General features: G+C 38.2%; 49 protein-coding genes (2 of these 49 running past the window's edge). 33 read left to right on the top strand and 16 right to left on the bottom strand.

Annotation, left to right across the window (positions count from 1 at the left end):
- From GQO80_RS01230 to GQO80_RS01220, 3 genes are all read left to right on the top strand, one after another.
- A protein-coding gene (locus tag GQO80_RS01230) for a 4a-hydroxytetrahydrobiopterin dehydratase (protein ID WP_157206805.1) crosses the window boundary here: on the top strand, positions 1–168 show its 3' portion. Its footprint begins 129 nt before the window's first position; only the last 168 of its 297 coding nucleotides appear in the window; its start codon lies beyond the left edge, outside the window; its stop codon occupies positions 166–168.
- A 167-nt stretch (positions 169–335) separates the two neighbouring features.
- The gene (locus GQO80_RS01225) at positions 336–1,055 is read left to right on the top strand and encodes a YebC/PmpR family DNA-binding transcriptional regulator (RefSeq protein ID WP_157206375.1); all 720 of its coding nucleotides are present in this window, start codon (positions 336–338) and stop codon (positions 1,053–1,055) included.
- A 206-nt stretch (positions 1,056–1,261) separates the two neighbouring features.
- A complete protein-coding gene (locus GQO80_RS01220) occupies positions 1,262–3,856 on the top strand; it encodes a zinc-dependent metalloprotease (protein ID WP_157206374.1) in 2,595 nt (864 codons plus the stop codon).
- 149 nt (positions 3,857–4,005) lie between these two features.
- Here the strand turns inward: GQO80_RS01220 and GQO80_RS01215 are convergent, their stop codons facing one another.
- The 6 genes from GQO80_RS01215 to GQO80_RS01190 form a co-directional block, all read right to left on the bottom strand.
- Positions 4,006–4,554: a 1-acyl-sn-glycerol-3-phosphate acyltransferase gene (locus GQO80_RS01215; RefSeq protein ID WP_157206373.1), complete on the bottom strand. Its 549-nt coding sequence runs from the start codon at positions 4,552–4,554 to the stop codon at positions 4,006–4,008.
- A 1-nt stretch (position 4,555) separates the two neighbouring features.
- On the bottom strand, positions 4,556–5,617 hold the full coding sequence (locus GQO80_RS01210) for an iron-containing alcohol dehydrogenase family protein (RefSeq protein ID WP_232333093.1): 1,062 nt from the start codon (positions 5,615–5,617) through the stop codon (positions 4,556–4,558).
- 78 nt (positions 5,618–5,695) lie between these two features.
- Positions 5,696–6,400 (bottom strand): HAD family hydrolase, encoded by a 705-nt coding sequence (locus GQO80_RS01205; RefSeq protein WP_394350989.1) that lies wholly within the window; start codon positions 6,398–6,400, stop codon positions 5,696–5,698.
- A gap of 62 nt (positions 6,401–6,462) precedes the next feature.
- A complete protein-coding gene (gene kdsB, locus GQO80_RS01200) occupies positions 6,463–7,191 on the bottom strand; it encodes a 3-deoxy-manno-octulosonate cytidylyltransferase (RefSeq protein ID WP_157206371.1) in 729 nt (242 codons plus the stop codon).
- A gap of 36 nt (positions 7,192–7,227) precedes the next feature.
- Positions 7,228–7,803 carry a DUF4126 domain-containing protein gene (locus tag GQO80_RS01195; protein WP_157206803.1) on the bottom strand — a complete coding sequence of 192 codons (576 nt, stop codon included), beginning with the start codon at positions 7,801–7,803 and terminating at the stop codon, positions 7,228–7,230.
- Between the two features lie 161 nt (positions 7,804–7,964).
- A complete protein-coding gene (locus tag GQO80_RS01190) occupies positions 7,965–9,389 on the bottom strand; it encodes an ATP-dependent DNA helicase (protein ID WP_157206370.1) in 1,425 nt (474 codons plus the stop codon).
- A 130-nt stretch (positions 9,390–9,519) separates the two neighbouring features.
- On the opposite strand from GQO80_RS01190, the gene GQO80_RS01185 reads away from it, so the two are divergent.
- The 16 genes from GQO80_RS01185 to GQO80_RS01110 all read left to right on the top strand — a co-directional run bounded on the left by GQO80_RS01185 (position 9,520) and on the right by GQO80_RS01110 (position 26,897).
- Positions 9,520–10,257, top strand: coding sequence for a hypothetical protein (locus GQO80_RS01185; RefSeq protein WP_157206369.1), 738 nt, complete (start codon positions 9,520–9,522; stop codon positions 10,255–10,257).
- Positions 10,241–11,062 carry a DUF3822 family protein gene (locus GQO80_RS01180; RefSeq protein ID WP_157206368.1) on the top strand — a complete coding sequence of 274 codons (822 nt, stop codon included), beginning with the start codon at positions 10,241–10,243 and terminating at the stop codon, positions 11,060–11,062. The genes GQO80_RS01185 and GQO80_RS01180 overlap by 17 nt, the downstream gene beginning before the upstream one ends.
- Positions 11,062–11,598: an RsmD family RNA methyltransferase gene (locus GQO80_RS01175; RefSeq protein ID WP_157206367.1), complete on the top strand. Its 537-nt coding sequence runs from the start codon at positions 11,062–11,064 to the stop codon at positions 11,596–11,598. Before GQO80_RS01180 ends, GQO80_RS01175 begins: the two co-directional genes overlap by 1 nt.
- A 613-nt stretch (positions 11,599–12,211) precedes the next feature.
- Positions 12,212–13,210 carry an SDR family oxidoreductase gene (locus GQO80_RS01170; protein ID WP_157206366.1) on the top strand — a complete coding sequence of 333 codons (999 nt, stop codon included), beginning with the start codon at positions 12,212–12,214 and terminating at the stop codon, positions 13,208–13,210.
- Between the two features lie 170 nt (positions 13,211–13,380).
- Entirely contained in the window at positions 13,381–14,676 is a 1,296-nt protein-coding gene (locus tag GQO80_RS01165; RefSeq protein ID WP_157206365.1) for a nucleotide sugar dehydrogenase, read from the top strand.
- 35 nt (positions 14,677–14,711) lie between these two features.
- Positions 14,712–16,259: a lipopolysaccharide biosynthesis protein gene (locus GQO80_RS01160; protein WP_198037706.1), complete on the top strand. Its 1,548-nt coding sequence runs from the start codon at positions 14,712–14,714 to the stop codon at positions 16,257–16,259.
- Positions 16,256–17,476 carry a glycosyltransferase gene (locus tag GQO80_RS01155; RefSeq protein WP_157206363.1) on the top strand — a complete coding sequence of 407 codons (1,221 nt, stop codon included), beginning with the start codon at positions 16,256–16,258 and terminating at the stop codon, positions 17,474–17,476. Before GQO80_RS01160 ends, GQO80_RS01155 begins: the two co-directional genes overlap by 4 nt.
- Before the next feature lie 116 nt (positions 17,477–17,592).
- Positions 17,593–18,744 (top strand): glycosyltransferase, encoded by a 1,152-nt coding sequence (locus GQO80_RS01150; RefSeq protein ID WP_157206362.1) that lies wholly within the window; start codon positions 17,593–17,595, stop codon positions 18,742–18,744.
- Between the two features lie 15 nt (positions 18,745–18,759).
- Positions 18,760–19,875, top strand: a complete 1,116-nt coding sequence (locus tag GQO80_RS01145; RefSeq protein WP_157206361.1) for a polysaccharide pyruvyl transferase family protein — start codon at positions 18,760–18,762, stop codon at positions 19,873–19,875.
- Positions 19,868–20,980: a glycosyltransferase family 4 protein gene (locus tag GQO80_RS01140; protein WP_157206360.1), complete on the top strand. Its 1,113-nt coding sequence runs from the start codon at positions 19,868–19,870 to the stop codon at positions 20,978–20,980. The genes GQO80_RS01145 and GQO80_RS01140 overlap by 8 nt, the downstream gene beginning before the upstream one ends.
- Positions 20,981–21,139: 159 nt before the next feature.
- A complete protein-coding gene (locus GQO80_RS01135; protein ID WP_157206359.1) occupies positions 21,140–22,264 on the top strand; it encodes a glycosyltransferase family 4 protein in 1,125 nt (374 codons plus the stop codon).
- Positions 22,264–22,842 (top strand): serine acetyltransferase, encoded by a 579-nt coding sequence (locus tag GQO80_RS15730; RefSeq protein ID WP_198037705.1) that lies wholly within the window; start codon positions 22,264–22,266, stop codon positions 22,840–22,842. Before GQO80_RS01135 ends, GQO80_RS15730 begins: the two co-directional genes overlap by 1 nt.
- A gap of 14 nt (positions 22,843–22,856) precedes the next feature.
- Entirely contained in the window at positions 22,857–23,960 is a 1,104-nt protein-coding gene (locus tag GQO80_RS01125) for an EpsG family protein (protein WP_157206358.1), read from the top strand.
- A 14-nt stretch (positions 23,961–23,974) separates the two neighbouring features.
- Positions 23,975–24,856 carry a glycosyltransferase family 2 protein gene (locus tag GQO80_RS01120; protein WP_157206357.1) on the top strand — a complete coding sequence of 294 codons (882 nt, stop codon included), beginning with the start codon at positions 23,975–23,977 and terminating at the stop codon, positions 24,854–24,856.
- Positions 24,857–24,996: 140 nt separating this feature from the next.
- A complete protein-coding gene (locus GQO80_RS01115; RefSeq protein WP_157206356.1) occupies positions 24,997–26,091 on the top strand; it encodes a glycosyltransferase in 1,095 nt (364 codons plus the stop codon).
- An 80-nt stretch (positions 26,092–26,171) separates the two neighbouring features.
- Entirely contained in the window at positions 26,172–26,897 is a 726-nt protein-coding gene (locus GQO80_RS01110) for a DUF2334 domain-containing protein (protein WP_157206355.1), read from the top strand.
- Positions 26,898–26,983: 86 nt separating this feature from the next.
- Here the strand turns inward: GQO80_RS01110 and GQO80_RS01105 are convergent, their stop codons facing one another.
- Entirely contained in the window at positions 26,984–28,603 is a 1,620-nt protein-coding gene (locus GQO80_RS01105) for a right-handed parallel beta-helix repeat-containing protein (protein ID WP_232333092.1), read from the bottom strand.
- Here GQO80_RS01105 and GQO80_RS15830 point away from each other — a divergent pair.
- From GQO80_RS15830 to GQO80_RS01065, 9 genes are all read left to right on the top strand, one after another.
- A complete protein-coding gene (locus tag GQO80_RS15830) occupies positions 28,602–29,045 on the top strand; it encodes a hypothetical protein (protein ID WP_232333091.1) in 444 nt (147 codons plus the stop codon). The two genes, GQO80_RS01105 and GQO80_RS15830, sit on opposite strands and share 2 nt — an antisense overlap.
- Before the next feature lie 2,848 nt (positions 29,046–31,893).
- On the top strand, positions 31,894–32,643 hold the full coding sequence (locus GQO80_RS01100) for a hypothetical protein (RefSeq protein WP_157206353.1): 750 nt from the start codon (positions 31,894–31,896) through the stop codon (positions 32,641–32,643).
- A gap of 163 nt (positions 32,644–32,806) precedes the next feature.
- Positions 32,807–33,958, top strand: coding sequence for a glycosyltransferase family 4 protein (locus GQO80_RS01095; RefSeq protein ID WP_157206352.1), 1,152 nt, complete (start codon positions 32,807–32,809; stop codon positions 33,956–33,958).
- Positions 33,959–34,293: 335 nt separating this feature from the next.
- Entirely contained in the window at positions 34,294–35,559 is a 1,266-nt protein-coding gene (locus GQO80_RS01090; RefSeq protein ID WP_157206351.1) for a type III PLP-dependent enzyme domain-containing protein, read from the top strand.
- A complete protein-coding gene (locus GQO80_RS01085) occupies positions 35,543–36,178 on the top strand; it encodes a sugar transferase (RefSeq protein ID WP_394350988.1) in 636 nt (211 codons plus the stop codon). Before GQO80_RS01090 ends, GQO80_RS01085 begins: the two co-directional genes overlap by 17 nt.
- Positions 36,179–36,202: 24 nt before the next feature.
- Positions 36,203–37,240 carry an ATP-grasp domain-containing protein gene (locus GQO80_RS01080; protein ID WP_157206349.1) on the top strand — a complete coding sequence of 346 codons (1,038 nt, stop codon included), beginning with the start codon at positions 36,203–36,205 and terminating at the stop codon, positions 37,238–37,240.
- 153 nt (positions 37,241–37,393) lie between these two features.
- Positions 37,394–37,996 (top strand): sugar transferase, encoded by a 603-nt coding sequence (locus GQO80_RS01075; RefSeq protein WP_157206801.1) that lies wholly within the window; start codon positions 37,394–37,396, stop codon positions 37,994–37,996.
- Between the two features lie 12 nt (positions 37,997–38,008).
- Positions 38,009–39,775 carry a NeuD/PglB/VioB family sugar acetyltransferase gene (locus tag GQO80_RS01070; RefSeq protein WP_232333090.1) on the top strand — a complete coding sequence of 589 codons (1,767 nt, stop codon included), beginning with the start codon at positions 38,009–38,011 and terminating at the stop codon, positions 39,773–39,775.
- Positions 39,772–41,025 carry a GNAT family N-acetyltransferase gene (locus tag GQO80_RS01065; RefSeq protein ID WP_157206348.1) on the top strand — a complete coding sequence of 418 codons (1,254 nt, stop codon included), beginning with the start codon at positions 39,772–39,774 and terminating at the stop codon, positions 41,023–41,025. Before GQO80_RS01070 ends, GQO80_RS01065 begins: the two co-directional genes overlap by 4 nt.
- An 827-nt stretch (positions 41,026–41,852) precedes the next feature.
- Here the strand turns inward: GQO80_RS01065 and nhaC are convergent.
- From nhaC to GQO80_RS01020, 9 genes are all read right to left on the bottom strand, one after another.
- Positions 41,853–43,343: a Na+/H+ antiporter NhaC gene (nhaC, locus tag GQO80_RS01060; RefSeq protein ID WP_157206347.1), complete on the bottom strand. Its 1,491-nt coding sequence runs from the start codon at positions 43,341–43,343 to the stop codon at positions 41,853–41,855.
- A gap of 136 nt (positions 43,344–43,479) precedes the next feature.
- Positions 43,480–43,869, bottom strand: coding sequence for a hypothetical protein (locus GQO80_RS01055; RefSeq protein WP_157206346.1), 390 nt, complete (start codon positions 43,867–43,869; stop codon positions 43,480–43,482).
- 51 nt (positions 43,870–43,920) lie between these two features.
- A complete protein-coding gene (locus GQO80_RS01050) occupies positions 43,921–44,355 on the bottom strand; it encodes a DUF1801 domain-containing protein (RefSeq protein ID WP_157206345.1) in 435 nt (144 codons plus the stop codon).
- 151 nt (positions 44,356–44,506) lie between these two features.
- Entirely contained in the window at positions 44,507–44,809 is a 303-nt protein-coding gene (locus GQO80_RS01045; RefSeq protein ID WP_157206344.1) for a hypothetical protein, read from the bottom strand.
- A gap of 47 nt (positions 44,810–44,856) precedes the next feature.
- Positions 44,857–45,528: a hypothetical protein gene (locus GQO80_RS01040; protein WP_157206343.1), complete on the bottom strand. Its 672-nt coding sequence runs from the start codon at positions 45,526–45,528 to the stop codon at positions 44,857–44,859.
- Positions 45,529–46,094: 566 nt separating this feature from the next.
- On the bottom strand, positions 46,095–46,937 hold the full coding sequence (gene kduI / locus GQO80_RS01035) for a 5-dehydro-4-deoxy-D-glucuronate isomerase (RefSeq protein ID WP_157206342.1): 843 nt from the start codon (positions 46,935–46,937) through the stop codon (positions 46,095–46,097).
- Between the two features lie 56 nt (positions 46,938–46,993).
- Positions 46,994–47,578, bottom strand: coding sequence for a LutC/YkgG family protein (locus GQO80_RS01030; protein WP_198037703.1), 585 nt, complete (start codon positions 47,576–47,578; stop codon positions 46,994–46,996).
- Positions 47,568–48,938: a lactate utilization protein B gene (locus tag GQO80_RS01025; protein WP_157206340.1), complete on the bottom strand. Its 1,371-nt coding sequence runs from the start codon at positions 48,936–48,938 to the stop codon at positions 47,568–47,570. Before GQO80_RS01025 ends, GQO80_RS01030 begins: the two co-directional genes overlap by 11 nt.
- 2 nt (positions 48,939–48,940) lie before the next feature.
- Positions 48,941–49,678, bottom strand: coding sequence for a (Fe-S)-binding protein (locus GQO80_RS01020; RefSeq protein WP_157206339.1), 738 nt, complete (start codon positions 49,676–49,678; stop codon positions 48,941–48,943).
- A gap of 346 nt (positions 49,679–50,024) precedes the next feature.
- On the opposite strand from GQO80_RS01020, the gene GQO80_RS01015 reads away from it, so the two are divergent.
- The 5 genes from GQO80_RS01015 to GQO80_RS00995 all read left to right on the top strand — a co-directional run.
- On the top strand, positions 50,025–52,130 hold the full coding sequence (locus GQO80_RS01015; protein WP_157206338.1) for a bifunctional aldolase/short-chain dehydrogenase: 2,106 nt from the start codon (positions 50,025–50,027) through the stop codon (positions 52,128–52,130).
- 138 nt (positions 52,131–52,268) lie between these two features.
- Positions 52,269–53,549 carry a sugar isomerase gene (locus GQO80_RS01010; protein WP_157206337.1) on the top strand — a complete coding sequence of 427 codons (1,281 nt, stop codon included), beginning with the start codon at positions 52,269–52,271 and terminating at the stop codon, positions 53,547–53,549.
- Between the two features lie 69 nt (positions 53,550–53,618).
- Positions 53,619–54,992: an FGGY-family carbohydrate kinase gene (locus GQO80_RS01005; RefSeq protein ID WP_232333089.1), complete on the top strand. Its 1,374-nt coding sequence runs from the start codon at positions 53,619–53,621 to the stop codon at positions 54,990–54,992.
- A 79-nt stretch (positions 54,993–55,071) separates the two neighbouring features.
- Positions 55,072–56,361: a class II aldolase/adducin family protein gene (locus tag GQO80_RS01000; RefSeq protein ID WP_157206336.1), complete on the top strand. Its 1,290-nt coding sequence runs from the start codon at positions 55,072–55,074 to the stop codon at positions 56,359–56,361.
- Between the two features lie 274 nt (positions 56,362–56,635).
- Positions 56,636–57,671, top strand: partial view of a purine-cytosine permease family protein gene (locus GQO80_RS00995; protein ID WP_157206335.1) — the 5' portion only. Its footprint extends 377 nt past the window's final position; 1,036 of the gene's 1,413 nt are visible here — the first part of the coding sequence; the start codon lies at positions 56,636–56,638; the stop codon falls past the right edge of the window.

Raw genomic sequence — 57,671 nt, 5'->3', positions numbered from 1 at the left:
CGCATCGCTTTTGAGTGTGAAGCATTAAACCATCACCCCGATTGGTCCAACACCTACAATGTGTTAACCATTTCATTAGCAACCCACAGCGCCCATGGTGTTACCGAGAAGGATTTTCAATTGGCCAAAGCTATTGAAGCCATTGTTGAACCTGAGGATGAAGACTAAAAATTTCAAAAAATAAATTCCAAATTACATGCAATATATTATCATTTAAACCTTTTTCAATTTACAGAATTTTTTATTTTTGCGGTGGTTAAAAAACATAAAACCTTTTACCTTAATAACTTTTTAACCTTATAACCATATAACCTTTTAACCTTATAACTTTTAAAATGGGAAGAGCTTTTGAATTTAGAAAAGCACGTAAAATGAAACGTTGGTCGGCCATGAGTAAAGCATTTACGCGTATTGGCAAAGATATTGTAATGGCAGTAAAAGAAGGAGGTCCCGATCCTGCCGGCAATGCACGGTTGCGGGCGGTTATGCAAAATGCCAAATCGGTAAACATGCCAAAGGAAAACGTTGAACGTGCCATAAAAAAAGCAAGCGAAAAAGACCAGGGCGATTACAAGGAAGTTATTTTTGAAGGCTATGCACCCCACGGTATCGCCATTTTGGTTGAAACCGCCACCGATAACAACACCAGAACCGTTGCCAACGTACGCAGCTATTTTAACAAATGCGACGGCAGTTTGGGCACCTCGGGCTCGGTGGTGTTTATGTTCGACCATACCTGCAATTTCAGGATCAATGCTCAAGGTTTGGATGCCGAGGAAATTGAACTGGAATTTATCGATTATGGTGCTGAAGAAGTGTTTGCCGATGAAGATGGCATTTTAATTTACGCGCCTTTTGAAAGTTTTGGCACCATTCAAGCGGCTTTGGAAGAAAAGGGCATTGAGATATTATCATCCGGATTTGAACGTATGCCGCAGGTTACCAAAAAGTTAACCCCCGAACAAGCTGCCGATGTTGAAAAACTTCTGGAAAAACTGGACGACGACGATGATGTACAGAACGTATATCACACCATGGAGGAAAACGAAGAATAACCCTCATATAAATAACCAAAACAAAGGCCATCAGTTTATGATGGCTTTTTTCATTTTATAGAACCAATTTATTTTTAAAGAATAGCGCGCATTTACAAGGTTTTAACATTTATTATCCATTTTATTTCATTCATTTCATTTATTTTTAGCTGCATTATTCAGTAATTTATAAATTCCGCACAGTAAACAACCTTATTAAGCATCGTATGAAAAAAAACAATTTCCTGCTTGCCCGTATTGCCTGTATTTTTTTAACAACCTTGTTTTTGTTAGCATCACAAAATACAGATGCCCAAAACAAGAAAAAAAAGAGTAAGAAGGGTGAAAAAACCGAAATGCCGGCACCTCCAGCAAAAAAAGAAAAAACAATTGCCGAACTTGTTAAATCAAGTAAAAAAATTGAAGGTTTATTTCCCATTTACCAAGATACCATTACGGGGTCTTTACAAATGTTAATATCTGATAAACAGATAAATAAGGAGTTCATTTATTTTAGCCAAATATCCAATGGCGTTTTGGATGCCGGTAGAATCAATCGTGGGGCGTACATGGGCTCGAAGGTTTTAAAAATTGAAAAATACTTCGATAAAATTGAATTTGTTGCCCAAAACACCTCGTTTTATTTCGATCCGGAGAGTCCACTTTCCAAATCTAAAGAGGCCAATATCAGCCATGGCAATATTGCAAGCATCCAAGTTGATGCGCGCGATGAAAAAAACGGACTATATTTAATTAAGGCCGATGAGCTTTTTTTGAACGAAACCTTTGCGCAAATAAAAAGGCCCAGTGCGCCGGGAGAATCCCCAACGGCATTCAAGCTGGGAAGTTTGAACAAATCGAAAACCAAAATAAACAGAATAAAAAATTATCCTGAAAACACAAACTTCGAGGTCGAGTACGTGTATTCATCGCCTTCTGTATTAAACAACGGTTCCAATGCGGTTGCCGATGGCCGAAATGTGAGCATTAAAGTGTTTCAAAGTTTGATGGCAATGCCCGAAAACGATTATGAACCAAGGTTCGACGACCCTAGGGTTGGTTATTTTACAACGGAGGTTGATGATAAAACGTCCACAAAAAGCATCAATTATAGAGATTTTATTCATCGTTGGCACTTAAAAAAGAAAGACCCGAATGCCGCTATTTCCGAACCTGTTGAACCCATTATCTGGTGGATTGAAAATTCCACCCCATTGGAGTGGCGCGAAACTATTGCCAACGCCGTTTTGCAATGGAACGTAGCTTTTGAAAAAGCAGGTTTTAAAAATGCCATGGTTGTAAAAGTGCAACCCGATGATGCCGATTGGGATGCAGGCGACCTAAAACACAATGTGTTGCGTTGGACCTCGTCTCCCGAACCGCCCTTTGGTGGTTATGGCCCCAGTTTTGTAAACCCAAGAACCGGTGAAATATTGGGTGCCGATATTATGCTGGAATTTGCGCATTTTACAAACCGTGTGCTTTATGATAAAGTTTACAATTTGGCAACATTGGAAACTCCGTATGAAGCTTCGAAGGTTAATGAGCACGATACGGCATCCTGCTCTTTTGGCCATCAATTACAGCAAGATGTTATGTTTGCAAATGCCGTAGCATCTGCTTATGCCAATTCCGATTTTGAAATGGAACGCATCAAAAAAGAATCGATGACAGCCTTGATAATGCATGAAGTTGGCCACACCTTAGGGCTGAACCACAACATGAAAGCGAGTCAGTTATTTTCACCCGAACAACTGGCAGATCCCGAGTTTATCAAAGGAAAATGCTTAACCGCATCGGTTATGGATTATGCCGCTTTGAACATCAATAAAGACCGAAGCAAACAAGGCCAATACGATGATGTGGCCGTTGGACCTTACGATGTTTGGGCCATCCAACTGGGTTATACGCCGTTTAAATCGGAAAACGACCGGCAAGCGTTATTAAACGAATCGACCAAACCAGAACATATTTTTGGAAATGATGCCGACGACATGCGCGCCCCTGGAAAAGCTATAGACCCACGCGTTAATGTTTCCGATCAATCAAACGACCAAATAACTTGGGCTATTGATAGAATTGAACTGGCAAACAACCTGATGAAGGACATTAAAAGTAGATTTTCAAAAACCGGTGAATCTTACGAGGAACTTCGACGCATATATTACTTGTTAAGTTCTCAAAAAGCAACCTCAGGAACCGTTATTTCACGATTTATTGGCGGTGTGTATGTTGACCGCGCCATGGTTGGCCAAAATGGAAGCACGCAACCCTATACGCCGGTTAGTTTAAAAGACCAAAAACGTGCCATGGCCGCTTTAAGCAAGTACGTGTTTGCTGCCGATGCCTTTGACGCACCCAACGATCTGTACAATTATTTGGCCATGCAACGCCGTGGTTTTAATTTTAGAAATACTGAAGACCCAAAAATTCATACGCAAGTACTCACTTACCAAAAAAATGTACTAAACCATTTATTGCATTACAATACCTTGCAACGAATTTCAGATTCTGAATTATATGGCAATGAATACACGTTATCTGCGTTTATGACCGACTTAAACAATGCCATATTTAAAGCGGATATTTACGGGAACGTAAATTCGTTTAGGCAAAACCTGCAGTTGGAATATACCAACATGCTCATTGCCATCCTTACAGGAAAATCCAATGCAAGTTATGCTAATAATGTAAAGTCGTTGGCATTATATAACTTAAAAAACATAAAAACCATGACAGGAGCAACGGGCGATATTGCCTCTATAGCACACAAACAGCATTTAAAAACTTTGATTGACAATGCTTTAGAAGAAGTTAAATAAAGCATCGTTATATCAAAAAGCAAAAAGCTACTTCGTTGTGAAGTAGCTTTTGTTTTTATTGCTAGTGATGTTTCTTTTTAGGAACAAATACCTGTTTACTTTATGTTTCATGCCTAAGCAATAATTTTAATTCAATTATTGTGCCATTTTTAAGAATAATGAGGTATTTTCCCCTTAACGCCTTCGTAGAATTGACGCATAAACTTAAAATCGGCCTCTATATCATCGGTAGGATAAAAAGGCTCCGAAATTTTATTTTGTTTGTTTTCAAAATCGAGGGTAAACATAATAATTGGCACCTGTGCCTTTTTGGCAATATGATAAAAACCGGTACGCCAGGTTGCTACTTTCTTTCGGGTGCCCTCGGGCGATAATGCCATTCTAAATTCGTCTTTCCCTTTAAATAATTGCGCTATGGCCTCTACTTTATTTTCATTGGCGCCCCTGTTAATGGGGCTGCCTCCCAAAACCTTAAAAAACCAGCCAAACGGAAAAACAAACAGTTCTTTTTTTCCAACAAAATTTGTTTTTACCTGCAATACGGCCCGTAGCAATACCCCGATATAAAAGTCGTGCCAACTGGTGTGTGGCGCCGCAATGATGACTGCTTTTTTAACGGTGCTTTTAGATATATTGGTATTGCCAACAACCTGCCAGCCCAAAAGTTTAAAATAAATAAGTTTGGCAAGCCATTGCATATTACATTTTCAGGTAAAGTTCCTTTAATTTTTTTGGCGTTATGATGCTTTTCCAGTTTTTACCCAGTGCGTTTTCCCAAAGTGGCACTAAGTTTAATGCAATAGTTATCATAACATCAAACTCGGTATCGCTTAAATTGCTGCAAATGCCTTGTGGTAAAGCGATGTTGTGCTTTTGTTTCATGGCTTTAAAAATAGCCACGCCTTCTGGATAAAATTCCTCTAAATGGTCAAAAACAATGCAGTTGCCTATACCGTGTTTAATACCTAATAAATACGATAGCCCGTAACTCATGGCATGTGCGACGCCAACTTGCGAATAGGCAATGCTCATACCACCGTGCCAAGAAGCCATCATCAATTTTTCCTGCAATTCAATTTCAGATAAATTGTTTTCCAAAAAAATTTCCTTGCACAAGCCCAAAGCCATATCGCCGTAGGTTTGGCTAAAGGTGTTTAGGTAGCTTCCTGTTAACGATTCAATGCAATGGATATAGCAGTCCATACCCGTATAAAACCATTGGTCTTTTGGTACGTCTTTAGTGAGTTCGGAGTCTAGGATCACCTGATCGAAGGGTGTGAAATCAGAATTGATTCCCAACTTCTTTTCAGGCCCCATAAGTACGGTTGTTCTGGAAACTTCGGCACCGGTACCCGATATGGTAGGAATACCAACATGATAGATTCCTGGATTTTTTATCAAATCCCAGCCTTGGTAGTCTTTAGCCTCACCTTCGTTGGTGAGCATAAGCGATACCGCCTTGGCCAAATCTAAAACAGAACCGCCACCAATGCCTATTATGCCCGAAGGCAATGCCTTTGTAGTAAGGATAATAGATTCAACCAATGCATCAACCTGCGACGTTTTTGGCTCTTCTTCCGTTGATACAAAAATAATCCTATCGTCATACGATAGCGATAGTCGTGAAGTTAACCAATTATTGTTTTTAAAAACAGCATCTATCAAATAGATAAATGGGGCGTCGATGCTAACACGCTTTGGGGCTAAAATTTCATTTAATTGATTGAAACTACCTCTGCCAAAAACAACTCTTGGCACCATTGGAAAGTTTTTGTAATTCATTCAAATATTCTCTTTTTCAATTTTCAAAAATACTTTATTTTAAGTGAAACTTGACGGTTAATTTAATAATTTAAGTAGGTCGCGTAAACTATTGATGGTTTTATAGGTTTTACCATTGGTTTCCTGTTCTGTTACCTGTTCGTGCACCCATGTTGTGTGAAATGGAACATGTATGGCATGTGCTTTTAAATTCACTAACGGCAACACATCCGATTTTAGCGAATTGCCAATCATTAAAAACTCTGAGGGCTTAATGTCCAGATGGTTTAACAATTTTGAGTAATTGCCCTCCCGCTTTTCGCTTAGCACTTCAATATGGTGGAAGTATTTGGTCAATCCCGATTTTTCCAATTTCCGTTCTTGGTCCAACAAATCGCCTTTGGTTGCCAATATCAACCGGTATTTTTTTGAAAGCACTTCCAAAACCTCTTCAACGCCATCAAGCAATTCTACTGGTTTATTGAGCATATCCTTCCCTATTTGGAGTATGGATTGGATGGTTTTTGTGGAAACATTGAAGTTTGATTGCTCCAAAGCACTTTCAACCATGGAGAGCACAAATGCCTTTACGCCATAACCGTACAGGGGCAAATTATCGATTTCTTTTTTGAAAAGCTCTTGGTCGATTGTATTTATGGTTTCGTATTCAGATAATAATTTACCAAATTCAACCTCGGCTTCCCTAAAATAGGTTTCGTTAACCCATAAGGTATCATCGGCATCAAAACCAATAACTTTAATATGTTCGTAAACTTTCAGCAATGTATGGTATTAAAATTTTTAATTTGCTTAAACAGATTGTATGCTTCGGAAGCAAAACTTTGTTACTTCCATTGTTTTTTGGCGCGTTCCAAATCTTCGGGCGTATCAATTTCTACACCTTCGGTAGTGGTTTCAACCATTTTAATGCGTTTGCCGTATTCTAAATACCGTAACTGTTCCAATTTTTCCGAAGCTTCAAGCTTCAACATGGGGAAATGGTAAAAATCCAACAGGGCTTGTTTCCTAAAGGCATAAACTCCTTTATGTTTAAAATATTTTACGGCAACGCTTTTATCCCTTTGGTATGGAATAGGGCTTCTGGAAAAATAGAGTGCAAAATTTGAGTTATCAACCACCACCTTCACGGTATTGGGGTTGTTGATGTCGTCTTCATTGGTAATATGAACCATTAACGATGCCAAATCGATATTTTTTTCATGGTCGTCCTTAAAAACGCTTATAAGTTTCTGCAACGATTCCTTATCGGTAAAAGGCTCATCACCTTGTACGTTAACCACAATATCAATATCTAAAAACGCTACCGCTTCAGCAATCCTATCACTACCACATTCATGTTCCTTTTGGCTCATCATGGCCTTGCCACCATGATTTATAATTTCGTTGTAAATAATGTCGCTATCGGTAACTACCAAAACATCGTCAAACAAATGGGTATTGATAGTGGCTTCGTAGGTTCGCAAAATTACCGTTTTACCACCCAGATCTTGCATGAGTTTTCCGGGAAAGCGTGAGGCGCTATAACGAGCGGGAATCATGGATATTATTTTCATAGTCATTTAATTCTGCTTCAAAAATAGGATAATTTTTTATAGCTTATTGGGTTTGGATGTGCTAAACTTTTTATAGAGTTTAAAAATGATAAAGAACACGATAAGCACAAATACAAAGGCCAATAAAGGGAGAAAAATGGAAACGACCGACATCACTAAAGAAGTGCCCGTTTCGATGGTTGAAACGATAGGGTTTGCTACACCGCCCGTTGTGGCGGTTGACGTAATGCGTGTGGCACTTGAAGTACCTGAAATTGCCGCAGCAGTACCACCCCCAGCAATAATGGCCAATGCCCAGGTTACCACCGGACTTAAATCGGATACGGTTGAAAGCATAACCGCAGTGCCCGCCAATGCTGCCAATGGCACCGAGATGGTATCCAAAAGATTATCGACATACGGAATAAAATAGGCAAAAATCTCAACAATAGTAGCTACGCCCAAGGTTATTAGTGCCGTGGTACTGCCTATCCATTGCCAAGCGTCGTTGAGTTGCCACACATTAAAATAGGCGGCCAAACTTAATGCGAACAAGGGTAAAAATACCCGAAAGCCTACCGATGCGGAAAGCCCAATGCCAAGGCAAATACTAATGATGGTTTCTAGCGTCATAAGCCCTAAATCTCTAAAGCCCCTAACTTCCCGAAGGAGCACTTTTGCTTACGTTAATTTTTAATATGCAGTCATTTAAAAACTACATCTGTACCTTTTTGTTATTATTCAAAGTTATTCTTTTTTTCCGCACAAAAAAGTCCCTTTTGCAGATTTAGGGGCTATGCTTCAAAAAAATCGTCCTTAAAACCAATAAGGTACAATTTTTCCTTGGCTCGTGTTACGGCAGTATATAACCAGCGCAAATAGTCCTTATCGATGCCGTTGGGCAAATAAGGCTGCTCTACAAATACGGTATGCCATTGCCCACCTTGCGATTTGTGGCAGGTAATGGCATACGAAAACTTAACCTGCAACGCGTTAAAGTGCTTGTTTTCTTTTACTTTCATAAACTTTTTATAGCTACTGGTTTCGTTTTCAAAATCCTTCATAACTTCTTGATACAATCGGTTGGAATCTTCGTAGGATAACGACGGGGTTTCGGCATCAATGGTATCTAACAACAACACGGTTTCAAACGGTTGCATCTTGGGGTAATCGACCATGCGTATTTTAACTTCCGCAAAGCGAAAACCGTATAATTCTTCTATCTTAAAAATTTCCAGGACCTCTACTATATCGCCGTTTGCTATAAAACCCGCCTCGGTGGTTGCTTTTATCCAAAAATAATTATTTTTTACAACCATTAAGTAATCGCCTGCCGACAATTCGCTTTCATTAAATAAAATGCGGTTTCTTATTTGCTGGTTGTACAAATTGGCACGCTTGTTACTGCGCACAATAAAGGCGGTTTCCTCATTGCCCAAGGTGCTGTAAGCATCGTTTATGGCATCCATAATGTCGTACCCATCGGTTAGCCTTACAATGTCTTTAAATCCCGCCAAATCGAACTTAAAGGCATTGTTGTTGCCATAAGATAGTGCTTCGCGCAATACCGTAGCATTAACAAGGATGCCAGAATCTTGTTCTTGCCGCATTACTTCATCCAGTTCCATTTTCGATACGGTTTTATTGTAATGCAATGCGAGCCTATTTTCATCCAATGCAGGGCTTAAATCTAATTTTACGGGTGGTAATTGCGCGGTATCGCCAATTAATATTAGCTTACATTGCTGGCCCGAATACACGTATTGCATTAAATCGTCCAACAATGATGCGCTTTCAAACGATTTGGAATCGCCCGGGGTATCGGGTATCATGGAAGCTTCATCAACAATAAAAATGGTGTTTTTATGCTTGTTTGGCTGTAAAACGAACGATACGCCACCCCCTTTTTCCTTTTTGGGAAAGTATATTTTTTTATGGATGGTAAAGGCCTCCTTTTTGGAGTAATTAGCCATTACTTTAGCGGCCCTTCCCGTGGGCGCCATTAACACCGCACTTTTTTTTATTTGCCACAAGTTATTAACTAGGGTGCCTATAATGGTGGTTTTTCCTGTGCCCGCATAGCCTTTTAGCACATAAAGGGCATTTGGCGCCCCACTAACGATAAATTCTGAAAGTTGCAGTAGCACCATATTTTGCTTGGTGGTAGGTTGAAACGGAAACTGCTGTGTTATAAGGGAATAAAATTGCGATGGCGACATTAAAAAAGGCAAATTATAAATTATTCAAAGATAGAAATGATTTTTAGCAAGAATACGTTTTTGTGATTAAAAAAAAATTGTAGATTTGCGAAAGACCTTTGATAAACTATTTTTAAATTAAAAAACGATTATGTGGAATTTTATTCTTATTACTGTTGCAGTGATACTGCTTACAATTGGCTTGGTAAAGTTGGTTGATAAATTTATACCTGCAAAATTTAAACCCGTTTTAAATATTGTGCTTTGGGTATTGATTGCTTTTCTTGGATACCAAACGTACATGTCTATTTACACGCCTATTTTATTTAACCAAGAAAAAACCAAGCGTTATGCCGAAGTAATTAAGAATTTAAAGGATATTCGCGATTCGCAATTGGCCTACAAACAAGTTAATGGCAAGTTTACCGATAGTTTTGATGAATTGGTAAAATTTATTGAAAACGGAAGATATACAATCATTCAGCGTCGTGATTCTAGCATTATCGACCAGGAAATGACAAAACGTTTTGGCGTTGACACTTTTAAGGACATTGTAATTGTGGATACTTTAGGCCATGTTTCCGTTAAGGATTCCTTATTTAAAAACTCCACACGCTACAAAACCATGATGAACGTATCCGTTGGAAAAGAAGGCGCTAAATTTGAATTGAAGGCAGGATTCTTGGAAGAAAGCGACATAAAAATCCCGGTATTTGAAGCCTCTGTAAAAAAGAACGTGATATTATTTGACCAAGATCCAGATATGATTGCGCAAGAAAACCAAGTAGTATCGGTTGATGGCGTAAATGGCGATGCACTTAAAGTAGGCTCCATGACCGAGGTGAACACCAACGGTAACTGGCCAAAAACCTATGGCTCAAACGAATAACAATACAAACAAACCCACCCCATTAGAACTGTCCATTCAAATAAGCTTGAGTGGACTTTCTTTTTGTATCCTGCAACGCGATACCAATACCATTACGGCCCTAAAGGAAGTCGATTTTCAAAAAAAATTAAACCCCATCGAGGTTTTGGATGCCTTAAAACACCTGCTCAATACTGAAAAAATCATTCAAAATACCTTTAACGCCATTACCGTTATTCACGATAACGAGCTGGCAACCTTAGTGCCCAAACCCTTGTTTAATGAAGATTGTATTGCCGATTATTTGAAATTCAATTCTAAAATCCTCATTTCCGATTTTATTGCCCACGATGAAATCGTTACCAACGACAGCATAAATGTTTATGTGCCCTATATGAACATAAACAACTTTATTTACGACCAGTTTGGGGCTTTTACATTCAAGCACATTTCAACCATTTTAATTGAAGAAATACTGCATTTGGAAAAAAATAGCAGCAGCCCGAAAGTGTATGTAAACATTAGCCAAAACCACTTTGAGACCGTAGTTGTTAATAATGCAAAACTACTGCTGTACAACGCCTTTGAGTACCATTCAAGTGAAGATTTTATTTATTACCTGTTGTTTACTACCGAGCAACTAAACCTAAACCCCGAAATATTCCATTTGGTTTTTATAGGCAACGTAACAAAGGAAGATGCGCTTTACAACATGGCCTACCAATACATTAGGCATATTGGTTTTGGAACCCGAAATGAAACCTATAACTACCGTGTGGCCCCAAAAACCGATCATTCAAATTTCACGTTAATAAAAAGCTTGTAATGCGCATTATTTCAGGAATTTACAAAAGCAGAAAAATTGTAGCACCAAAAAATTTGCCCGTTCGCCCAACCACCGATATGGCCAAGGAATCACTGTTCAATATTTTAAACAACCTTTTTTATTTTAACGAATTGATAGTTTTAGATTTGTTTGCAGGCACCGGAAACATTAGCTACGAGTTCGCTTCAAGAGGTGTTGGGCAAATTACCTGTGTCGATCAGGATTTTGGGTGCATCAAGTTCATCAACCAAACGGCACAAACCTTTAAAATGCCCATTCAAACCATTAAAAGCGATGTGTTTAAATATTTGGAGAAAGCAACACAACAGGCCAACATCATATTTGCCGACCCACCGTATGATTTACCTGATACCGAATTTGAAAAAATCCCAGAACTGGTTTTTCAAAACAACCTATTATACCATGAAGGCTTGCTAATCGTAGAACATTCCAAACACACCAACCTTTCCCAATTAAAACATTTCAGCTATTCAAAAAGTTACGGCGGCAATATGTTCAGTTTCTTTGAAAATTAAGCCTTATGCCTTATGCCCTATGCCTATTCCCTCCCAAATACCCCCCAATAACCTAATAACTTAATAACCATCCACCCCACCATGCCTATTGCCTATTCCCTCCCAAACAATAACTCAACACCCCAATAACCCAATAACCCAATAACCCAATAACCTAATAACTCAACACCCCAATAACCATCCACCCCACCATGCCTACCGCTTTATGCCCATTGCCTATTCCCTCCCAAACAACACCCCAATAACCCAATAACCCAATAACTCAACACCCCAATAACCATCCACCCCACCATGCCTACTGCCTTATGCCCATTGCCTATTCCCTCCCAAACAAACACCCCAATAACCCAATAACCCAATAACCCAATAACTCAACACCCCAATAACCATCCACCCCACCATGCCTACCGCTTTATGCCCATTGCCTATTCCCTCCCAAACAAACACCCCAATAACCCAATAACCCAATAACTTAATAACTCAACACCCCCCCCCTCATTTTCACCAAACAATGAATTTCATCGGATAAAACGTAACCTTAATATAATTAGTTAACATGTTAAAGTTATTTTTTACATATTTGCGGTGCTATTAACAAACCCAAATCAAAAAAATGCAATATCCAGAATTAAAAAAACTTCATAATACCACCGTATTGGTAACAGGTGGTGCAGGCTTTATAGGCTCCAATTTATGCGAAACCCTTTTAGCCAATAATATAAAAGTGATATGTTTGGATAATTTTTCAACAGGCAAAAGAAGCAACATTGAACCCTTTTTAAACGCGGAACACTTTACGCTTATCGAAGGCGACATACGGAGTCTGGACGATTGCAAAAAAGCCTGCGAACGAGCCGATTACGTGTTGCACCAAGCGGCATTAGGTTCCGTACCACGATCCATAAAAGACCCCATTACCACCAACGAGGTAAATGTTTCGGGCTTTTTAAACATGCTGGTCGCTGCACGCGATGCAGGTGTAAAACGCTTCATTTATGCGGCAAGTTCTTCTACTTATGGCGACCATGAAGCGCTTCCAAAGGTTGAGGACACCATTGGCAAACCCTTATCGCCTTATGCCATCACCAAATATGTTAACGAGCTTTACGCCACTATTTTCCATACCACCTATCAGTTCAATACCATAGGGCTACGCTATTTTAATGTATTTGGCAAACGTCAAGACCCCAATGGGGCCTATGCAGCGGTCATTCCTAAATTTGTTCAACAATTTATTAGCCACCAATCGCCCATCATCAATGGCGATGGCAGCTACTCGCGCGATTTTACCTATATCGACAATGTGGTACAAATGAATGTCTTGGCATTAACCACCGAAAACACCAACGCCCTCAATACGGTTTATAATGTAGCTTACGGCGAAAGGACTACCCTGCTGGAACTGGCAAATGCCTTAAAAACCTATTTATCTGAGTTTGATAGGGCTATCAGTGCCATTCCTATTACACATAGGGAAAACAGGTTGGGCGATATCCCCCATTCCTTGGCATCCATTGAAAAAGCAAAAACCTTATTACATTACAACCCCCAATACAATATCAACCAAGGCTTAAAAGAAGCCGTAAGTTGGTACTGGCAACATTTAAAATAAAATAAGTTATAAGGTAATAAGGTGATGTGGTTATAAGGTTAAAAAGTTTTAAATAATGTTGAAGTTTCCACAGCCACAAACAACTAAATAACTAAACAACTAACCAACTAAACAACTAACCAACTCAACAACTAAACAACTCAACAACTCAACAACTAAACAATTCAAAAATGAACAACATCAAAATAGCAATCATTGGCTTAGGCTATGTAGGCTTACCCTTAGCACGATTATTTGCCACAAAATACCCGGTTGTAGGTTTCGACATCAATCAAAAACGCATCAACGAGTTGCAGGCTGGTAACGATGTAACCCTTGAGGTAGAACCACACCTGCTTAAAGCCGTTATTAAAAGCAGCAATACCAACGACATCGGTTTGTACTGTTCGGCGCAACGCGAGGCTATTAGCGACTGCAATTATTACATTGTTACCGTTCCTACGCCCATCGATAAAAACAACCGACCCGATTTAACGCCCCTGTACAAATCCAGCGAAACCGTGGGCAAGGTCTTAAAAAAAGGCGACATTGTTATTTATGAATCGACCGTATATCCCGGGGTTACCGAAGAGGAGTGCATCCCGGTTTTAGAAAAAGTAAGTGGCCTGAAGTTTAATCACGATTTTTTCGCTGGCTATTCCCCCGAGCGCATCAACCCGGGCGATAAATTGCATACCGTCGATAAAATATTAAAGGTAACCGCAGGCTCTACGCCCGAAATCGGACAAAAAGTAAACAACCTGTACGCCTCGGTTATTACGGCAGGCACCCACCTTGCTCCTACCATTAAAGTAGCCGAAGCTGCCAAGGTTATTGAAAACTCGCAGCGCGACATCAACATCGCTTTTGTGAACGAACTGGCAAAAATTTTCAATCTCATGAATATCGATACCCATGCGGTTTTGGAAGCGGCAGGTACCAAATGGAACTTTTTACCCTTTAAGCCCGGTTTGGTAGGTGGCCACTGCATTGGTGTCGATCCCTACTATTTGGCGCAAAAAGCCCAAGAGGTGGGCTACCACCCCGAAATCATACTGGCGGGCCGCCGCGTAAACGATGGTATGGGCCAATATGTAGCATCAGAGATCATCAAGTTAATGGTGCAAAACGACATCCGCATCAAGGGAGCCAAAATTTTAAACCTGGGCATCACCTTTAAGGAAAATTGCCCCGATGTACGCAATACCAAAGCGGTGGACGTGATTAACCAGCTAAAAAGTTTTGGCACCGAAATCACCATATTCGACCCCTGGGCAAACCCCGAAGAAGTAATGCACGAATATAACCTAGAAACCACAACCCGTTACCCTGAGCTTGTCGAAGGGCAAACCAAGTTCGATGCCATCATTTTAACGGTGGCACATAAGGAGTTCCTAAGCATCAATTTATCGGCGCTATTAAACCCCAATGGCATTCTATACGATGTTAAGGGCGTATTAACCGAAAAGGTGCATGGGAGGTTATAAAATAAAGTTTTAATAAATACTAAAAACAAATCATTTTGAGCCAATTAAAAAAAGGAGCCTTACTAAATTATGCTACTATCTTCCTAACAAATGCAGTAGGCCTTTTTATAACGCCTTTCATATTAAACCATGTAGGTAATTCTGAATACGGCATTTACATCACAATCGGAGCTTTAGTGGGTACAATTTCCGTACTTGATTTAGGGCTGAATAACACTATCGTTCGTTTTGTAGCCAAATACAGGGCAGAAAATGATAGAAAAGGCGAAGAGAACTTTTTAGCGACCACGATGCTCATTTATGCTGTGTTATCAGCAATGGTTTTTATGTTTGGTTTCATTTTTTATGGGTATATAGATACCTATTTTACGAAAATGAATGCTGAAGAGATTCAAATAGCAAAAACAATATTTATTCTCTTAATATTTAATATTGCCATAGGCCTGCCCGGGGGAAGCTTTACGGGTATTTGTTATGGTTACGAAGTTTTCGTATTTCCCAAGACAGTAAATCTAATAAGATATGTTTTAAGGACCTTAACAGTTATAGGAGTTTTAACTTTAGGGGGCAAAGCCATAGCTTTGGTGGTTATTGATACCGTTTATAACGCCATCTTTTTGTGTATAGAAATCTATTATGTCTTTTACAAGCTTAAAGTAAAATTTAAACTGCATGAGTTTAAATTAAAATATATAAAACAAATTTTTAGTTACTCATTATGGATTTTTGTATTTGCACTAGTTGCCATGTTTCAATGGAAAGCAGGACATTGGGTATTAGGTAGAATAGCTACCCCAGAGGTATTAACTATTTATGGAATTGGAATTACTTTAGGAACATATTATGGTGCTTTTTCCACGGCTATTTCAAGTCTATTTTTACCAAAAGCTACACAAATGACTGTAAACAATGCGACTGCATCTGACTTAACAGATGTTATGATTAAAATTGGCCGGATTTCTTTTATTGTTTTAATGTATATTTTCATCGGCTTTTTACTCTATGGAAAAGAATTTGTTTTCTTATGGGTTGGTTCTGAAATAGGAAGAGATGGCACGAATGAAATTTGGCTTATAGCTTTAATAATTATGATTGCTTATACTGTACCTCTAATACAGTCATTTGCAAATTTAATTCTTGAAGCGAAAAACAAACTTGCTTTTAAAGCTAAATTATATCTATTTTTTATGATAGTTGGAACCATCTTTGGAGGCATTTTGGCTAAAAAATTTAATGCCCTAGGTATGATATGTGGCTCTGTGTTTGGCTGGATACTTGTACAAAATGTTATGAATTATTACTATTATAAAAATATAGACTTAAATATTTTAAGATTTTTTAAAGAGATATTCAATAAAACTGGGATTGCAATTGGAATTGTTTTGGTCATCGGTTTTTTAATAGACCTTATACCAGGTTTTGATTGGATTAATTTTATTGCTAAAGGAATAGTTTATTCCATAGTTTACATAATTGTATTATATTTATTAGGTATGCGTGATTCAGAAAAAGAACTATTAAGTCCTTTTTTCTTAATATTGAAAAATAAACATAAATATTTTTTAAAAAAACCTAAAATATGAAAACAGACACATTGTATAAAAAGAAAGTTTTATTTGTTATCGATTCATTAGGGTCTGGTGGTGCAGAAAAAGATTTAGTTAGCGTTTTAACCCTAATAAATAAGGATAAATATGAAATTGATTTATTGACTTTTAACAAAGGTGGATTATATGAAGACATTATTCCTGTTGAAGTGACAAAATTACCACTATTACAATATTCACAGTACCTAAACGGATGTAAGAAAGACATAAGTTTCTTAAATGCAGCAAAATTTTTCGGTATTAGAATGTATGCTTTTGCTTCAAGAAGAATATATAAGTTTACAACAAAACTTCTTAAAATACGCAGGTTGCACCCAGCGCAATTAAATTGGCAGCTTACTAATATTGCATTCGATAATTTACCCAAATACTATGATGTTGCCGTTGCTTTTAGCCAAGGCTTGCCTACCTATTTTGTAACAAAAAAAGTGAATTCAAAAATAAAGCTTTGTTGGGTGAACACAGATTATAAAAAAGCAAATTATTCAACGAAATTTGATTCACCATATTATGATGTTTTCGATAAAATAATTAATATATCTCCAAAAGGAGAAAATATTTTTTTAAATCATCATGAAAAACAAATTCATAAATCTTTAATAATATATAACATAATCTCAAAACAAATAATAAGGAAAATGGCTGATGAAAAATGCGATTTTCCTTATGGCTATAAAGGAATAAAATTATTGACTATTGGAAGATTGGTTCCACCAAAAGGGTATGATTTGGCGATAAAGGCAAGTAAAATCTTAAAAGAAAAAAATATTAATTTCAAATGGTATGTTATTGGTGAAGGGCCTTTAAAAAGCAGTCTGGAGAAATTAATATCAAAATTAAAGTTAAAGGATAATTTTGTTTTTCTTGGAACATTTCCAAACCCATATCCGTTTATAAATAAATGCGATATCTATTGTCAACCATCTGTTTTTGAAGGATTTGGTATCGCACTTGCAGAAGCTAAAATTTTATGCAAACCAATTATAGCTACTAATTTTGAAGTAGTTTATAATCAAATAAGAAACAACGAAAACGGTATGATAGTAAAAATGAATCCGTTAGAATTGGCAAATGCTATTGAAAAATTAATTTTAGATATAGAATTAAGAAACAACTTTATTGAGAAACTTAAAACAGAAAAAATAGAAACTAAAAAAGAAATCAATAAAATAGAAGCCTTATTGGATTTATAGAACTATAATTTATATTGTTAACTAAAAATTCAAAGTTTCAATTAATAAAAGAAATCATTGTTCGCATTAATACATATATTGTTAACTAAGTAAATTAAAATAATTGTCATATACAAATGAAAAATATCGTATTTGTTATAGAATCTTTAAGATGTGGTGGTGCAGAAAAAAGCTTAATTACTTTGTTGCAGAAATTGGACTATAAAAAACATAATGTAGATTTAATATTAACATTCGATAGAGGAGATTTCTATAAATTAATTCCAAAAGAAGTAAACACCTTTTTTTTAGATCTGTTTGAAGATCTGCCATTTTATGAAAAATTTTTAAAAAGAAGCCTTCTATATTATAGAAAAAAAATCAATTTTAATAAAAAGTACCATCCCTCACAGTTGTATTGGAAAATTTACAACAAACCTATTGCGTTTAATAAACATTATGATGTGGCTATTGCTTACAATCAGGGTTTTGCAACTTATTACGTTGCTAATAATATTTTTTCTAAAAAAAAGTATTCATGGTTAAATACGGATTATAAAAAAGCAGGTTATAATATTGATTTTGATATTAATTCATATACCCATTTCAACAAAGTCATTTGTGTATCGGAAGAAAATGAAGCTGTATTTAGAAAGGAGCTTATAAAAACAAACAAAAATATTGATACTCTTGTGATAAAAGACATAACAGATGACTTACTAATAAAAAAATTAAGTAAAGAAAGTAATGGATTAGAAAACATAGAAAATTCGATAAAATTATTAACCGTTGGTAGATTGGCAGAAGCAAAAGGTTATAATCTAGCCATTGAAGCCTGCAGATTATTAATTGATAAAGGTAAAGATGTTATTTGGTATGTAATTGGAGAAGGCCCTAAACGAAAGGAGTTAGAGTTATTAATCGTTAAACATAATTTACAGCATAATTTCAAACTTTTGGGACTTAAAGAGAACCCATATCCGTTCATTAAATCTTGCGATATATATGTTCAAACTTCGTTGTTTGAAGGTTTGGGTTTATCAATTATTGAAGCTGCCATTTTGAATAAACCAATAGTATCAACTAATTTCCCAGCAATTTTTTCCATTATTGAAAATGAAAAAACAGGGTTAATTTGCGATATGAATCCCAACGCTATTGCAACCACAATAGAGAGGTATCTTATTGATACCGAATTAAAGCGAAGAGTTGTTAAAAACTTATCTTTATTAACTAATAATGATAAAGAAGTTACATTGAAAAAAGTTAACGAGCTTCTTGACGCTTAACTTAAATTAATAAACATGAAAATAAAAACCATTACCTGCCATGAAGTTTATAACTATGGTGCTAGTTTGCAGGAATATGCTTTACTGAAATTCCTTGAGGATTTAGGCCATGAAACAGAAACTATACACTACAAGCCATCATATTTAAGTAATCATTTCAAGCTTTTGGAAGTTAATAATGATTTTTTTAGTAAAAACATAGTTTTAAGAATAATATATGTCATATTAAAATTCCCTAAAAGATTAATCAACTTAAAAAGAAAAAAAAGTTTTGATGAGTTTGCAATTAACTATATAAAAAGCACAAAAAAACTATATAAAACAAATGATGAATTAAAGTTAAATGTACCTGAAGCAGATGCTTTTATTTGTGGAAGCGATCAAATTTGGAATTCGTTTTTTGAAAATGGCAGAGATCCTGCTTTTTACTTAGACTTTGTACCCAATGATAAATTAAAAATATCTTATGCTGCAAGTTTTGCAATAGATTCTGTTGAAGATAAATTTAAGGGTTTTGTTAAGGAAAAAGTAGCACGTTTAGATCATGTATCGGTTAGGGAATTATCAGGAAAAAAAATATTAGATGATTTAGGAATAAATCATGTTACACAGGTTCTTGACCCTGTTTTTTTATTGGAACCTGAAAAATGGAATCAGTTAATTACTGTTGATAAGGAAAAAGATAAATATATTTTTATTTATGATTTTGATTCAAATCCACTTATTAAAAAAATGGCTGAAAATTATAAAAGAAAATATGGTTGGAAAATTATAACTGTAAATGAACTTATTAATTATGCTGACAAAAATTACTTTTTAGAAGGTCCAATAAAATTTTTGTCCTTAGTTAAAAATGCAGAATTTGTAATTTCAAATTCCTTTCATGCAGTAGCTTTTTCAATAATATTCAAAAAAGAATTTGTGGTTTTTAATAGACAAGATAAAATTAATACACGAATGAGAGATTTATTGGCTTCTATTGGTCAAAATCAATTATTGATTATGGATGACGACATGGTTAAAAAACATGCTTTATATAAAATAGATTATGATCGTGTGCAAGAATATTTAGAGCCTTTAACTGAAACTTCCATTAAATTTTTAACAAATTCATTGAAGATTTATGATTAAACTACTCTACATCACCAATCAAATTTGCGGTTCTGGAGGTTTAGAGCGCGTACTGTCCATTAAGGCGAGCTATTTGGCTGAAAAATTAAATTATGAGGTTCATATTGCAACGCTAAACCAGGGAACCAGCCCGCTTTTTTACGAGTTTAGCAACAAACTGATATACCACGATATAACAACAAAGGGCGCAAACATCCAATATTTTTTAAGCTATAAAAAAGGCTTAAAAAAAGTGGTTAGTATGGTAAAGCCCGATATCATTTCTGTATGCGACGATGGCCTCAAAGGCTTATTTGTGCCTTGGTTTATCAACAAACCCTGCCCCATGGTTTATGAACGGCATGTTTCAAAAAACATCGAGATTAAAGCCGATACGGTTTCAATCTTTCAAAAAATAAAATTAAAGGTGGTATTTGCCCTGATGAACAAAGGGGCCAAGACCTATAACAAATTTATAGTGCTTACTAATGGCAACCTAAACGAGTGGCCTTTAAGCAATGTGCAGGTCATATCCAACCCTTTATCCTTCTACCCTGCCGAATTTTCCAACCTAGAAAACAAAAAAGTAATTGCGGTAGGCAAGCATTGCCACCAAAAAGGATTCGATCGCTTGTTGCAAAGTTGGCAATGGGTTACCAACAAATGTCCCGACTGGAAACTTGAAATATACGGCACTATCGAAAAAAGCGAAGGCTTATGGGAACTGTCCAGCAAGTTGGGCATCGAGGATCAGGTGGCTTTTTTCCCTCCTGAAAAAAACATTGGCGAAAAATACAAGAGCGCTTCTATTTATGCCATGGCATCACGTTATGAAGGCTTCGGCATGGTGCTTACCGAAGCCATGGCGTATGGCGTACCCTGTGTGTCGTTTGATTGTCCGTATGGGCCTTCCGATATCATTGCCGATGGCGAGGATGGATTTTTGGTGTCCAATGGCGACATCCCAACGTTTAGTGAAAAAATTTGCGAACTGATAAAAAATCAAGAATTAAGAAGAAACATGGGCAAAAAAGCAAGACTAAACGTAAAACGGTACCTACCGGAACACATCGTTCCGCAATGGGATAAATTATTCAAACAATTACTGGCAAACAGTCCCTCTTAAAAACTGCAAGCCCTAATTTTTTTAACAGATGAATGGGAAACATATTGCTAAACAGAGAGGTAGGCGTTCATTCGCGTAATTTGCGGTTAAAGTTATAAAAGCTAAAATAAAGATAATGACAGTGCAAGGTTTTAACGTGCAACCCAATACCAAATCCCTATGAAAATTGTTTTTATTATAGACCAAGTGTATCTTCATGGTGGTATTGAACGTGTGCTATCCATCAAGGCAAATTTTTTAGCCTCCCAACAGGAAAATACCATTCATATCATTACCACCGAACAGCAAAATAAAAAACCTTGCTATAACTTTCATCCCAACATTCAATTTACCGATTTAAACATCAATTATCACAGGACAAAATCCTACTTTCACCCTAAAAACCTATTAAAAGTACCAAATCACATACTAAAGGTCAAAACAGCTTTAAAGCACATAAATCCCGATGTGGTGGTGGTTTGTAGCCATAGTGCAGATACTTATTTCATGCCCTTTGTTTTAAGGCACATGCCTAAAGTTAAGGAATTTCACTATTCAAAATTTATCGAAATTGATAAACGACAGCATGCCTCAGGGATGTTTAAACGCCTCTTTTTTAAATTTGCCGATTTTGTTGAAACGAAATACGACAAACTGGTGGTTTTAAACCCAGATGAAGCCTTGTACTATAAATCCAATAATACCATAACCATTCCCAACCCATTAACGTTTTATCCCGAAACTGTTTCAAAATTAGATAGCAACGTGGTTATTTCAGCAGGTAGAATAGCACCTGTAAAGCGTTACGATTTGTTAATAGATATTTGGGAAATAGTTCACAAAAAAAACAATACGTTGCAATTGCATATTTATGGTGAAGGTGAAGCAAGCTATGTGGCAGGGTTACAGAAAAAAATTGAGGATAAAAAACTAACGGAAACGGTGTTTTTAAAAGGGGCAACAAACCACATACAGAATAAAATGCTTCATTCGTCGCTTTTTGTAATGAGTTCTGATAATGAATGCTTTCCTTTGGTGTTATTGGAAGCACAAGCTTGTGGCTTGCCCATCATTGCTTTTGATTGTCCACATGGGCCCAAAAACATAGTTGATAAAGGTACTGGCATTTTAATTAATATGCATGAGGTTGAAACGTTTGCCGAAGCGATTTTAAAAACCATGTCGAACACGCACGAACGTAAACTATGGGGCACCAATGCACGATTAAACGCTGCTAAGTATAGCATTGAGCCCGTAATGGAAGTTTGGATAAACATGTTTAAAGCACTTAAAACCTGTAAATAATGAAATCATTCTTATACGCCATATACCAAGTACTGCTCCTGCCCCACATCCTACTGTACAAGCGCAGTAAAAATAGGGCATTAATAGACCAAGATTTGGAACGTTGGGCAGAGGCGAAAAAAATAAACAAATCCAAAACCGGATTATTAGTGTATTTCTTAACTCATGCCACAGATTTTAGAACCCTATTTTATTTTAGGTTAAACAATGGTTATAAGCACATATTAAATTTGTATTGTAGAAAAGAGGGTAGTTTTACTATTGATATCACAACAAAAATTAAGGGTGGCATGTTAACGGGGCATCCCTATTGTACCATTTTGAATGCCGATAGCATTGGTGAAAACTTTTATGTAAACCATTTGGTAACTATAGGCGAAATAAACGGTAAAAGGCCCACCATAGGCAATAATGTAAACATATATACTGGGGCCATTGTTATTGGGGGCATTACCATTGGCAACCATTGTAGCATTGGGGCTGGTGCAGTGGTAACCAAAAGCATTCCAGATAATTGTGTGGTGGTTGGCAATCCTGCAAAAATTATTAAAAAGGATGGAAAACGTATTGAAAATTAAAATTGTAGCGCAACATGTTTGATTTTATTCCTGTAAAAGATTATTCGGATGTTTATATGAATTTGTCCTTAGGCATTGTTCTATTGACCATATTCCATTCCTATGTTTTAAATTTATACGATTCTAAAAATCTTTCATTCATAAACGTAACAGGCTATCTATTATTGGTATTTCTAATACTCTATATAGGTACACGTCCCATAGATGGCGTGTTTGGGGATACTGTAAATTACAATAAGGCCTTTGAAAAATACATGCTGGGGGGCGCTATTGATGATAACGAAGCCGATTACGGGTGGCATGTATTTATGAAATTCATGTCGCAATTCATGAATATTCATTGGTTTTTTACAATTTGTGCATTTATTTACATATATCCATTATATAAAATTTCAAAAAACCTGTTTAATCGGTATTGGTATTATGCCTTTTTAATGTTTGTGGTATCCTTTTCTTTTTTCACCTATGGCGTAAACGGGGTTCGGAACGGGGCGGCCCTTTCCATTTTTTTGTGGGGCTTGTGTTACCGCCACAATAAAATAATTATGGGGATATGTTTCTTTATTGCAACACTTTTTCACAAAACCGCCTTACTGCCCATTTTGGCCTATGTAGCCACCTTTTTTTATAATAACCCTAAAGTATATTTCAAGGCGTGGTTGGCATGCATCCCTTTAAGTTTATTGATGGGTGGTATATTCATCATGCTGTTTACAAGTTTAGGGTTTGGTGACGACCGCTTAAATGCCTATTTAACCTCATCAGATGCAGAGGCTTTTGCAAGTACGGGCTTTAGATGGGATTTTTTGTTTCATAGTGCTTTTGCCGTATTTGCTGGCTGGTATTTTATTTATAAAAAGAAGTTTAACGATACGTTTTACTATCAGTTACTAAATACTTATTTAATATGTAACGGGTTCTGGATTTTGGTCATAAAGGCAAATTACTCCAATAGGTTCGCCTATTTATCCTGGTTTATGATGGCCTTGGTAATTGTTTATCCGTTCTTAAAGCAAACATTTTTTAAATACCAATATATCATACTGGGCAACGTCATTTTATTGTATTTTGGGTTCACATATTTTATGTCGTACATTTATTATGCGTATATAAGATAGTATTACTTATTCTAATGAAAAAACTAACCGTATTCACACCAACTTTTAACAGGGCCTTTTGTTTGGGGCAATGCTATAACAGTTTAATAAACCAAACATCCAAAGACTTTAAGTGGCTAATCATTGACGATGGCTCTACTGACAATACCAAAGAGCTGATTTCAACATGGATACATGAAAACAAAATAGAGATTCAATACCAGTATCAAGCAAACCAAGGCATGCACGGGGCACACAATACCGCGTATGAATTAATAGATACCGAACTGAATGTTTGTATCGATTCGGATGATTACATGCCCGATGATGCCGTGGAAACCATTTTAAATCTTTGGGATAATAGGGATAAAAATGAAAATTTGGCTGGTATCATTGGCTTGGACGCATTTAAGGATGGGCGCATTGTAGAAAAAATACCAGAATCCTTTACTTATGCCACCTTATCGGAACTTGAGGTTGAAAACAAGATTAAAGGCGATAAAAAAGTAGTACTGCGCACAGAGGTGGTAAAACAATTTCCCCCATACCCCATCTATCACGGCGAACGCTTGGTACCTCTAGGAACCTTGTACCTAATGATAGACCAAAAGTACAAATACATCTGTTCCAATAAGGTGTTCTGTATTATTGAATATCTGGCAGACGGCTCGTCCAAAAACATTTTAAAACAGTATAAAAAAAGTCCCAACGGATTTTTATACGCCAGAACAATTGAAATGAAACATTCAAAAAGCGTTATTTATACGTTTTCAAGGGCGATGCATTACATATCGTCCTGTTTATTTACTAAAAAATGGATATTCAATGCCCAAAACCCAAAAAAGACCATCACCTTGTTGGCATTGCCATTTGGGGCATTGTGGCATATCTATATTTTATACAAAATTAGAACTTAAAGGTAACTCTTAGAAAGAAAAGAAATGGATGTGAATCTAAAACAAGATACCCGAGAGCTTAGCACAAACGAACCAATAAACCTTATAATGGTAGGTGCCTAAAGCCTAGCGCATAAAGCATAAAACCACTAACAAAACCAATGAAAGTGCTTCAAATAACCAATAGCTTAGCAACAGGGGGTGCGGAAAAGCTCATTTTGGAAACAGTGCCCCTTTGTAACCAGGAGTCTGTAAAAATGGATGTCGCTGTTTTAAATGGTGATGAACAGCCGTTTTTAGAAGCTTTAAGAAAAAGCAAATCGTGTAACGTGTTTTCTTTAAGCAAACAAAGCGTATATAATCCATTATTGATTTTCAAGATCATACCCTATTTAAAAAAATACGAGGTGGTACATGTACACCTATTTCCATCGTTATATTGGGTGGCCATTGCAAAATGGTTTAGTTTTTCAAAAACAAAACTCGTTTATACCGAACACAGTACATCCAATAATAGAAGAAATAACCCCTTGTTTAAGGTTTTTGATAAATGGGTGTATGCCGCATACACCAAAATCATCACGATAGCACCCGAAGTTGACGAGAACCTTAAAAGACATTTGAATTGTGATGGTAACAAGTTTGAGCTCATTCAAAATGGAATCAATTTAGAGACCATTAAAACCGAAACACCTGTGCCCAAATCGAAAATACATCCTAATTTAAAAGAAAATAACAAAATTATAATACAAGTAGCATCTTTCAGATACCCGAAGGACCAAAAAACCGTCATAAGTGCTTTAAAGGAACTTCCCGAAAATGTGGTACTGGTTTTAGTGGGCGATGGCCCATTAAAAATCGAATGTGAAACTTTTGCCAAAGCAATGCAGGTGGAGCATCGGGTTTATTTCTTAGGAATTAGGATGGATGTTATCAAGCTGTTAAAATCTTCCGATGTCATCGTGCTTTCCTCGCATCATGAAGGGCTGTCCTTGGCATCCATCGAGGGGATGGCTTCCGGAAAACCCTTTCTGGCATCCAACGCCCCTGGTTTGGGCGATATAGTAAAAAATGCAGGCATCTTATTCCCTATTGGCGATGCAATTACTCTGGCAACTCAGATCAATAAACTATTGCAGGATACGACCCATTATAATGACATAGTAACACGCTGCATGGAAAGAGCACAACAGTACAGCATCAATCATACAATTACTAAAGAAATTGAGTTATATAAATCCATAATTAAAACATGAAACGTCCATAACCAAATCGCGATACCAAGGGAATGAGTATATGGAAGAACCGTTTGACTGATAAATAAAAATAATTAAACATGAAATATTTAATTCGTTTAGATGATGTTTGCGAAACCATGGGTTGGAACAAATGGCTTAGGATAGAAACCATGTTTGATAGTTATGGCATAAAACCTTTGATTGCGGTCATACCCCATAACGAAGACCCCATGCAAAAAATCGACCCACCAAACCCCAATTACTGGCAATGGTTAAAAAAAGTAGAACTTAAAGGGTGGGAAATTGGGCTTCATGGTTATAATCATGTCTATCAAACCAAAGAAGGAGGTATCAACCCCATTCATAACCGTTCCGAATTTGCAGGAGTCCCTTTGGAGGTGCAAAAAGAAAAAATAAAAAAAGGAATTACAAAATTAAACAGCATGGGGTTCAGCCCCAAAATCTTTGTAGCCCCAAGCCATACCTTCGATAGGAACACCTTGGAAGCGCTAAAAAGCGAAAGCACCATCAGGATCATTTCCGATACCATGGCGCTGAATCCATACAAACAAGATGATTTTGTGTTTATTCCCCAACAGGTTGGAGCTGTTAGAAATATACCGGTGCCCGGTATTTATACGTTCTGTTACCACCCGAACACGATGACTGAAACTGATTTTTTAAATTTAGAGCATTTTTTAAGCAACCACAAACGCAAGTTCATCGCATTTAACCAATTAAAATTAAACAACGTAAAATCGAAATCGCTTATAGATAAGCTACTCGCGTTAAGCTATTTTAAATTTAGGGCGATTTTTAGATAGTTTTAGCTTAATATATTTTTATTGACAATTTTTAACAAAAAAAAGAGGCTTAAATAAGCCTCTTTGTCTATTTTATAAATTAAAAATTATTTCTCATTACAAGTATTATTGCTTTCAATAACCACTGAAGCTGACAAACTTACATTGTTAGCAGTCTTTATACATTTTATATCCAATGGTGTTTTAGATGGATAAGTTGTAATATCATTATTCTTAATTATACTATTTGGTGAGTCACTATAAAATAATATCCCATGCTCTCCAATGTTTGTGTCTATTTTGTTTCCAGTTAAAGTAATATTACTCGCTCCATTTATTTGTACATCACCAAAGTCATTATTTAATAAACGAATAGAATTACCAGACACCAAACTTGGTGGTGCGCCTGTAGTCGAGTTGCTTTTCTCTCCTCTAATCGTATTATTTTCAATTATGAAATTTGATTCTGAGGACTTACTCCATTTGTTATCTAATGACAATGAGAAGTTTGCACCTGATAACATTTGTATAGTGTTATTTGACACAGTGACATTTTCCATAGTATTCATAGATGTTATTCCTCTACTTTTTGCCTTGATTGAATTATTAGAAATTACAGAATTCGAAACACCTTTACTTTCTTCTACTGAACCTGCACCTAAAGAGATACCTACTATTCCTTCTAAATTATTGTCATGAGCTGAAACACCATTTCCAGCAATGCTTAATGCAGTTCCATTAGCTTTTACAGTATTACCATAAACTTCGTTTCTTACAATATCTGTACGATTATGAGTTTCCGCGCTACCAGCTTGAATACCGCCGCCAGTAATAATGTTGTTTCTAATTATAACCCCATTTGCAGTATGATAAGAAACTGAACAGTCTATCATTTCATTGTTTTCAATAATAATGGGTCCATCTCCATGAGACACTAAAAAATCTCCTGCATTTGGGTTTTTTGAAATGTCTTTTACAATTTGTTTATTATTTCTAATTATTACATTTTTTACTGATTGGTAGGGTTTTAATGGTTCTATGTCAATGTTACATGATGGTGCCGCTGCATTGGATTTGGCTGTATTGATACCACCATCAATAAACGTGCAATTTTCAACAACAATGTTGTTGCCATCAGTTATTGTAAAATTAATTCTTCTATTTGCTTCAAAAACACAGTTACTAATTTTAATATTACTAGAAGGAACATATAATGGGTCTGAAGCAAATCGATCACTTTCAATTGCTAATCCATCTTCTGTGGCATTACTCATATAAACATCTTCTATTGTAACATTTACACCAGATTTGATTTTTATAGTATGGCTTGGAGGTAAATTATCCTTTCTATTATATAAATCTCTATCTCCATGTAAATTACCGCCAGAAACAGTTACGTTTTCAACATTTTGAATAATAATTAAAAAAGTAGAGTAATTATCGACAGAAGGATATGTTCTTAAATGAGTATTATCTGTCATGCTCAAATGAAAATTAGATGGCATAATAATATTGTAATTATACATGCCATTTCCATAAAAATAAGCATCCATACGATCAATTTTAAATACTTTTATACCTAATTCTTTTGTCTTTTTTATTGTATTTTGAATAATATTGGTGTTTTGTTTAGCAACTTCCATTGAAACTTCCCCTTCCACAATCCCCCAACGTTTAGGGTCGAAAGTAAAACTGGAGTCTTTTATTTGTGGTTTGGTGCCGGCCATGGTCAACGTACTATTCATCAACTCGCCAGAAATGGTGGTATTGTTTGCAAAATTAAGCGTACCATTAACAATATCGCCGCCTTCATATACGAGGGTAACACCAGCGGGTAAATTAACGGTTTTACCTTGTAAATCCATCACGCAGTTAATAACAACGGTGGCATTGGCCTGTACAGCATCCAATTTAAAATCGCAAGGGGTGCTCACGTTGGGCGCAACCGGGTCGGTATCGGTGTTGCCAGTGGACTCTTCAGGTGTGGTAGGGACCACTTCCGTAGTGGGCTCTACAAATAACTCTTCATTGTTGCACGCCAATAACGACAGCGTTAAAAAAAAGCATAAAAACATGGGTTTGATGATCAGTTTCATAAGTTCTCGATTTGGGATAAAATTCATTATGGGGTTAAAATTAAAATTAATTATACAATTATCGTTTAAGTGATTTCTTTTTTCGATGAAATACTATTCAATTTTCAAAATAAAATCGTTAAAGTGTAGTTTTGTGTCGATAAATTGTTTTTTTTAACGTTAATTAACCCTATATACGCAGATTGAGAGACATTGGATGTTTTAAATTAAAAATTTTTAATTTCGGCAAAAGTAATACAGAAACCAACAGTGGCAATGTAGTTGTTAATAACTATTAATAACTTATAAATGACCTCTTTAGACTTATAACCCAACAACCTCTAACTTCCAACTTTTGCCTTTTGACTTATGACTTCCAACCTCCAACTTCCAACTTCTAACTTTTGCCTTTTGCCTTTTGACTTCTAACCTCTAACTGTCCCCTCGAGGGGACCTTAGGGGTGTCCTCAAAACCCAATAACCTAATAACCCAATAACTTAATAACCATATAACTTAATAACTTCTTATCTCTAACATCTAACCTCTAACATCTAACTTTTGCCTTTTGCCTTTTGCCTTTTGACTTATGCCTTTTAACTTCTAATATCCAAAGTACAAAATGTCCCCTCGAGGGGACTTTAGGGGTGTCTTCAAAACCCAATAACCTAATAACCCAACAACCCAATAACCCAATAACTTTATAAACATATAACTTAATAACATCTAACCTCTAACATCTAACCTCTAACATCTAACCTCTAACATCTAACCTCTAACATCTAACCTCTAACTTTTGCCTTTTGCCTTTTTCCTTTTAACTACTAACCCCCAAACCACAAACCGTCCCCCCGAGGGGACCTTAGGGGTGTCTTCAAACCCCAATAACCCAATAACTTAATAACCATATAACTCCAAACTTCTAACCCCCAAAGTACAAATTGTCCCCTCGAGGGGACCTTAGGGGTGTCCTTAAAACTCAATAACCCAATAACCCAATAACCCAATAACTCAAGAACCCAATAACCCAATAACCCAACAACTTAATAACCATCAAAATAGCAGACGCCAAAACACAGGCCATGACAGGAGCAATAACCAAACGAGCAAATATGAAGGGGAAAAATAAAGTGAAGAAAAACAGAACTAAGGCCGTTTAGGTCCTTTTAATATCATATCTAAAATCTCTTCGTAGGGAAAATCCATATAATCACAAAATTCTTTGATGCTTATATACTGATGAGGTTTTTTTTGATATACGTTCTTCATCGTCCGGATCAACTCCCGGGCGTAGGATTCGCTTTTGCCTAGTACAAAAACGATGTCTTGGGCATAAATAATGTATCGATACATGGAAAATAAGTTTTTAAACGCTGCCTAGCAGCTAGACGGAATAAGAAGGGATTTGTGCTCATAAAACTTGATTTATAGTTTTTTATTTAATTGATCTTTAGTCTTGATTATTGATTCTTATGCTTAGAGCCTACCGACTAATGCCTAAAAATCTTTCGAACAAATTTAATCACAAGTCAAATAGAATTAACAAGATTATACGCAAACTTATTAACAATACGAACCTACATATTAACAATTTATGAAAGAATTAAAACGCTATAAATAGTTACAAAATAATAGCCAAAAAAGTTTTTTATTCCTTCATAATTAAAATCCCTTACCCTATAAAATTCATGAAACTTTAAAAAAGTTTTTACCAAAATAAGGTTGTTAGATAACCCTATAGCCCAATCGTAAATAATAAATCAAACCCCAATAATCCAATAACTTAATAACCCAACAACCCAACAACCCAATAACCATATAAATTCTACTTTTGCCTTTTAACTTCTAACTTTTAACCTCTAACTTTTAACTTTTCATTTTTCACTTTTAATTATTAACTAACCCCATAACCCAATAACTTAATAACCCAATAACTAATAACCATATAACTTCTAACTTTTGCCTTTTGACTATAAACTACTAACCTCCAAACCACCAACTGTCCCCTCGAGGGGACTTTAGGGGTGTCTTCAATACTCAAGTCAAATCAAAAAAAACACAAACCAAATAGTACCCAAACCCCAATAAACCAATAACCCAATAACCATATAACTTTATAACCATATAACTTTATAACCCAATAACTTTATAACCATATAACTTCCAACTTTTAACCTCTAACCTCTAACTTTTAACTTTTCATTTTTCACTTTTAATTATTAACAAACCCCATAACCCAATAACTTAATAACCCAATAACTAATAACCATATAACTTCTAACTTTTGCCTTTTGACTATAAACTACTAACTTCCAAAGTACAAAATGTCCCCTCGAGGGGACCTTAGGGGTGCCTTCAAACCCCAATAACCCAATAACCCAATAACTTAATAACCATATAACTCCAAACTTCTAACCCCCAAAGTACAAAATGTCCCCTCGAGGGGACTTTAGGGGTGTCTTCAATACTCAAGTCAAATCAAAAAAACACAAACCAAATAGTACCCAACCCCAATAACCCAATAACCATATAACTTTATAACCATATAACTTTATAACCCAATAACTTTATAACCATATAACTTTATAACCATATAACTTCCAACCTCCCATCCCCCACCCAACCCCGTATCAAAGGCGTATCAAAGGCGTAGATAAAGCGACTCAACCCCAAAAAAACAGAAACATACAGAAACAGCAAAAAGCACCTAAAACAACACAATCAGCAGAATTGGCAGAAAACAACAAAAACAAACAACTTTAAAAGAACCCGCCTAAATACCCCAAAAACAAAAGCAGCTCCAAAAGGCGGTCATTAATTTTGTCACAACCATACCACGCCACCCTAGGAGCTCATGGGGAAGCAAGAAAAAGTATGGCAAATAATTTAATAATAATCCGAGTCGAAAAAAAAAAACAAAACGGCTCATAAATTTTTTAAAACAATGGCAAAATTAAAAAGCCTTCTTAAAATTGAAGGCACATTAGATGGTATGACCTTTTACAAAGGCAAAAGCGGCTATTTGGTACGCACCCAAGGCGGGGTCTCAAAAAGTAGGATTGAAAATGACCCGGCCTTCATCCGGACCCGTGAAAACGGAAGTGAATTTGGACAAATTGCCAAAAGCGGCAAATTATTGCGACAAACATTAACACCCTTGTTGGTGGATGTAAAGGACGGTGCTTTAACGGCCCGCATGATGAAGCAAATGGCACACATTAAAAATTTTGACACCCTATCGCTTCGTGGCGATAGGCATGTGGCCATGGGCTTGCTAACCCCCGAAGGCAAAGCCCTATTAAGGGGGTTTGACTTTAATGGCAATGCCAAATTAAAGAGCATCTTGTTGGCCGATTTCCAATTAAACACGGCCACGGGTGAGATAAGCATCCCCAATTTCAACCCCCTGCAACAAATGTACATGCCGGGTGGGGCTACCCATGTAAGTTTTACTGCGGGTATCGCACACATTGATTTTGAAACCCAGGAAAAGGAGCTGCACTACAGCCCAGAGGCAAACCTGCCCATCACAAATACGGTAACCCCGGTAAGTTGTACCCCGCCCCAAGTGCCAACGGGCGGTGGCCAATTAGTGTATGTTTTTAAAATAAGTTTCTTTCAGGAAATCAATGGCATGCAATACAGCCTCAATAACGGCGCTTTTAACATCCTACAAATTATAGAGGTTTTATAAGATGTTAAAAAATCAAGATCAAGGGATGGGGAACCTATTAAAAGTATTTTCTTTAATAGGTTCCCCTAATCTTACCCGCCACCATTCACCTTTCACCATTCCCCAATATTAAAATTTTCTTTTATATATTTGTCCAAACCTTATAATTAGGTATATTATATAAATGAAAAAAAAGCTGATTAGGGTCACTACGGTGCCATCTTCCATGACAGGATTGCTAACGGGGCAGTTGCGATTTATGTCTAACCATTATGATGTATTAGGTGTTTCTTCAAAAGGCTATGATAACCATTTATCTGAGCTTATGGAACTAGAAGGTGTTCCAAGTTATGCCATTGAAATGACACGACAAATCACACCGATACAGGATTTGAAGGCCCTGTGGCAACTCTACAAACTTTTTAAGGACAAAAAACCCTTCATCGTACATTCGCACACCCCAAAAGCGGGCACCTTGGCCATGGTAGCGGCAAAATTTGCTGGCGTACCCCACAGGCTGCATACCATTGCCGGTTTACCATTACTGGAAGCAACGGGCATCAAGCGTTTTATTTTAAATACCGTTGAAAAAATAACTTACGGCTGTGCCTCAAAAATATACCCAAACTCCTTCGGCCTTTACGACATCATCTTAGAACATAAATTTACTTCCAAACATAAATTAAAGGTATTGGCCAATGGAAGCTCCAATGGCATTGATACCACACATTTTAGTCCAAACCATTTTAACGACCACTTTAAAAAAGAACTAAAGAACAAATTTAATATTACCGAGGAAGATAGTGTGTTTGTGTTTGTGGGGAGATTGGTAAAGGACAAGGGCATCAACGAACTGGTAGCGGCATTCACAAAGTTAAATGTTGCATATAAAACCACCAAACTGATGCTTATTGGTGATTATGAGGAAGATTTGGACCCTTTGTTGCCAGAAACATTGGAGGCCATACAGGCCAACCCCAATATCATTTTTACAGGTTGGGTAACAGATGTTCGCCCCTATTTTTCCATTGCAAATGCCCTCACATTTCCTAGCTACCGCGAAGGCTTCCCCAATGTGGTCATGCAAGCAGGCGCCATGGAGTTGGCAAGCATTGTAACCAACATTAATGGCTGCAATGAAATTATTAAAAACATGGAAAGCGGCCTTATTATTCCCGTAAAGGATGAAATGGCCTTATTAAACGCCATGACCTATGTTTTGGAACATCCCGCAGAAACCAAAACCATGGGGGAAAACTCAAGGCAACATATTGTGTCCAATTACGAACAAAAAGTGGTTTGGGAAGCTATTTTAAGGGAATACAACAGTCTTTAAACACAAAGGCGGTCGTGGAGCATATAAAACAGCCACCCCCTTTTCATAAATAGGTCGCCCTACAAAAATAAACAGGAAAGCATCAAAACTTTGGCATGTCAGCACAGGAAACTTCCTAATGCGTTTCGGATTTTTGGTTTACGAACGAAAAAATTTCAATTGTTAGAGGGGATTCATCGATAAAATAAAGGATAAGGTCGTAAAAACCACAGATCCTATCGGTTTTGAAAAAGATAGTAATATATTTGGTCATCATTTTTATTAAACCCCCAATACAAAATTGATAAGCAAGCGCCTTAAGGCCCTGTATTACAACCTACATACAAGAACCTAGCATGAATACCCACGACCAACTACAAAAAATTTCGGATACGCATGGCGATTCATTTTATGTACTGCACGAGCAACAGTATATAAAAAACATAACCGACTTAAAAGCGGCGTGCAACAAACACTATCCCAAGGTCATTATTGGCTATTCCTATAAAACCAACTACATTCCCAGACTGTGCAGCATAGCCAAGACACACGGGGTCTTTGCAGAAGTGGTTTCGGAAATGGAACTACAAATAGCCCTAAAATTAGGATACACCTACGATTCCATCATCTTTAACGGGCCCTATAAAAAAGAATCCGATTTGGAAAGGACCTTGTTGGGAGGAAGTATTGTGAACTTAGATTCGTATTACGAATTGGAAAGTTTAAAACGGCTGGTCGCCAAACACCCTGGGGCAAGCTTTAAAGTAGGGCTACGCATCAACATGTCCTTGATAAATGAGGATGGCACTTCGGCCATTCAAGAAGGCCTCAACATTGGGCGTTTCGGCTTTGACACCGCCAGTGAGGAATTTTCAAACTTGATAAGCACCTTAAACACTTTAGGGGTAAGCATCCATGCCCTACACGGCCACACGTCAACTTCCGATAGAAGCCTAAAGAACTTCACCACCATTGTAAAAACCCTATGCCATGTTAGGAACACCTTTCATTTGGATGAAATAGCCTATCTGAACGTGGGCGGTGGCTTTTTTGGCCCCATGCCCAAGGGGCTTCTAAACAGGGATACCCCGAGTTTTGACGATTATGCCGAAACCATTTTTAACCATTTAAAAAAGGACCCCTGGTTTGCAGCCCACAAGCCCCACGTTATTTTAGAACCCGGCGTATCGGTTGTTTCAAATGCTCTATCCTTTGTTGCAAAAATTATTGATATTAAAAAAATAAGGGGCAACAACTTTTTGTTGATAGAAGGCGGTGTGTATAACGTAAAGCCGACCATGCATAAAATAAATTTACCATTCAAAATCATCGCTAAAAATAAATCGCAAAATAAGGGTACAGCGTATTACGATGTGGTAGGGTCAACCTGTATGGAAAAAGACCTGGTATTGAGTCAAGTTGAAATGCACCATCCAAAACCAAACGATTTCATCCAAATTGATAATGTGGGAGGCTACACGGTGGTAAAAACCCCTAATTTCATTAATTTTGTACCGGCTATTGTTGCACTTAATGCAGAGGGTAGCCATCAAATTATCAGAAACCGCCAGACCATCGCAGATGTTTTGGCACCTTATGTTTTAGATGCACATGACCTATAAAAACACCTTTAAAAGACTTTTGGATTTTTTTGTGGCGACACTCGGGGTCATCGTCCTCATCCCTGTATATATCCTTATTTATAGCCTTTTAAGATGGGGCTATAAGGAAACGCCCTTTTTTTATCAAAAACGCGCGGGCAAACACGGTAAGGAGTTTAAGATTATTAAGTTTAAAACCATGAACAATGCAAAAGATGCCCAAGGGAACTTGTTGCCCGATACCGATAGGATAACCAAGGTGGGTAGTTTTTTACGAAAAACATCCTTAGATGAAATTCCACAACTTATAAACGTGATGAAAGGCGACATGAGCTTGATAGGCCCTCGCCCCTTATACATGAAGTACTTGCCCTATTATACCGAAAAAGAAGCCTTGCGCCATACGGTAAGACCCGGCATTACGGGGTTGGCACAAATATCTGGAAGAAACTTGATTGGATGGGACAAACGCCTCCAAAAAGACGTGGAGTATGTAGAAAACCTATCCTTGGGCTTGGATTTAAAAATCCTTTTTAAAACCATCAAAAAAGTACTATTGGCAAAAGATGTGGCCAACGACGAAGCATCCGGGGTATTCGATCTGGATGACGAAAGAAAAAACAGACCATTACAAGTTTAAGTTAGCCATTTATTACTTAAAGATATGAAGCAAACAATACTATTTACCTGTGCAGGAAGACGAAATTACCTGATTACCTATTTTAAGGAAGCCTTAAAGGGTAACGGCACCGTGATAGCCGCCGATCAGGACGTATTGGCACCTGCCTTGGTAGATGCGGACATCGCTATTAAAGTGCCGGATATTTATGACGATACCTATATTCCAAAACTCGTGGAACTATGCAAGGCACAGGCTGTAACCGCCATCATCACGCTGAACGATTTAGAGCTGCCCATACTGGCGGCCCATAAATCCTTATTTGAAGACATAGGCGTTAAGGTGATTGTTTCCAATGAACAGGTTATTGATATTGGTTTTGACAAATTAAAAACCTTTAACTTTATAAAAGCACTGGGCATCCCTACACCAAACACCTATACCACCCTGGAAGATGCTAAAATGGCCATAGCACAAGGCCTTTTAAAATTTCCGTTGGTATTAAAACCTCGATGGGGCAGCGCCTCCATTGGCATTGAATTTCCCGAATCAATGGAAGAACTGGAGCTTTCTTATGAATTACAAAAGATAAAAATACACAAAACCATCCTTGGTAAAAAAAGTGAATGTGATGGCGAACATGCCATTTTAATACAAGAAAAACTGGATGGCAAAGAGTTTGGTCTGGACATCGTAAACGATTTTGAGGGCAAGTATTTTGGTACCTTTGCCCGTGAAAAATTAGCGATGCGTTCGGGCGAAACCGATAAGGCCATTACTGTAATAGACAACCGTATAGAGGAAATGGGCAAAAAAATAGCAACCGCATTGCAGCATCTGGGCAATATGGACTGCGATGCCTTTTTGGTGGACGGCGCGTTTTATTTACTGGAACTGAACCCACGGTTTGGAGGTGGTTATCCTTTTTCCCACGAAGCGGGTGTGAACATAGCGGCTATTTATCTAGAATGGCTAAAGGGAGAATCGGGCGAAAACGTGGCGCAATTTAACAACTACCAAAGTGGCATTATTTTTTCAAAATGTGATAGACTTTTAAAAATCGAGCACGTAAACACCACTTAAAGTAATTGTTTGAAATCCTTTTTTATAAAATGGATTCCCATCCCTATAAAACAAAATTATCGAGATAAATTTAAAGAGTTTGAATTTTTAACAAGAAGCTTTGCGAAAAGCAAAAACCATTTAGCAAGTAAAACACAGTTAGTAAATAAAATGATGTATCACGCTTTTTTTAAACGACTATTGGATTTGGTTGTTGCCTTGTCAGGCTTCCTAATCGTGCTGCCTATTTTCATTCTGATAGGCGTATGCCTGTTTATAAGCAATCACGGGAAACCTTTTTTCTTTCAAAAACGCCCAGGAAAAAACGGTCGTATTTTTTCTATTATAAAATTCAAAACGATGAACGATAAAAAAGATATCCAAGGCAATTTGTTACCTTATGATCAGCGTATTACTAAAACGGGCAGCTTTTTAAGAAAATATTCATTGGATGAAATACCCCAATTATGGAATGTGATTAAGGGCGACATGAGTCTGGTAGGCCCCAGACCATTACTTGTGGAATACCTACCCTTGTACAACGAGGAACAAAAAAAACGGCACCTGGTAAAACCCGGCATTACCGGTTGGGCACAAGTTAATGGCAGAAATGCCATCTCTTGGGAACAAAAGTTTGTATTGGATACCTATTATGTTGAAAACCTATCTTTTTTACTGGATATTAAAATAATAATGCTTACCATCAAAAGAGTTTTAAAAAAAGAGGGCGTAAATAGCTCCGAAAACTTGAACATGCCACTATTTACTGGAAATTAATAAGTATTGAAAATGGAAAAAAAACCAAAACAAAATATTGTTATTATTGGCGCTTCCGGACACGCAAAGGTTGTGATTGACATTGTGGAAAAAGAGAACAAATATCACATCGTTGGGCTAATTGATGCCAATAAACCTAAAAGCTATAAGATATTTCAATATCATATTTTAGGAACCGAAAACGATTTACCGGCGTTGATGGAAGCATTTGATTTTAAGGCTGGTGTCATTGCAATAGGCGACAACTGGACCCGACAATTGGTTTACAATAAAATAAAAAAAAAAGCCCCTCATTTTGATTATGTTTCGGCAGTTCATCCAAATGCCATCATTGGGCGGAATGTAACCATTGGTAAAGGAACGGTTATCATGCCGGGAACTATCGTCAATTCCGATACAAAAATTGAACCCTTCTGTATCTTAAACACAAAAACCACTTTAGACCATGATGGGCACATGCACGAATTTTCTAGTTTGGCACCCGATGCTACGGTGGGTGGCAATGTAACCATTGGCGCTTTCAGTGCTATTTGTTTGGGCGCGCGTGTATTACAGGATATTACCATTGGCAAACACACCATTGTAGGGGCAGCGGCTTTGGTTAATAGGGATATAGGCGATAATATAATGGCTTATGGTGTGCCTGCTACCGTAATCAAAACAATTAAAGCAGGTGAAAAATACTTATACCACGTAGATAATCATATTAAAGAAAAGTATCCCATAAAAAATGCCCAAACGATTCAGGTCATTTCAAAAAAAATTGAATGGGACAGCTTACTAAATAAGATAGGCAATTACGATTTTTATCATACATACGACTATCATAAAATATCCAAAGCAGATAGTAAAGAGGCCGTACTATTAAGTTATGAAGAAGATAACGTGTTAATTGCCATCCCGTTATTGGTTAGAAAAATACCAAATACCAAGTATCTGGATGCCACTTCGGTTTATGGATACGCAGGCCCTTTAAGCAAAGGCATAACGGCCACTTTTGACCCCTCCAATTTTAGCCGTGCGCTCATGGAATACTTTAGTAAGCACAACTATGTATCGGTATTTTCAAGATTAAACCCCTTTATCGAAAACCAGTGTGCTTTATTAAGCAACCTAGGCATCATACAAAATCAAGGTAAAATTGTCAATATCGATTTGAATCTTTCCTTGGAAGACCAACGCAGCAGTTTTAGGAATCGACTAAAAACGCATATCAACAAATCCAGAAGGCTTTGTACCGTTAGAAAAGCCGAAACCATAGCGGATATTAAAAGTTATATCGATATTTACCATGAAAACATGGATCGCGTAAAGGCTAAAAAGCTGTATTATTTTGATGAGGCGTATTTTGAAAACCTCTTGAAAAGTACCAATTATAAATCCACCATTTTATTGGCAATTGAAAAGGAAACGGGTCAAATTATCGCCGGGAGCATGTTCTTTATTACCAACGGCATTGTACAGTACCACCTATCGGGTACAAAAAACGGCTTTTTACACCTAACGCCCACCAAATTATTGATCGATGAAATGCGCATCATCGCTACCAATAATGGCTGTAAATTTTTTAATTTGGGCGGCGGCCTGGGCGGAAGGGATGACGATTCGCTATTCGATTTTAAATCCTCGTTCTCAAAGGATTTTAAGGAATTCAAACTATGGAAATACATTGTAAAACAAGACGTTTATGACGATTTGGTGGCTAAAAAAGGAGTGCCCGAGGATTCTGATTTTTTCCCCCTTTACCGTTCCCTGAACGACTTAAATATCAACCTGTGATACGTTTAAACCCCTTTTTATCACCTACTTTTACCAAGGTATGGGAAGCGCATTTTAATGGTCAAAAGCCTTCCCTACGCTTCGATTTTATCAAAGAACTGTCTTTTGTAGCATCAAAAACACCAAATCTATACCTCAATACGGGCAAGAACCTCACCAAAGGGGTTTCTTACAGTCTAAACGAAGACTCTACGGTTCAGGATTTTAGAAAAAAAACATGCCTTATTTATGATGTACCGCAATATGCCGGGGTAGAAACCAAAACAGGGGTTAAAAACTTAAAGGTTAAAAAAATAAAGCAATACCCCGGATTTTTAATCGATTTAAAAAACCATAGCGATTTTAACGACTACTTAAAAAAAACGTTCAGCAAAAGTAGCATCCAGAAATTCAACCGCTATAAAAAACGCTTGGAAACCTGTTTCAACATGAAGGAAAAAATGTGGATGGGCCAGATGGAAAAAGCCGAATACGATACGGTATTTAACCATTTCCATACCCTGTTAACCAAGCGCTTTGAAGATAAACAAACAACCAACAACAACCTATACCCCGAAGAATGGGCCTTTTATAAGGAAGTGGCATACCCCATGATTCTTGAAAAGAAAGCGGCTTTACATGTAGTTTATAATGAAGATACCCCCATAAGCGTGAGGCTCTTATATTTTACGGATACCATCATTTTTGATGCCATAACGGTTTTTGATATCGATTATACCAAATTCCATATTGGCAAGGTAGCCCTTATGAAAATGTTGGAATGGAGCTTTAAAAGTGAGTATAGGGTGTTCGACTTTTCAAAAGGCTATTTTGATTACAAAGAAAGTTGGAGCGATTCAAAATACAACTTTGAATACCATCTGTATTACGATAGTGCCTCGTTTACTGCTACGGCATGCGCCACGGCGCTCGCCTCTTTTTTTAAGTTGAAACAATTTTTAAGGGACAAAGAAGTGAACAACAAACTACATAAACTACGTTTTTTTCTCAAAAAGAAACCATCAGCCACTTCCCAAACAAACCTGATCATCAACAACGAAGAATCGGAATATTTAAAGGACGCTAACTGGTTGCCCATCGACCTAAACCACCCAAACCATGCCTTTCTAAAAAAACACGTGTACGATTTTTTGTTTTTAAATAGCGAGCACATTAAGAATACCGAAGTATTTACAGCAACCAATACCAAAAACCAATCCGTTTACCTAATCAAAGGAAAAACCAACCAATTGGTCCTATCCCACCCCTAGCCTACCAACTTCAAACCTACAAACTGCCCCCTAAAGGAAACTTTAGTGGTGTCCTCAAAGCCCAATAACTTAATAACCTTCTAACTTCTAACCTCTAACTTCTAACCTCTAACCTCTAACTTTTAACTTCTAACTTTTGCCTTTTGACTTAATAACCCAATAACTTAATAATCAAATAACCTCTAACCTCTAACTTCCAAAATACAAATTGTCCCCTCGAGGGGACCTTAGGGGTGTCCTCAAAACTTAAGTAACATTCAAAATTAAATCCACAATACTAGCAACCAACCAAACCTTATAACTTAATAACTTAATAACCTTCTAACCTCTAACCTCTAACTTTTAACTTCTAACTTTTGCCTTTTTACTTAATAACCCAATAACCCAATAACTTAATAACCTTTTAACTCTAACCTCCTAAATACAAATTGTCCCCTCGAGGGGACCTTAGGGGTGTCTTCAAAACTTAAGTAATTTCCAAAATTAAACACACGATACTAGTAAACAACCAAACCTTATAACCTAATAACCTTTTAACTTTTAACTTCTAACTTTTGCCTTTTTACTTAATAACCCAATAACTTAATAACCTTTTAACTTCTAACCTCTAACCTCTAACTTCCTAAATACAAATTGTCCCCTCGAGGGGACCTTAGGGGTGTCCTCAAAACTTAAGTAATTTCCAAAATTAAATCCACAATACTAGCAATCAACCAAACCTTATAACTTAATAACTTAATAACCTTCTAACCTCTAACCTCTAACTTTTAACTTCTAACTTTTGCCTTTTTACTTAATAACCCAATAACTTAATAACCATACAACCTCTAACTTCCAACCTCCAACCTCAATTGCTTTATTTTTATTTGAAAAGCAGCAAACAGAAGCGTCATAAACGGACTCAACCAATTGAAAACGGCGTAACCCGCATAGTGAAACGTATCAACGCCCAACACACTGCTTTGGTATGCGCCACAGGTATTCCATGGAACTAACACCGAGGTTACCGTACCGCTATCTTCCAATGTTCGCGATAGGTTTTCGGGTGCCAATCCTTTGTCCTTAAAGGCTTTGGCGTACATTTTCCCGGGCACTACTATTGACAGATACTGGTCGCTCGCCGTTAGGTTTATGGCCAAACAACTGGCTACGGTACTGGCAAACAGCCCAAAGGTGGTGTGGAAGAGTTTTAACAAACTTCGGCTGATGGTGGCCAGTGCGCCAATGGCATCCATAATGCCGCCAAAAGTCATGGCGCACAAAATAAGCCAAATGGTGCCCAACATTTTGGTCATACCCCCTGCTGTAAATAAACCTTTTAGTGCTTCATTATCTGTAGGAATGGAAGTTTCAACCGTAATGGCGTTCATAATGCCTTTGTAACCCGTTTCAAAATTCAACGTGGTGCCGCCACCAATAGCGGTAATAATGCTCGGTTGAAACAGAAGCGCAAACACACCACCTAAAAGCGTTCCTATCAACAAAGCAACCAACGGCGGTGTTTTCTTCACAATTAAAAAAATCACCAAAACGGGTACAACAAATAACCACGGACTGATGTTTATGGACGCTTTTACTGCCTGTAAAATCTCATGCGTATCGGCAGTACCATGGGTTTCAAGGTTAAAACCAATTACAATAAATACCAATAAAGTGATGATGATGGTTGGTGTGGTGGTTAATAGCATGTAGCGAATGTGGGTAAACAAATCGGTGCCAGCCATGGCGGGCGCCAAATTGGTGGTATCGCTCATGGGGGAAATCTTGTCGCCAAAATAAGCACCCGATAGCACCGCCCCTGCCGTCATGCCCAACGGCACGCCCAAGGCATCGGCAATACCAATTAAGGCAATACCCACGGTTGCCGAAGTGGTCCAGGAACTGCCCGTGGCCACCGAGATAACCACACAAATAACCACGCAGGCCGGTAAAAAAATAGTGGGGTTCAGTACTTGCAGCCCGTAATAAATCATGGTAGGGATGATGCCGCTAACCAACCAGGTACCCGAAAGCGCGCCCACCAACAACAAAATAAGGATGGCCCCGGCGGTGGACTTAATATTCTCGGAAACCTCCTCCAGCATCTGCTCGAAGGTTACTTTATTAAAAATGCCCACAACGGCAGCAACAGCACCACCCAATAACAAAATAAATTGGTTGGAGCCACTCAAGGCTTCATCGCCATACACAAGCACATTATAGGCCAGCATGCCCACCAACGCCACTACCGGTATTAAGGCTTCCCAAATATTAAGTTCTTTATTTTTTACAATGGGGTCGTTTTCTGGAAGTGTAGGCTTTATATCTTGGCTCTGCATAATTTAAAAAAGTAGTTTATGGTTGTAATGTTACGATTTTACAGGAATGTATGCAAATGGGTAGCCTATTAATTGTTCACCACTTAATAAATGCGTGTGCAGGTTTATGATGAAAAAGAAGCCAAATAAATACCCTTTAACACCAAGTTACGTTTAATGCTTCCAATGCAATTTGCAGTTCCTTTAAGGCCAGAGGGTCTATTATTTGGGTGTTGATGGTGAGCGTTTTATCATCAGTTTTTAAAATATAATCGCCGGCAAAGGTTTTAATCACTTTTACATCTGCCAAAACCACTTTTTTCCCAAAATCCCCGTGTAACTTTAAAACACCATGGTTGATGCTTAGGTATTTTACCTGTTTTTGATAAATATACAAAACCATATACAATAGGCCAATAACGAGGTATCCATAATCAAACCATCTATTTTCGTCGTTATAGTTCAGGTTCAACAAGCCTAGGGTTAGCCAAACCACGCCAAAAATAAGAGTGGTAATTACATGTTTTTTTTTGTAGGGTATGGTCATTTAAAATAAAACCGTTTTAATTAGTTACTGGTTTTTATGCTTAAAACTAGCTTAGTACAGCGCTATCCAATCGTGGGTTGTCATTTTCGAGCAAAGCGTTCCGATAAGTTCAATAGGAATGTGTTCAGGCTTTTTAAAACGGATACAACTTTTGCCCATATCCAATTTTGCATTGCTGTGTTTTGGATATTCTGCCGTAAACCAAGTACTTAATTCTGGGTTTGCATACATGCCCATGTGGTATAAGGCGATAACGTTTTTTTGGGAAGCTATGCTTATAAAAGGCAAAGGGTTGGTGGGTTGGCAATGGTAACCCTCTGGATAGAGGCTATGGGGCACTACAAAGCTAATGCCATTATTAAAAATTTCGGTAAACCCAGCGGGCAAGTGCGCACTTATTACCTGCCGTAATTTAGTAACGCCTTCTTTTCTATCTTCGGGAAGCTGATCCAGATAGGTTTTTAAGGGTGTTTGTGTGTTTTTCATGTTTTGGGATTAGAGATAGTTAAGGTTTTGTGACTAAGTGTATTGAGAGATTGAAATGTACTTTCCTTTACATTTAACGGTCTTTCGGTTGGTGTTAATGTTATCATACTTTAATCAAACAGCATTACTTTTAGCCAATCCTGTGCTGTCTTTATTGCCAAGTCTTAGTTTTTAATTGTTCGGCAATTATTTTTATGTCGTCTGGAACTTCACTCAAAACATCTTCAAGATTAAAAAATCTAACTCTGAAAATTCCACCTGGACTTGTTTTTTTAAAGTTTGTACTTACAAAGTCGGTCAACAGAAAAAAGCGATGGTCTTTTGCTACCTTCCAACCTTCAGAAACTGATTCCTTAATTGCTTCAACTAGTCTTTGTTCTTGTTCTTTGGTAACTGGAAACTTTGAATTTTTTACTATAAGTCCATTTTTTTCGTCCAAATCAGCTTGAATCATATTTGCAACCAGTCCAATATGTCTAACCGATTTCCATTTGTAAATACCTAAAAATTTAAAGTCACTAAGTCACTGTAACCCCGTGATGCCAAATCGAAGTAGAATTGATATTTAACATTTAAGTCGTAAGATTGTCCGCAAGCCATTGCTCTTAATACATTGTTACTTTTTGGCATTAACCCCATTCCTAGACAGTAACTTTCAAAATGCTCATTAAGTCTTTGTAGATAATGCTCAAACTGATAATTATTTGCAAGTTCTTTCAATTGATCAACCATGTCTTGATATGTTACGGATTGAAAGTTAATTTTTCCAAGCACTTTAAACTCACTCAATCTATTCACTATTTTTTCAATTTCTGTCTCAGAATATCTCGTTGAACTTAGATGAATAAGTAATTTGTATTCATTCTGGTCAAAGCTTTTTGAATACTTTACTAGTTTATTAATCCATTCCAAGCCGTGTAGTTTGGTTTCGATAATAATCTTTGAGGCCTTTATTTGAATATGTCCGTCAATAATTCCGTTTCCACGATTTCCAACTTGTTGTCTGAAAGTCGGTATTACTTGGTATAAATCAGTATCTTCAGTGAGCCCTTTTATGTATTCTTCGTAGTACTTAGGATTTATCTCGTACAAATTGGAAAGCATCAAAAGAACGTTGTTAGTTACGGTGTTTTCTCCTTGTGAATATTGTTGAAATTGATTCAATATCGCCATTTTTACTTATTTTAATTGTTTAAAGTTTTTTTACTGAAGCTCATTTTTAACACTCCCTTTACCCCCCCCCGCATCCCATTTATTCCTCACGAATATAATAAATAATATTCTTACAAAGCGTCATCTAGTCCATAATTTTTTAGGCTTCTAAATGCTTACGGGTGTTGCTGTGTTTGGGGTGTTGTTTGCGCATGCTTCGGCAAAACCCCCATCTAAAAAAAACACAGCCTACCAAAGGCCGAACAAGACCCGAACAAAACCCGAACAAAACTGCTCTATATTAAGGGTGATGTGTCAATATGTGTCAATGTGTGTCATTATGTGTCAATATGTGTCATTATTTGGTGGTTTATAATGGGCTTTGTACTTTAGTTGCTAACAACCCAAATTCATATAAAACGCTGTTTTTTTCTACTTAAAATGCTACTGTGCAAACCTTGGTACAGCTTTTAAAATTGTAAATAGGGCATGTAGGCATTTGTAGGACAACGGGGGGCGCCAACCCACAAAAAAAAGCCCTTAAAATAAAACATTCAAGGGCTTTTGTGTAGGGGTTGTGGGTGCTGTTACCTTAATTCGGGTATTTTGCATACATCCATATCGCCATAATCGAGGTTCTCGCCTGCCATTCCCCAAATAAAAGAGTAATTGCTGGTGCCAGAGCCCGAATGTATGGACCATGGTGGCGAAATAACCGCTTGGTTATTGCCCATCCAAATATGGCGGGTTTCGGTAGGTTGCCCCATAAAATGGCAAACGGCCTGTCCTTCGGGAATTTCAAAATAGAAATACACTTCCATCCTTCGGTCGTGCACGTGTGCAGGCATGGTGTTCCAGCTACTGCCCACTTTTATCGAGGTCATGCCCATTTGCAGTTGGCACACGTCCACCACGCTGTTTACAATGTATTTTCTTAGGGTACGGGCATTGGCGGTTTCGGGCGCGCCTAACTCAATAACCTCCACATCATCGGTGCCTATTTTTTTAGTGGGATAGGCTTTGTGCGCAGGTGTTGAGTTTAAATAAAACCGTGCAGGGTTGCTGCTGGACTTGCTTGCAAACACCACTTCTTTATTGCCCTGGCCCACGTATAGGGCTTCTTTATGGTTTAGTACATATTGGGTGCCATCAACGGTTACGGTACCCGTATCGCCCACGTTGATGATGCCCAACTCGCGGCGTTCCAAAAAATAGGGCGCTTTCAACGGGTCGATGGTTTCTAAGGTAACCGCCTTATTTACGGGCAAAACACCTCCTGTAATAAACCTATCGTAATGCGAATAAACCAAGTTTATTTTATCCGATTCAAACAGGTTTTCAATTAAAAACTCATTTCTTAATTGCGCCGTATCGTAACTTTTTACGCCCTGTGGACTGGAGGCGTAACGCGAATGGTAAGTAGTTGACATAATTTTATATTTTAATATTTAACGGTTTGTTGTGCTTAAACACAATATGTGCAAAGTTACAAAATTAAAACGGTTAAACTAACGGCTCCTTGTGCCCCAATTACTAAACATTGCTCGATATCGGCGGTTTTTGAAGGGCCCGAAAGAAACACCCCAAAAGTGCGGTCGCGTTTAGCAATGGCTTCGTAGGCACTGTGAAGGTGCAGGTGAATGGTTTCTTTTGAAACCAGTAACACCAAATCGTTGGTAATAAATGGCAATACGCGCAAAACGATGTCGTTTTCGGCAATCCACACGGCACCATTTTCGGCAACGGCCAACGCCCCATGTATGATGGCCAAATCGATGGATTCCAAAATATGGGGGTTGGTGGCTTCTGAAATGGAAACCGTACCTAATTGGGATGCCGTTGCGGTTGAAATAATTTGTTTTGCATGCGGATAGAGGCTTTTTATTTGGGTATCAATATCTGAAACCGATTGCAAAACAAAGGCGCGACCGCCAACAAATTGTACGTTTTTTATAAAGGTTTCAACCAAATCTATGTCTTCATCAAAAAATCCCAAATTAATTTCCGGCAACGGGATTAACGCAGGTTTGTTGGTTTTAACCGCTTTTAAAATAGATGCTCTACTGCTCATTTTTTTGTCTTTTTTTATACCATTCATCAAAATTACCATTCTTAACTTCTGGCAACTCCCGTGCTTTGCCCCAGGCATTTAGTTTTGAATAGACTATGAAACGCGGTGCATACTTCAACATAAACCGTGCTGATTTACCCGCGATACCATACAACTTTGGACTAGAAAGCACGCTACCGGCCATTTTTAAAACGGATTTTTTAACAACGGGCTGTGGCACTTCCTTGGTGATGATTTGTCGCCATTTATAAAGCTGCTCGTGGATGTTGATTTTTACGGGGCATACATCTGAACACGACCCACATAATGTGGATGCGAATGGCAACGAACTGTGTTTTTTTAAATCCATGCCCGGTGAAAGGATAGACCCAATGGGCCCCGGAATGGTGGCGTTATAGCTGTGGCCGCCACTACGCCTGTAAATGGGGCAGGTATTCATGCAGGCACCACAACGGATGCAATGCAAGGACGCCCTAAAATCGTCGCGACTTAATTGTTCGGTTCTTCCGTTATCCACAATCACGATGTGCATTTCGGTGCCAGGTGCGGGCTTGTTAAAATGCGACGAATAGGTGGTTATAGGTTGCCCCGTGGCACTTCTGGCCAATAAACGAAGAAAAACGCCCAAGTGTTTTTCCTGCGGAATGATTTTTTCCATACCCATACACGCAATGTGCACGTTGGCTAAGTGCGTGCCCATATCGGCATTGCCTTCATTGGTACACACCACCACACCGCCTGTTTCCGCAATAGCGAAATTAACGCCCGTAATGGCTGCATCGGCCTTTAGGAATTTATCGCGTAAATGTTTGCGTGCTTCGTTGGTTAAATATTGTGGGTCGCCATTACTGGGTTTGGTGCCCAAATGTTTTTGGAACAAGGTATCAACCTCTTCTTTTGTTTTATGAATGGCAGGCAACACAATATGGCTCGGTGGCTCTTGGGCAAATTGTACAATGCGCTCGCCCAAATCGGTGTCCACCACTTCAATGCCATGGGCTTCCAAATAGGGGTTTAAATGACATTCCTCGGTAAGCATCGATTTGCTCTTTACCACTTTTTCAACCTTGTGCTTCAATAAAATAGCATGTACAATTTGGTTGTGTTCTTCAGCATTGGCTGCCCAATGCATGGTAACGCCGTTTTTCTGGGCGTTTTCCTCAAATTGAATAAGGTAATTATCGAGGTTGGACATCACATTGGCCTTAATGCCCGAGGCTAAATTGCGCAGTTCCTCCCACCCTTTTACGGTATGTGCCGCGTTATCGCGTTTGTTCCTTACAAACCACAAGGCTTTGTCATGCCAGTTTACTTTTGCTTCGTCTTTATTAAAAATTGCTGCTTCGTCTGCGTGTGCCATAATTAAATGCTGCTATTTAAAATTTCGGCTATGTGCATAACCCGTAATGGTTGTTTGTTTCGGTTTATCAGGCCTTCCAAATGCATCAAACAGGAGTGGTCGGCCCCTGTAATGACTTCTACATCGCTATCCAAATGGTCTTGAATACGATCGTTGCCCATTTTTACGGAAATGGCTTCCTCAAAAACCGAGAAGGTTCCGCCAAAACCGCAACATTCATCTACCCTGTTAAGGGTTTGTAACTGGATGCCCTTAACGGCTTTCAATAAGTTTTCTTCGGTTGAAAAATACGGGTCCATACGCTCGGAACAAGAACCTAAACGCAAACCGCGCAGGCCGTGGCAACTTTTATGGATGCCCACTTTGTATGGGAAAGATGCGCCTACATCGGTTCTGCCCAAAACGTTGTAGATAAACTGACACAACTCGTAAATATTGCTCCTTACCCGTTTTACGGCCTCGGTTTGTTCTAAAATATCGAAATGTTTTTGTACGTGGTACACGCAACTTCCCGAAGGGCCTACAATATAATCGAATTCCTTAAAATGCTCAACAAACAGTTGGCAAGCACCTTTGGAATCGGCCTCGTAACCCGAATTGCCCAAGGGTTGTCCGCAACAGGTTTGCCCCATGGGATATACCACCTCAACGCCCAGTTTTTCTAAAAGCTCTAACGTGGCAATGCCTACCTGCGGATATAATTGATTGATATAACAAGGTATAAATAAACCTACTTTCATCTGTTAATGGTTTAAGAGACTGGTTAAAAAAGGGTTTTACGTTATAGCAAAAACAACTTATTCCAGTATTATTTTGGAAAGTGTCCTGCAAATTGCCGGTTACATCTTTCTGTATAAAATAGCAAATTTACACATAACTTATAGTAAAACTGCCCTGTACTGTACTGCTATTTTTAAATTTCGTGGGGTAAGCTTGTTTATTTTATTGATTTATAGCCCATAAAGATTTTCGGTAGCAGTCCTTATTTAAAAGTTTTTTTTATTTTTAATTAAATTGCAGTACAGTACAGGATAGAAAGCCATGGATAAATAATTAATTTCGCTACAATAAAATTTAATATTTAAAATGAATACAACACAGAAAACATTTAAACACGTAGATTATCTTTGGGATGAAACGAAGGCCGAAGCCTTGGGTAACGACCAAGTGGCCTTGTTTTTATACCGTTCGAACATACTAGGAGCCGATTTAAGAATTACCAATTATGGCGGTGGCAATACCAGTTGCAAAACCATTGAAAAAGACCCCCTAACCAACGAAAAGGTTGAAGTGATGTGGGTAAAGGGTTCTGGAGGCGATATAGGCACCTTAACCCGTTCTGGTATAGCTGGTTTATATACAGGAAGACTACGCGATTTAAAAAATGTGTATGGTGGTTTAGCCGATGAAGACCGCATGGTGGGGCTTTTTAACCATTGTATTTATGATTTGGACAGTAAAGCGCCCTCTATTGATACGCCACTTCACGGCCTTTTGCCGTTTGCGCATATTGACCATTTGCACCCCGACGCCCTTATTGCCGTAGCTGCTGCAAAAGACAGCGAACAAGTAACCAAGGAAATTTGGGGCGACACCATGGGGTGGGTGCCTTGGCAACGTCCGGGGTTTGATTTAGGCTTGCAACTTGAAAAATGTTTGGCAGACAACCCAGGTATTCGCGGTATTGTTTTGGGAAGCCACGGCCTGTTCACCTGGGGCGATACATCGTACGACTGTTATATGAACAGTTTGGAAGTGATTGAAATGGCTTCGGAATACATTGAAAAGAAAATAAAGGAAAAAGGAAGCGTTTTTGGCGGCCAAAAAACACAAAGTCTTCCCAAGGAAGCGCGATTGGAAAAAGCAGCACAACTGATGCCTTTGTTGAGAGGTTTATGTTCTTCGGAAAACAGGATGATTGGGCATTTCTCGGATGATGATGTGGTTTTGGAATTTATAAACAGCAACGATTTGGCACGATTGGCACCTTTGGGAACCTCGTGTCCAGACCACTTTTTACGCACTAAAATCCAACCTTTGGTACTTACCCTAGATGCCAATGAAAATTTAGAAGATTCAAAAGCCGTTTTAGCAAAACTAGAGCCCGCTTTTGAACAATACAGAAAAGAATACGCCGATTATTACAACACCTGTAAAAAAAGCAACAGTCCTGCCATGCGCGACCCAAACCCAGTAATTATTATTTACCCAGGTGTTGGCATGTTTAGTTTTTCAAAAGATAAACAAACCACCCGTGTTGCCAGCGAGTTTTACATCAACGCTATAAACGTGATGCGCGGTGCAGAGGCCATTACATCCTACACATCCTTACCACGGCAAGAAGCTTTTGATATAGAATATTGGTTACTGGAGGAAGCTAAACTATCCAGAATGCCCAAAGAAAAACCATTGTCGCGCAAAGTAGCCTTGGTTACCGGTGCTGGTGGTGGCATTGGGAAGGCCATTGCCGATAAACTGGCTGCGGAAGGTGTCGTAGTGGTACTAACCGATATTAACGAACAAAGCCTGATAGATGCCCATGCCACATATAAGCGTGATGTATCAACTTATGCCGTTTGCGATGTTACCGATACCGATTCTATTGCTGCTGCTTATAAAAAGGCCTGCTTGGAATTTGGAGGCGTTGATATAGTGGTGCACAGTGCCGGTTTAGCCATATCGAAAGCACTGGAAGATACCACCGATAAAGATTGGAATATTTTACAGAACATTTTGGTAAAAGGGCAATTTGACCTGGCCAAACAATTTGCTGCCATAGCACGCCAACAAGGTTTGGGTGGCGATTTTATATCCATAGCCAGTAAAAACGGCTTGGTTGCAGGCCCCAACAATGTGGCGTATGGCACTGCCAAAGCGGCACAACAGCACATGGTGCGTTTATTGGCTGCGGAATTGGCAAAAGACAAAGTTCGCGTAAACACCATAAACCCCGACGGCGTAATAGTGGGCAGTAAAATTTGGGAAGGCGCCTGGGCCGAAGGACGCGCCAAGGCTAACGGCATTACCGTTGAGGAATTGCCTGCCTTTTACGCAAAACGCAATTTATTGAACGAAATTATCACCCCTGCCGATATTGCCAATGGCGTGTTTACCTTTGTGGGCATTTTGGATAAATCAACAGGAAACATCATCAATGTTGATGGCGGTATGGCAAACGCATTTGTTAGATAAAAATTTTGAGTTAGTTTTAAGTTAGTTTGTTTAAAAACTTCCATAGCATATTAAATTATATATGGGAGTTTTTTTAAAGGAAAAAACAAAATACAAAGAAGCAGCCTCCTAACCATAAAAAACAATAAGCATATATAGATGAAAATAGAACAGCACCACATTCAGGACGCCAATAAAAAAGCGCTGAAATCGCATCAGGAACACATCGATTTCCTAACCAATAGCCTCACCAACAAAGGTGTTAACGTTGAAGCGGTCATCAAAAAAATACAAGACTTTCAAGTGGCCATCCCCAGTTGGGCATTAGGCGCCGGAGGCACACGCTTTGGGCGTTTTTCGTTTTATGGCGAACCTTCCAGTTTAGAGCAAAAAATACAGGATGTGGGCCTTATCCATAGCCTTACGCAAACGGCCGGCGCGGTTTCACTTCATATTCCGTGGGACATTCCACAAGATTATAAAGCTGTGAAAGAATTGGCATCGGGTTTAAATATTAAATTTGATGCCGTGAACTCCAACACCTTCCAAGACCAAAAAAACGCTCAGGAAAGCTATAAATATGGTTCTTTAAGCAACACCAATGAAGCCGTTAGGCAGCAAGCTATTCAGCATAACTTGGATGTTATCAATATCGGGAATCAATTAGGTTCCAAAAGCTTGACCGTTTGGTTGGCAGATGGTTCCTGCTTCCCCGGGCAGAACAACTTCCAAACCGCACTTCAGCATACCGAAAACAGCTTAAAGGCTATTTACAAAGGCCTTCCAAGTGATTGGAGCATGCTTATAGAGTACAAACCTTACGAGCCCAACTTTTACAGCACCGTTATTCAAGATTGGGGCACCTCGTTTATGTTGGCCAATGCCTGCGGCGAAAAAGCGTTTTCCCTGGTCGATTTAGGCCATCATTTGCCCAACAGCAATATCGAGCAAATTGTTTCTATCTTAATGCTAAAAGGCAAATTGGGCGGTTTCCACTTTAACGATAGCAAATATGGCGACGACGATTTAACCGTGGGAAGTATCAAGCCTTATGCCCTATTCCTTATATTTAATGAATTGGTTTATGGCATGCAAAACAACCCGCAAAACCCCGATTTAGCGTGGATGATCGATGCGAGCCACAATGTAAAAGACCCGCTTGAAGATTTAATCCAATCGCTTGAAGCCATTCAGGAAGCCTATGCCAAGGCCCTTTTAGTAGATCAAAAAGCACTAAAAACAGCACAACTTGAAAACGATGTGGTAACATGCCAAGAGCTTTTACAGGATGCTTACAGAACCGATGTGCGCCCCTTATTGGCGCAAGCCCGTTTGGACAAAGGCGGTGCGTTAAGCCCTATCCAAGCGTATCGCGCACTGGATGTTCGTAACCAATTGATTAAGGAACGCGGCAAAAATACCGTTGCAACAGGATTGTAAATTAAAAAAATGAATTTCAACAGTTATTAAGTTATTGAGGCACCATTTTAAAGTCCCAATAACTTAATAATGAGTAACTCAATAACCATGTTAAATGTAACCGCCGTTTTTGATATTGGCAAAACCAATAAGAAATTCTTTCTATTCGATGAGAATTTTAAGGAAGTGTATAAAGAATACATCATTTTTGATGAAATAGAAGATGAAGATGGCCACCCTACCGAAAACCTGCCCGCATTACAAAAATGGCTCAAAGAGGTTTTCAACCGCATTTTGGAAGCCTCGGAATATAACGTGGAAGCCATTAACTTTTCAACCTACGGCGCCAGTTTTGTGCATATAGACGCACATGGCAAGGTACTTACCCCACTTTACAATTACACCAAACCGCTGGATGAGAATTTAATAACCGAGTTTTTGGACGCTTATGGCCCCAAGGATGAATTCCTTAAAACCATAGGCTGCTACGATTTAAGCATGCTAAATTCGGGCATGCAGCTCTATTGGCTAAAGCATCGTAAACCCGAAGTTTATGGCAAGATAAAATACGCCCTGCACTTGCCCCAATACCTCAGTTATGTTTTTACGGGCATTCCGTTAAGCGAATTTACCAGCATTGGTTGCCACACCGCACTTTGGGACTATACCAAAAAAGATTACCACGACTGGGTTTATAAAGAACACATCAACGCCATTTTGCCCCCCATCGTTTCCACCGAAACCAGTATCAACATGAACTATAACGGCAAGCGCATCAAAATTGGCGTGGGCATACACGATAGTTCGGCGGCCTTGTTGCCCTACGTGCGAAGTATCAAAAAGAAATTCGTCTTGGTTTCAACAGGTACGTGGAGCATTACGCTTAACCCGTTTACCGAACATCCCATTTCAGAAAACGCCATCAACTATATGCGCATCAACGGAAAACCGGTTAAGGCAACCCGTTTGTTTTTAGGCAACGAGTACAAAATTCAGGTTAATAAATTGCATGCCTTTTTTGGTGTTTCAGAAGATTATCACCGCCATGTGAAATTTGATTACGCTACCTATTTAAAAATCAACAAGAATTTTGAATACATGTTTAAATGGGAAAGTGTTTCAGATGAAAACATGCCGGCTGAAACAAAAATTCCGTACACCAAATTTGAAGATGCCTACCACCAACTGATGACCGAATTAGTCCTGCTTCAACTAAAAAGCATTAAAAATGCCATTGGTGAAGATGCTATTAAAAGAATTTATATTGACGGTGGATTTAGCAATAACGACCTGTTCATCAAACTATTATCACATCATTTTAGGGATAAAAAATTAAGCACTACCGATGCTTCGTTGGGTTCTGCCCTAGGTGCCGCCATTTCAATATCCGATAAAAAATTAAACTCAAAATTCCTTAAAAAGAACTATTCATTAAAAAAACATGTTCCATTCATCATCAGTTAAATACATTTTAATAAGAACCGTCGTTCTTAAAACACGCTTCTTATTGATTTCCTAAAACTGATATTTTAAATTATACAAAATGTCAAAAAACATTAAATTAGAACACCCAAGAGACCAAATTACCCGCATTATCAGTCGTATTTACAAACGCGGCATGACCACCACTTCGGGTGGAAACATTTCCATTATTGATGAAAATGGCGATATTTGGGTGACCCCATCAGCGGTTGATAAAGGTTCCCTGCGCGCCAGTGATATTGTGTGCGTTAAAAAAGATGGTACCATTATAGGAAAACACAAACCATCATCCGAGTTCCCATTCCACAAAGCCATTTACGAAGAACGCCCCGATATAAAATCGGTTATCCACGCACACCCACCTGCCTTGGTATCTTTCAGTATTGTTAGAAAAATACCCAATACCAACATCATTTCACAAGCAAAACATGTATGTGGCCCCATAGGCTACGCCAAATACGAATTGCCCGGAAGTGAAAAATTAGGAAAGGTAATTGCCAAGGAATTTAAAAAAGGCTACAAGGCCATCATAATGGAAAACCATGGCACCGTTTTGGGCGGCATCGATTTAACCGATGCCTTTGAACGCTTTGAAATGATGGAACTTTGTGCCCGCACCATTTTATACGGGTCGCAAATTGGCACGCCCAACTATTTAACCGACGAGCAGATTTTTGAATTCGAAACGCAATCAACCCACCTACTTCCTGAAATGGAAACTACCGAGCATTTGCCCGATGAAGTTGAAAAACGCTTGGCTATATGCAAAATCGTGCAACGTTCTTGCGAACAAGGCTTAATGATTAGCTCTTACGGCACGGTTTCCATGCGTTGGAAAGACAACGACTTTTTAATTACACCAACCAATGTAAGCCGTTGGGAAATGGGTGTTGAGGATATTGTGCAAATAAAAGATGGAAAAAGGGAAAAGGGCAAAATACCCAGTAGGGCCACCTGGATCCATCAGGAAATCTATAAGCGCAACCCCAAGGTAAACTCCATCATCATGACGCAATCGCCTTACCTTATGGCGTTTGGGGTTACAAAATCGTATTTAAACGTGCGAACCATCCCAGAAAGCTGGATATTTTTGCAAGATATCCCTTCTATTGCCTACGGAAGCCATTTTAAGGCCAACACAAATTCAAAAATCTTCGAAAACACAACTACGGCTTTAATTATTGAAAATGATTCTGTTATCATAACCGGCAACCAATTATTACAAACGTTCGATTATCTGGAAGTTGCAGAGTTTAGCGCCAAATCCATTGTGTTGGGCACCACTTTAGGCGACATGGTGCCTATTAACGACGACCAAGTAGAGGATTTAAGGAAGAAGTTTTTATCGTAACACTTTGGCACCATTCAAATAACAGAAACCTTTTAAATTAAGCAAATGAAAAATTATAAACAATACATTAACGGCCAATTTGTAAATTCAACAGCAACATCGGTTATAGAAGTTATAACCACCCTTACTATTAGGTTTTAATTGGTGTTGTAAATGGCAAACACGTAATGGAAGAATATCTTCAAACACGGGTTATACACTAACATAAATAAAAACTGATGAATTAAACACTTAAAAAACAAAATCAATTAATAACTAAACTAAAAAAACCACCATGACCCAATACCACCAAGAAGAAGACGTAATAGAGAACATTGCGGGAGGCGAATTTGAAAGAACCCCCGTGCCACCATCAAAATTAAAAAGTTGGAAAAGCTTTTTAGGTATGTATGCCGGCGAGCATGCCGCTGGTACCGAATTTGTAATAGGCCCCTTGTTTTTAACCGCTGGCGTAAGTGCCTTCGATTTAATAATTGGTTTGCTTTTAGGAAACCTATTGGCAGTACTCTCATGGCGGTTCCTAACGGCTGAAATTGCCGTAAAAAACCGATTGACGCTGTACTACCAACTTGAAAAAATATGTGGCAAAAACCTGGTAACGGGCTATAATCTGGCAAACGGTATCCTGTTCTGTTTTTTAGCAGGTTCCATGATAACCGTTTCGGCTACCGCTGTGGGCATTCCGTTTGATATGCCCATGCCAAAATTAACCGATACCATGCCCAATGGCGTTACTTGGGTCGTAATAGTTTTGGCTATTGGTGCCGTTATATCCATTATTGCGGCTCGTGGTTACGACATGGTTTCCAAGGCCGCCAATTGGATGTCGCCCGTAATAGTTATTGGCTTTTTGGCCTGTGGCATCGTAGCTTTAAATCAATTGGGCGTTTCTAGTTTTTCCGATTTTTGGAACATTTGGGGCGAAGGTGGTGAGCCTTTTCCAGGGCAAATAAAATATACCTTCTGGCATGTTGTTATTTGGTCGTGGTTTGCAAATGCAGCCATGCACATTGGGATGTCCGACTTATCGGTTTTCCGTTTTGCAAAAAAGGCAAGTTCTGGGTGGACCACCGCTGCGGGAATGTATGTAGGGCATTATATGGCGTGGATAGCCGCAGCATTGTTATACGCTGTGTATTTAAAATCGCCCGAAGCACAAGCCCTATTATCCAATGGCGAAGCACCATCGGTAGCACCGGGGCCCTTGGCCTTTAATGCAATAGGTGTTTTTGGTATCTTGGTGGTTGTGTTAGCAGGATGGACTACCGCCAACCCCACCATTTACAGGGCAGGATTGGCATTTCAGGCCA

It is taken from the genome of Mariniflexile maritimum (assembly GCF_009746565.1).
Lineage (GTDB): Bacteria > Bacteroidota > Bacteroidia > Flavobacteriales > Flavobacteriaceae > Mariniflexile > Mariniflexile maritimum.
The sequence above is the reverse complement of the archived record's forward strand: the minus strand, read 5'-3'. Positions and strand labels throughout refer to the sequence as shown.

Excerpts from the sequence above, each read along its gene's own strand:
- GQO80_RS01210 (WP_232333093.1), bottom strand. The coding sequence starts at position 5,617 with ATGGTGCCAAGAGTTGTTTTTGGCAGAGGTAGTTTCAATCAATTAAAT.
- GQO80_RS01115 (WP_157206356.1), top strand. The coding sequence starts at position 24,997 with ATGAAAGTGCTTCAAATAACCAATAGCTTAGCAACAGGGGGTGCGGAA.
- GQO80_RS01070 (WP_232333090.1), top strand. The coding sequence starts at position 38,009 with ATGGAAAAAAAACCAAAACAAAATATTGTTATTATTGGCGCTTCCGGA.
- GQO80_RS01085 (WP_394350988.1), top strand. The coding sequence starts at position 35,543 with ATGCACATGACCTATAAAAACACCTTTAAAAGACTTTTGGATTTTTTT.
- GQO80_RS01095 (WP_157206352.1), top strand. The coding sequence starts at position 32,807 with ATGAAAAAAAAGCTGATTAGGGTCACTACGGTGCCATCTTCCATGACA.
- nhaC (WP_157206347.1), bottom strand. The coding sequence starts at position 43,343 with ATGCAGAGCCAAGATATAAAGCCTACACTTCCAGAAAACGACCCCATT.
- GQO80_RS01215 (WP_157206373.1), bottom strand. The coding sequence starts at position 4,554 with ATGCAATGGCTTGCCAAACTTATTTATTTTAAACTTTTGGGCTGGCAG.
- GQO80_RS15830 (WP_232333091.1), top strand. The coding sequence starts at position 28,602 with ATGGTCAACGTACTATTCATCAACTCGCCAGAAATGGTGGTATTGTTT.
- GQO80_RS01110 (WP_157206355.1), top strand. The coding sequence starts at position 26,172 with ATGAAATATTTAATTCGTTTAGATGATGTTTGCGAAACCATGGGTTGG.
- GQO80_RS01025 (WP_157206340.1), bottom strand. The coding sequence starts at position 48,938 with ATGGCACACGCAGACGAAGCAGCAATTTTTAATAAAGACGAAGCAAAA.
- GQO80_RS01015 (WP_157206338.1), top strand. The coding sequence starts at position 50,025 with ATGAATACAACACAGAAAACATTTAAACACGTAGATTATCTTTGGGAT.
- GQO80_RS01050 (WP_157206345.1), bottom strand. The coding sequence starts at position 44,355 with ATGAAAAACACACAAACACCCTTAAAAACCTATCTGGATCAGCTTCCC.
- kdsB (WP_157206371.1), bottom strand. The coding sequence starts at position 7,191 with ATGAAAATAATATCCATGATTCCCGCTCGTTATAGCGCCTCACGCTTT.
- GQO80_RS01055 (WP_157206346.1), bottom strand. The coding sequence starts at position 43,869 with ATGACCATACCCTACAAAAAAAAACATGTAATTACCACTCTTATTTTT.
- GQO80_RS01170 (WP_157206366.1), top strand. The coding sequence starts at position 12,212 with ATGCAATATCCAGAATTAAAAAAACTTCATAATACCACCGTATTGGTA.
- GQO80_RS01155 (WP_157206363.1), top strand. The coding sequence starts at position 16,256 with ATGAAAACAGACACATTGTATAAAAAGAAAGTTTTATTTGTTATCGAT.
- kduI (WP_157206342.1), bottom strand. The coding sequence starts at position 46,937 with ATGTCAACTACTTACCATTCGCGTTACGCCTCCAGTCCACAGGGCGTA.
- GQO80_RS01225 (WP_157206375.1), top strand. The coding sequence starts at position 336 with ATGGGAAGAGCTTTTGAATTTAGAAAAGCACGTAAAATGAAACGTTGG.
- GQO80_RS01125 (WP_157206358.1), top strand. The coding sequence starts at position 22,857 with ATGTTTGATTTTATTCCTGTAAAAGATTATTCGGATGTTTATATGAAT.
- GQO80_RS01165 (WP_157206365.1), top strand. The coding sequence starts at position 13,381 with ATGAACAACATCAAAATAGCAATCATTGGCTTAGGCTATGTAGGCTTA.
- GQO80_RS01120 (WP_157206357.1), top strand. The coding sequence starts at position 23,975 with ATGAAAAAACTAACCGTATTCACACCAACTTTTAACAGGGCCTTTTGT.
- GQO80_RS01075 (WP_157206801.1), top strand. The coding sequence starts at position 37,394 with ATGTATCACGCTTTTTTTAAACGACTATTGGATTTGGTTGTTGCCTTG.
- GQO80_RS01030 (WP_198037703.1), bottom strand. The coding sequence starts at position 47,578 with ATGAGCAGTAGAGCATCTATTTTAAAAGCGGTTAAAACCAACAAACCT.
- GQO80_RS01190 (WP_157206370.1), bottom strand. The coding sequence starts at position 9,389 with ATGTCGCCATCGCAATTTTATTCCCTTATAACACAGCAGTTTCCGTTT.
- GQO80_RS01150 (WP_157206362.1), top strand. The coding sequence starts at position 17,593 with ATGAAAAATATCGTATTTGTTATAGAATCTTTAAGATGTGGTGGTGCA.
- GQO80_RS01080 (WP_157206349.1), top strand. The coding sequence starts at position 36,203 with ATGAAGCAAACAATACTATTTACCTGTGCAGGAAGACGAAATTACCTG.
- GQO80_RS01020 (WP_157206339.1), bottom strand. The coding sequence starts at position 49,678 with ATGAAAGTAGGTTTATTTATACCTTGTTATATCAATCAATTATATCCG.
- GQO80_RS01220 (WP_157206374.1), top strand. The coding sequence starts at position 1,262 with ATGAAAAAAAACAATTTCCTGCTTGCCCGTATTGCCTGTATTTTTTTA.
- GQO80_RS01040 (WP_157206343.1), bottom strand. The coding sequence starts at position 45,528 with ATGGCGATATTGAATCAATTTCAACAATATTCACAAGGAGAAAACACC.
- GQO80_RS01045 (WP_157206344.1), bottom strand. The coding sequence starts at position 44,809 with ATGATTCAAGCTGATTTGGACGAAAAAAATGGACTTATAGTAAAAAAT.
- GQO80_RS01185 (WP_157206369.1), top strand. The coding sequence starts at position 9,520 with ATGTGGAATTTTATTCTTATTACTGTTGCAGTGATACTGCTTACAATT.
- GQO80_RS01010 (WP_157206337.1), top strand. The coding sequence starts at position 52,269 with ATGAAAATAGAACAGCACCACATTCAGGACGCCAATAAAAAAGCGCTG.
- GQO80_RS01135 (WP_157206359.1), top strand. The coding sequence starts at position 21,140 with ATGAAAATTGTTTTTATTATAGACCAAGTGTATCTTCATGGTGGTATT.
- GQO80_RS15730 (WP_198037705.1), top strand. The coding sequence starts at position 22,264 with ATGAAATCATTCTTATACGCCATATACCAAGTACTGCTCCTGCCCCAC.
- GQO80_RS01140 (WP_157206360.1), top strand. The coding sequence starts at position 19,868 with ATGATTAAACTACTCTACATCACCAATCAAATTTGCGGTTCTGGAGGT.
- GQO80_RS01175 (WP_157206367.1), top strand. The coding sequence starts at position 11,062 with ATGCGCATTATTTCAGGAATTTACAAAAGCAGAAAAATTGTAGCACCA.
- GQO80_RS01100 (WP_157206353.1), top strand. The coding sequence starts at position 31,894 with ATGGCAAAATTAAAAAGCCTTCTTAAAATTGAAGGCACATTAGATGGT.
- GQO80_RS01000 (WP_157206336.1), top strand. The coding sequence starts at position 55,072 with ATGTCAAAAAACATTAAATTAGAACACCCAAGAGACCAAATTACCCGC.
- GQO80_RS01090 (WP_157206351.1), top strand. The coding sequence starts at position 34,294 with ATGAATACCCACGACCAACTACAAAAAATTTCGGATACGCATGGCGAT.
- GQO80_RS01105 (WP_232333092.1), bottom strand. The coding sequence starts at position 28,603 with ATGGCCGGCACCAAACCACAAATAAAAGACTCCAGTTTTACTTTCGAC.
- GQO80_RS01180 (WP_157206368.1), top strand. The coding sequence starts at position 10,241 with ATGGCTCAAACGAATAACAATACAAACAAACCCACCCCATTAGAACTG.
- GQO80_RS01195 (WP_157206803.1), bottom strand. The coding sequence starts at position 7,803 with ATGACGCTAGAAACCATCATTAGTATTTGCCTTGGCATTGGGCTTTCC.
- GQO80_RS01005 (WP_232333089.1), top strand. The coding sequence starts at position 53,619 with ATGAGTAACTCAATAACCATGTTAAATGTAACCGCCGTTTTTGATATT.
- GQO80_RS01145 (WP_157206361.1), top strand. The coding sequence starts at position 18,760 with ATGAAAATAAAAACCATTACCTGCCATGAAGTTTATAACTATGGTGCT.